This is a genomic window from Streptomyces sp. NPDC059989, from assembly GCF_042736975.1.
In the GTDB taxonomy this organism is placed as follows: Bacteria; Actinomycetota; Actinomycetes; order Streptomycetales; family Streptomycetaceae; genus Streptomyces.
The window spans coordinates 57,516-104,674 of the sequence record NZ_JBHWUO010000029.1 but is presented as its reverse complement, the minus strand read 5'-3'; the positions used below and the strand labels follow the sequence as shown (position 1 = coordinate 104,674).

At 72.7% G+C, this 47,159-nt stretch carries 45 protein-coding genes (1 of these 45 only partly in view); 19 read left to right on the top strand and 26 right to left on the bottom strand.

The annotated features are described in order from the left end of the window. Positions 1–112 precede the first annotated feature (112 nt). Positions 113–1,312, bottom strand: coding sequence for a geranylgeranyl reductase family protein (locus ACFWBN_RS25090; protein WP_385179202.1), 1,200 nt, complete (start codon positions 1,310–1,312; stop codon positions 113–115). 268 nt (positions 1,313–1,580) lie between these two features. Here ACFWBN_RS25090 and ACFWBN_RS25085 point away from each other — a divergent pair, with 268 nt between their 5' ends. Next, positions 1,581–2,945: a dipeptidase gene (locus tag ACFWBN_RS25085; RefSeq protein WP_385179193.1), complete on the top strand. Its 1,365-nt coding sequence runs from the start codon at positions 1,581–1,583 to the stop codon at positions 2,943–2,945. A 163-nt stretch (positions 2,946–3,108) separates the two neighbouring features. Beyond that, on the top strand, positions 3,109–3,807 hold the full coding sequence (locus tag ACFWBN_RS25080; protein ID WP_385179191.1) for an MBL fold metallo-hydrolase: 699 nt from the start codon (positions 3,109–3,111) through the stop codon (positions 3,805–3,807). A 14-nt stretch (positions 3,808–3,821) separates the two neighbouring features. On the opposite strand, the gene ACFWBN_RS25075 is transcribed toward ACFWBN_RS25080, so the two are convergent. Beyond that, positions 3,822–4,859: an NUDIX domain-containing protein gene (locus ACFWBN_RS25075; RefSeq protein ID WP_385179189.1), complete on the bottom strand. Its 1,038-nt coding sequence runs from the start codon at positions 4,857–4,859 to the stop codon at positions 3,822–3,824. A 188-nt stretch (positions 4,860–5,047) separates the two neighbouring features. Between ACFWBN_RS25075 and ACFWBN_RS25070 the strand changes: the two genes are divergently transcribed. Further along, complete coding sequence (locus ACFWBN_RS25070) at positions 5,048–6,037, top strand: LacI family DNA-binding transcriptional regulator (protein WP_385179201.1); 990 nt, start codon at positions 5,048–5,050, stop codon at positions 6,035–6,037. On the opposite strand, the gene ACFWBN_RS25065 is transcribed toward ACFWBN_RS25070, so the two are convergent. After that, entirely contained in the window at positions 6,027–6,221 is a 195-nt protein-coding gene (locus ACFWBN_RS25065) for a hypothetical protein (protein ID WP_385179187.1), read from the bottom strand. The two genes, ACFWBN_RS25070 and ACFWBN_RS25065, sit on opposite strands and share 11 nt — an antisense overlap. A gap of 156 nt (positions 6,222–6,377) precedes the next feature. Here ACFWBN_RS25065 and ACFWBN_RS25060 point away from each other — a divergent pair, with 156 nt between their 5' ends. Continuing rightward, on the top strand, positions 6,378–8,633 hold the full coding sequence (locus tag ACFWBN_RS25060; RefSeq protein ID WP_385179185.1) for a hypothetical protein: 2,256 nt from the start codon (positions 6,378–6,380) through the stop codon (positions 8,631–8,633). Between the two features lie 29 nt (positions 8,634–8,662). Here ACFWBN_RS25060 and ACFWBN_RS25055 read toward each other — a convergent pair whose 3' ends face one another. The 6 genes from ACFWBN_RS25055 to ACFWBN_RS25030 all read right to left on the bottom strand — a co-directional run bounded on the left by ACFWBN_RS25055 (position 8,663) and on the right by ACFWBN_RS25030 (position 13,370). Next, positions 8,663–9,961, bottom strand: coding sequence for a DUF6986 family protein (locus ACFWBN_RS25055; RefSeq protein WP_385179184.1), 1,299 nt, complete (start codon positions 9,959–9,961; stop codon positions 8,663–8,665). A 186-nt stretch (positions 9,962–10,147) separates the two neighbouring features. Next, positions 10,148–11,110 carry an electron transfer flavoprotein subunit alpha/FixB family protein gene (locus ACFWBN_RS25050; RefSeq protein ID WP_385179183.1) on the bottom strand — a complete coding sequence of 321 codons (963 nt, stop codon included), beginning with the start codon at positions 11,108–11,110 and terminating at the stop codon, positions 10,148–10,150. Between the two features lie 99 nt (positions 11,111–11,209). Further along, positions 11,210–11,995, bottom strand: a complete 786-nt coding sequence (locus ACFWBN_RS25045) for an electron transfer flavoprotein subunit beta/FixA family protein (protein ID WP_385179182.1) — start codon at positions 11,993–11,995, stop codon at positions 11,210–11,212. 200 nt (positions 11,996–12,195) lie between these two features. Beyond that, positions 12,196–12,726: a flavin reductase family protein gene (locus ACFWBN_RS25040; protein ID WP_385179180.1), complete on the bottom strand. Its 531-nt coding sequence runs from the start codon at positions 12,724–12,726 to the stop codon at positions 12,196–12,198. Positions 12,727–12,787: 61 nt separating this feature from the next. Continuing rightward, a complete protein-coding gene (locus ACFWBN_RS25035) occupies positions 12,788–12,868 on the bottom strand; it encodes a putative leader peptide (RefSeq protein ID WP_356870695.1) in 81 nt (26 codons plus the stop codon). A 136-nt stretch (positions 12,869–13,004) separates the two neighbouring features. Continuing rightward, the gene (locus tag ACFWBN_RS25030; protein ID WP_385179199.1) at positions 13,005–13,370 is read right to left on the bottom strand and encodes a TlpA family protein disulfide reductase; all 366 of its coding nucleotides are present in this window, start codon (positions 13,368–13,370) and stop codon (positions 13,005–13,007) included. Between the two features lie 200 nt (positions 13,371–13,570). Here ACFWBN_RS25030 and ACFWBN_RS25025 point away from each other — a divergent pair, with 200 nt between their 5' ends. Next, complete coding sequence (locus tag ACFWBN_RS25025; protein WP_385179179.1) at positions 13,571–14,293, top strand: lysophospholipid acyltransferase family protein; 723 nt, start codon at positions 13,571–13,573, stop codon at positions 14,291–14,293. Between the two features lie 79 nt (positions 14,294–14,372). On the opposite strand, the gene ACFWBN_RS25020 is transcribed toward ACFWBN_RS25025, so the two are convergent. Continuing rightward, positions 14,373–15,575, bottom strand: a complete 1,203-nt coding sequence (locus ACFWBN_RS25020; protein WP_385179177.1) for an alginate lyase family protein — start codon at positions 15,573–15,575, stop codon at positions 14,373–14,375. A 255-nt stretch (positions 15,576–15,830) separates the two neighbouring features. Here ACFWBN_RS25020 and ACFWBN_RS25015 point away from each other — a divergent pair, with 255 nt between their 5' ends. After that, positions 15,831–17,063: an MFS transporter gene (locus ACFWBN_RS25015; RefSeq protein WP_385179175.1), complete on the top strand. Its 1,233-nt coding sequence runs from the start codon at positions 15,831–15,833 to the stop codon at positions 17,061–17,063. On the opposite strand, the gene ACFWBN_RS25010 is transcribed toward ACFWBN_RS25015, so the two are convergent. The 5 genes from ACFWBN_RS25010 to ACFWBN_RS24990 all read right to left on the bottom strand — a co-directional run bounded on the left by ACFWBN_RS25010 (position 17,008) and on the right by ACFWBN_RS24990 (position 22,332). After that, a complete protein-coding gene (locus ACFWBN_RS25010; RefSeq protein WP_385179173.1) occupies positions 17,008–17,607 on the bottom strand; it encodes a transglutaminase family protein in 600 nt (199 codons plus the stop codon). The two genes, ACFWBN_RS25015 and ACFWBN_RS25010, sit on opposite strands and share 56 nt — an antisense overlap. Before the next feature lie 87 nt (positions 17,608–17,694). Then, positions 17,695–18,789 (bottom strand): threonine aldolase family protein, encoded by a 1,095-nt coding sequence (locus ACFWBN_RS25005; RefSeq protein WP_385179171.1) that lies wholly within the window; start codon positions 18,787–18,789, stop codon positions 17,695–17,697. After that, complete coding sequence (locus ACFWBN_RS25000) at positions 18,768–19,529, bottom strand: SDR family NAD(P)-dependent oxidoreductase (protein ID WP_385179170.1); 762 nt, start codon at positions 19,527–19,529, stop codon at positions 18,768–18,770. Before ACFWBN_RS25000 ends, ACFWBN_RS25005 begins: the two co-directional genes overlap by 22 nt. Before the next feature lie 26 nt (positions 19,530–19,555). Next, positions 19,556–20,962: a DUF6421 family protein gene (locus ACFWBN_RS24995; RefSeq protein ID WP_385179169.1), complete on the bottom strand. Its 1,407-nt coding sequence runs from the start codon at positions 20,960–20,962 to the stop codon at positions 19,556–19,558. Positions 20,963–21,210: 248 nt separating this feature from the next. Next, the gene (locus ACFWBN_RS24990) at positions 21,211–22,332 is read right to left on the bottom strand and encodes an LLM class flavin-dependent oxidoreductase (RefSeq protein WP_385179167.1); all 1,122 of its coding nucleotides are present in this window, start codon (positions 22,330–22,332) and stop codon (positions 21,211–21,213) included. A gap of 49 nt (positions 22,333–22,381) precedes the next feature. Here ACFWBN_RS24990 and ACFWBN_RS24985 point away from each other — a divergent pair, with 49 nt between their 5' ends. Both ACFWBN_RS24985 and ACFWBN_RS24980 read left to right on the top strand, forming a co-directional pair. Further along, the gene (locus ACFWBN_RS24985; RefSeq protein ID WP_385179165.1) at positions 22,382–23,029 is read left to right on the top strand and encodes a PadR family transcriptional regulator; all 648 of its coding nucleotides are present in this window, start codon (positions 22,382–22,384) and stop codon (positions 23,027–23,029) included. A gap of 180 nt (positions 23,030–23,209) precedes the next feature. Continuing rightward, on the top strand, positions 23,210–23,893 hold the full coding sequence (locus ACFWBN_RS24980) for a glycerophosphodiester phosphodiesterase (RefSeq protein ID WP_385179163.1): 684 nt from the start codon (positions 23,210–23,212) through the stop codon (positions 23,891–23,893). 45 nt (positions 23,894–23,938) lie between these two features. Here ACFWBN_RS24980 and ACFWBN_RS24975 read toward each other — a convergent pair whose 3' ends face one another. Then, positions 23,939–24,481, bottom strand: coding sequence for a GNAT family N-acetyltransferase (locus ACFWBN_RS24975; protein WP_385179161.1), 543 nt, complete (start codon positions 24,479–24,481; stop codon positions 23,939–23,941). 146 nt (positions 24,482–24,627) lie between these two features. On the opposite strand from ACFWBN_RS24975, the gene ACFWBN_RS24970 reads away from it, so the two are divergent. The 4 genes from ACFWBN_RS24970 (at position 24,628) to ACFWBN_RS24955 (ending at position 27,774) form a co-directional block, all read left to right on the top strand. After that, entirely contained in the window at positions 24,628–25,158 is a 531-nt protein-coding gene (locus tag ACFWBN_RS24970; protein WP_385179159.1) for a DUF5134 domain-containing protein, read from the top strand. Positions 25,159–25,239: 81 nt separating this feature from the next. Then, a complete protein-coding gene (locus ACFWBN_RS24965) occupies positions 25,240–26,178 on the top strand; it encodes a M56 family metallopeptidase (protein WP_385179157.1) in 939 nt (312 codons plus the stop codon). 212 nt (positions 26,179–26,390) lie between these two features. Then, entirely contained in the window at positions 26,391–27,041 is a 651-nt protein-coding gene (locus tag ACFWBN_RS24960; RefSeq protein WP_385179155.1) for a phosphatase PAP2 family protein, read from the top strand. 103 nt (positions 27,042–27,144) lie between these two features. After that, positions 27,145–27,774: a TetR/AcrR family transcriptional regulator gene (locus tag ACFWBN_RS24955; protein WP_385179153.1), complete on the top strand. Its 630-nt coding sequence runs from the start codon at positions 27,145–27,147 to the stop codon at positions 27,772–27,774. 10 nt (positions 27,775–27,784) lie between these two features. Here the strand turns inward: ACFWBN_RS24955 and ACFWBN_RS24950 are convergent, their stop codons facing one another. After that, positions 27,785–29,269 carry an LVIVD repeat-containing protein gene (locus tag ACFWBN_RS24950; protein WP_385179151.1) on the bottom strand — a complete coding sequence of 495 codons (1,485 nt, stop codon included), beginning with the start codon at positions 29,267–29,269 and terminating at the stop codon, positions 27,785–27,787. An 83-nt stretch (positions 29,270–29,352) separates the two neighbouring features. Between ACFWBN_RS24950 and ACFWBN_RS24945 the strand changes: the two genes are divergently transcribed. The 3 genes from ACFWBN_RS24945 to ACFWBN_RS24935 are packed head-to-tail and all read left to right on the top strand — an operon-like array spanning position 29,353 to position 31,897. Continuing rightward, entirely contained in the window at positions 29,353–30,045 is a 693-nt protein-coding gene (locus ACFWBN_RS24945; protein ID WP_385179198.1) for a DUF305 domain-containing protein, read from the top strand. 52 nt (positions 30,046–30,097) lie between these two features. Then, the gene (locus ACFWBN_RS24940) at positions 30,098–31,456 is read left to right on the top strand and encodes an FAD-dependent oxidoreductase (RefSeq protein WP_385179149.1); all 1,359 of its coding nucleotides are present in this window, start codon (positions 30,098–30,100) and stop codon (positions 31,454–31,456) included. Positions 31,457–31,492: 36 nt separating this feature from the next. Then, positions 31,493–31,897 (top strand): hypothetical protein, encoded by a 405-nt coding sequence (locus tag ACFWBN_RS24935; RefSeq protein ID WP_385179147.1) that lies wholly within the window; start codon positions 31,493–31,495, stop codon positions 31,895–31,897. Between the two features lie 185 nt (positions 31,898–32,082). Here ACFWBN_RS24935 and ACFWBN_RS24930 read toward each other — a convergent pair whose 3' ends face one another. The 3 genes from ACFWBN_RS24930 to ACFWBN_RS24920 form a co-directional block, all read right to left on the bottom strand. Beyond that, positions 32,083–32,442, bottom strand: a complete 360-nt coding sequence (locus ACFWBN_RS24930; protein WP_385179145.1) for an ArsR/SmtB family transcription factor — start codon at positions 32,440–32,442, stop codon at positions 32,083–32,085. Positions 32,443–32,551: 109 nt separating this feature from the next. Then, positions 32,552–33,661: an NADH:flavin oxidoreductase/NADH oxidase gene (locus ACFWBN_RS24925; protein ID WP_385179143.1), complete on the bottom strand. Its 1,110-nt coding sequence runs from the start codon at positions 33,659–33,661 to the stop codon at positions 32,552–32,554. Positions 33,662–33,741: 80 nt separating this feature from the next. Continuing rightward, entirely contained in the window at positions 33,742–35,121 is a 1,380-nt protein-coding gene (locus ACFWBN_RS24920; RefSeq protein WP_385179142.1) for a wax ester/triacylglycerol synthase family O-acyltransferase, read from the bottom strand. Between the two features lie 210 nt (positions 35,122–35,331). Between ACFWBN_RS24920 and ACFWBN_RS24915 the strand changes: the two genes are divergently transcribed. The 3 genes from ACFWBN_RS24915 to ACFWBN_RS24905 all read left to right on the top strand — a co-directional run bounded on the left by ACFWBN_RS24915 (position 35,332) and on the right by ACFWBN_RS24905 (position 38,132). Further along, positions 35,332–36,423, top strand: a complete 1,092-nt coding sequence (locus ACFWBN_RS24915) for a WD40/YVTN/BNR-like repeat-containing protein (RefSeq protein WP_385179141.1) — start codon at positions 35,332–35,334, stop codon at positions 36,421–36,423. Positions 36,424–36,434: 11 nt separating this feature from the next. Next, positions 36,435–37,121 (top strand): uracil-DNA glycosylase, encoded by a 687-nt coding sequence (locus ACFWBN_RS24910; RefSeq protein ID WP_385179139.1) that lies wholly within the window; start codon positions 36,435–36,437, stop codon positions 37,119–37,121. Positions 37,122–37,217: 96 nt separating this feature from the next. Next, positions 37,218–38,132 (top strand): sirohydrochlorin chelatase, encoded by a 915-nt coding sequence (locus ACFWBN_RS24905; protein ID WP_385179137.1) that lies wholly within the window; start codon positions 37,218–37,220, stop codon positions 38,130–38,132. Positions 38,133–38,210: 78 nt separating this feature from the next. Here ACFWBN_RS24905 and ACFWBN_RS24900 read toward each other — a convergent pair whose 3' ends face one another. The 3 genes from ACFWBN_RS24900 to ACFWBN_RS24890 form a co-directional block, all read right to left on the bottom strand. After that, positions 38,211–39,278: a lactonase family protein gene (locus tag ACFWBN_RS24900; RefSeq protein ID WP_385179135.1), complete on the bottom strand. Its 1,068-nt coding sequence runs from the start codon at positions 39,276–39,278 to the stop codon at positions 38,211–38,213. Positions 39,279–39,332: 54 nt separating this feature from the next. Beyond that, positions 39,333–40,481, bottom strand: a complete 1,149-nt coding sequence (locus ACFWBN_RS24895) for a nitric oxide synthase oxygenase (RefSeq protein ID WP_385179133.1) — start codon at positions 40,479–40,481, stop codon at positions 39,333–39,335. A gap of 226 nt (positions 40,482–40,707) precedes the next feature. Further along, positions 40,708–41,283, bottom strand: a complete 576-nt coding sequence (locus tag ACFWBN_RS24890; protein WP_385179131.1) for a GNAT family N-acetyltransferase — start codon at positions 41,281–41,283, stop codon at positions 40,708–40,710. A gap of 141 nt (positions 41,284–41,424) precedes the next feature. Between ACFWBN_RS24890 and ACFWBN_RS24885 the strand changes: the two genes are divergently transcribed. After that, complete coding sequence (locus ACFWBN_RS24885) at positions 41,425–43,716, top strand: HelD family protein (protein WP_385179129.1); 2,292 nt, start codon at positions 41,425–41,427, stop codon at positions 43,714–43,716. Here the strand turns inward: ACFWBN_RS24885 and ACFWBN_RS24880 are convergent. From ACFWBN_RS24880 to ACFWBN_RS24870, 3 genes are all read right to left on the bottom strand, one after another. Continuing rightward, positions 43,706–45,199: an FUSC family protein gene (locus ACFWBN_RS24880; protein WP_385179196.1), complete on the bottom strand. Its 1,494-nt coding sequence runs from the start codon at positions 45,197–45,199 to the stop codon at positions 43,706–43,708. The genes ACFWBN_RS24885 and ACFWBN_RS24880 overlap by 11 nt on opposite strands. Positions 45,200–45,522: 323 nt before the next feature. Next, a complete protein-coding gene (locus ACFWBN_RS24875) occupies positions 45,523–46,776 on the bottom strand; it encodes an MFS transporter (protein ID WP_385179128.1) in 1,254 nt (417 codons plus the stop codon). After that, on the bottom strand, positions 46,773–47,159 hold the end of the coding sequence (locus tag ACFWBN_RS24870; protein WP_385179124.1) for a hypothetical protein. 1,446 nt of this gene lie beyond the right edge of the window; only the last 387 of its 1,833 coding nucleotides appear in the window; its start codon lies off the right edge, out of view — the gene reads right to left on this strand; the stop codon is at positions 46,773–46,775. Before ACFWBN_RS24870 ends, ACFWBN_RS24875 begins: the two co-directional genes overlap by 4 nt.

The window sequence follows — 47,159 nt, the reverse complement described above, 5'->3', positions numbered from 1 at the left end:
GCCGGGGCGGCCGGGGCGGCCGGGGCGGCCGGGCGCAAGCGCCACCACCGCCACCCCGACCTACCGCTCGCCGCGCGACTCCCCAGTACGGTGAACCTTCCCGGTCACGGCGCTAGCCCCGGCCGCCGCCTGCACGCGCCGCCTGGCGTGCGTCCAGTGCGTGCAGCACCCGGCGGGCGAGCGGGTACGTCCGCACCATGTCGGCCAGGGTGGTCGAGCCGCGCGTGATCCGGGCGAAGGCCCGCCACGCCGGCCGGAACCCGGTGATCGCCGCGTGCAGCATCCCCGGCCGGGCCTCGAAGACGCCCAGCATCCGCTTGCCGACGCCCATCTCCACACCCAGCCCCGCCTTCACGGCGAAGGCGTAGTTGAGCGCCTGGCGGCGCGCGTCCACCGCGTCCTGTGCCTCGGAGATCTTCACCGCCCACTCCCCCGCGAGCCGCCCCGAGCGCAGCGCGAAGGAGATGCCCTCCCGGGTCCACGGCTCCAGCAGCCCGGCCGCGTCGCCCGCGACGAGCACCCGGCCGCGCGAGAGCGGCGAATCGGGCTTGCGGCAGCGGGTCAGGTGCCCGGAGGAGACCGCCGGTTCGAAGCCGGCGAGTCCGAGCCGGGCGATGAAGTCGTCCAGGTAGCGCTTGGTCGCGGCGCCGTCCCCCTTCGCCGAGATGACCCCGACGGTGAGGGTGTCGCCCTTGGGGAAGACCCAGCCGTAACTGCCGGGCAGCGGGCCCCAGTCGATCAGCACCCGCCCCTTCCAGTCCTCCGCCACCGTCTCCGGGACGGGGATCTCCGCCTCCAGGCCGAGGTCCACCTGCTCCATCTCGACCCCGACGTGCCCGCCGATCCGGCTCGCGCTGCCGTCCGCGCCGACCACCGCGCGGGCCAGGACGGTCTCCCCGTCCGCGAGCACCACGGCCACCGTGCGCCGGTCGGGCACGGCCGCCCCGTGCTGTTCCACGCGGGCCACGGCAGTACCCGTACGGATGACGGCGCCGGCCTTCTCGGCCTCGGCGACCAGTCCGGCGTCGAACTCCGGCCGGTTGATGAGCCCGAACAGCATCTGCTTCGAGCGCCGGGTCCGGGTCAGCTTCCCGTCGAGCGAGAACGTCACCGCGTGGATGCGGTCCTTGAACGGCAGCACGAACCCCGGGGGCAGGGCGTCGCGCGAGGGGCCGATGATGCCGCCGCCGCAGGTCTTGTACCGGGGCAGCTCGGCCTTCTCCAGCAGCAGGACGCGCCGCCCCGCCGTCGCCGCCGCGTGCGCGGCCGAGGAGCCGGCCGGTCCGGCCCCGACCACGACCACGTCCCACACCTCGCCGGTCCCCCCGACCGCCTCGTCCCCGGCCCCCTGCGCGGCCTGCCCTGCGCTTGCGTCGCGTACGTCGTCGTCGCTGCTCACGATGTGCTGATGCTCCTGATCACCCGGTTGCTCCGATGCCGGGCAAATCCTACGGCGAGACTCCGCCCCGTCCTGTTGTGCGAGGATCGGGACTGTCTTCGCCGTACCCGGCATACGCCCACCACGCGGATCCGGGCGGCGTACTACTGAGAACAACGTCGCACCCAAGAGGAGCGTGCCCATGTCCCAGAATCCGATCGCCGAGACCATCGCCTCGCTGATGCCCCGCGCCAAGCAGGAGCTCACCGAGTTGGTGGCCTTCCAGTCGGTCGCGGACTGGGCGCAGTTCCCCAAGAGCGAGAGCGAGGCCGCCGCCAACTGGGTTGCGGACGCCCTGCGCGTCGAGGGCTTCCAGGACGTGGCGCTGCTCGACACCCCCGACGGCACCCAGTCGGTGTACGGCTTCCTCCCCGGGCCCGAGGGCGCGCCGACCGTTCTGCTCTACGCGCACTACGACGTGCAGCCGCCGCTGGACGACGCCGCCTGGATCTCCCCCGCCTTCGAGCTGACCGAGCGCGACGGCCGCTGGTACGGGCGCGGCTCCGCCGACTGCAAGGGCGGGTTCATCATGCACCTGCTGGCGCTGCGCGCCCTGAAGGCCAACGGCGGGGTGCCGGTGAGCGTGAAGGTGATCGTCGAGGGCTCCGAGGAGCAGGGCACGGGCGGCCTCCAGCAGTACGCCGAGGCACACCCGGAGCTGCTGGCCGCGGACACGATCGTCATCGGCGACGCGGGCAACTTCCGCCTCGGCCTGCCGACGGTGACGGCCACCCTGCGCGGGATGACCCTGCTGAAGGTGAAGATCGACACACTGGGCGGCAACCTGCACTCCGGCATGTTCGGCGGCGCGGCCCCCGACGCGCTGGCCGCGCTGATCCGCGTACTCGACTCGCTGCGCGCGGCCGACGGTTCGACGACCGTCGACGGGCTGGCCTCCGACGCGGTCTGGGAGGGCCTGCAGTACCCGGAGGCGGACTTCCGCGCCGACGCGAAGGTGCTGGACGGGGTCGAGCTGATCGGCGACGGCACGATCGCGGACCGGCTGTGGGCCCGCCCGGCCGTGACGGTGCTCGGCATCGACTGCCCGCCCGTGGTCGGCGCGACCCCGTCGGTGCACGCGAGCGCCGGCGCGCTGATCAGCCTGCGGGTGCCGCCGGGCGTGGACACCTCGGCGGCCATCAAGCTGCTGGAGGCGCACCTGGTGGCGCACACCCCGTGGAAGGCGCGCCTGGAGCTGGAGGTCGTCGGCCAGGGCCAGCCCTTCCAGGCGGACACGAGCAGCCCGGCGTACGCCTCGATGGCGGCGGCGCTCCAGGCCGCGTACCCGGGCCAGGAGATGCAGGTCGCCGGCATGGGCGGCTCGATCCCGCTGTGCAACACGCTGACGGAGCTGTACCCGGAGGCGGAGATGCTGCTGATCGGGCTGAGCGAGCCGGAGGCGCAGATCCACGCGGTCAACGAGAGCGTGTCGCCGGAGGAACTGGAGCGGCTCTCCGTGGCGGAGGCCCTCTTCCTGGTCAACTACGCGGAGTCCAAGCGCGGCTGACCCCGGTGGGGGCCGGGGCCGGGGAGCGGCGCCGCCGCGCGAGCGGCCCCGGCCTCCGCCCGGGCTTTCCGGGGCGGACCCCCGGCAGCGTCCGCTCTCGGCGGACTCCGCTCCCGGTGAAGTCGCGTGCGCGGGGCGGACCCGGATCCGTAGCGTCGGGCGTATGGATCTTGTCGAAATCATCCCGAACCGGCTCCACATGCTCCGCTTCCCTATCGGCCAGGCCTATCTCTGGCAGGACGGCGCAGCCCTCACCCTCATCGACGCGGGCAACGCCCGGTCCGCCGCCGAGATCGAGGGGGCCATACGCTCCCTCGGGCTGCCGCCCGAAGGGCTGGAGCGGATCGTCCTCACCCACTGCCACCGCGACCACGTCGGCGCGGCCGGCGAACTCGCCGCCCGCTGGGGCGCGCAGGTGCTGGCGCACCGTCTGGACGCACCGGTGATCCGGGGCGAGCGGCCCGTACCCGAACCGGTGCTGCTGGACTGGGAGATCCCGCTGTACGCCCACGGCCTGACCGTCCCCGAGGCCTCGCCCACCCCGGTGGACCGGGAGCTGGAGGACGGCGAGGCCCTGGGCTTCGGGGACGGGGCGTACGTGGTGCACGCCCCCGGCCACACGGACGGCAGCATCGGCATCCATCTCCCGCACTACGGCGTGCTGTTCACGGGGGACTGCATCGCCGCCGTCGGCCCGCTGATGCTGGGCGTCTTCAACGTGGACCGCGCCCGGGCCGTCGAGTCCTTCCAACGCCTGGCCGCCCTCGCCCCGTCCACGGCCTGCTTCGGCCACGGCGACCCCCTGACGGTGGACACCGCGGCCGCCCTGGCGAAGGCGGCCGCCGACACTCCGACCGGCTGATCCCCCGGCGGGGTTCAGCCGACCGGGACACCCGCCTCCAGGTAGAGGGGGCGGCCGCGTTCGCGGGCGCGCAGGGCCCCGCGCAGCCGCTCGTAGCGGTGCGGCGGGAGGAGGGCGGCGGCCTCGGCCTCCGTGACGAAGCGCCAGGCCCGCAGTTCCGGGCCGGGCAGCCTGAGGCGCTCGGCCGCTCCGTCCGGGAGGCGGCCGCCGTCGAAGAGCAGCCGCAGCCCTCCGTAGCCGGGGGGCAGCGGGGGCTCCCAGTCGACCACCAGCAGGCCCGGCGTCCGGTCCAGTACGAGGCCCAGTTCCTCGGCGACCTCCCGTACGCCCGCGCACGCCGGTGCCTCTCCGGCTTCGACGACGCCGCCCGGGAACTCCCAGCCCGCCTTGTACGTCGGATCCACGAGGAGCACCCGGTCCTGGTCGTCGAAGAGCAGCACCCCGGAGGCCACCGTCTCCCGCGTGGGCTCCGGGCTCTGCACGATCTCGCTGACCCGGGCCGTGTCCGTGCGGACGGCCTCGGCGATCCGCTCCGCCGTCTCCCGCGGGGTCAGGGCGCCGTTGTCGACGAGGTGCGCGTCGGCGGTCAGCCAGCCGAGTGCCTGCTGGTACACCGGTATGTGGTCGTAGGCCCACTGGCGGACCCGGAGGTCCACCTCCTGCGGCGACCCGGGCTCCTCCCGGGTGGCGATCCGCTCGCGCAGGATCGTTTCCGCCGGGGCCAGCAGCACATGGCGCACCGGGATCCGACGGGCCGCCAGCCCGCCGAAGATCTCGTCCCGGTACTCCTGCCTGAGCAGGGTCATCGGTACGACGAGCACCCCGCCCAGTTCCGCGAGCATCGCCGCCGCCGTGTCCACCACCAGCCGCCGCCAGCTCGGCAGGTCCTGGTAGTCGGACACTTCCGCGAGACGTTTGCGCGGCAGCAGCACGCGCAGCGCGTCACCGATGAACTCCGGGTCGAACAGGGTGCTGTCCGGCAGGATTCCGGTCAGTTCGCGGGCCGTGCTGGTCTTTCCGGCACTGAATGTGCCGTTGATCCAGACAATCACGTCTACCCCTCTCCCCATGGCTCGTCCGGAGCCCCCAGTGGCTTGCCCGCACCACCCTGCCACGGAAACCTCAACTTGGGCCTACTGCTTATCCTCAAGGTCAGAGCGCTGCCCGATACCTCCGGAGGTTTCCCACCGTGCCCCACAGCCGCCGCCCGTCCGACCCCCGTTACGGCAACCGGCCGACCATGAAGGACGTGGCGGCCCAGGCGGGCGTGGGCCTGAAGACGGTGTCGCGCGTGGTCAACGGCGAGCCCGGCGTCACCCCCGACACCGAACGGCGCGTCCAGGAGGCCATCGACGCCCTCGGGTTCCGCCGCAACGACAGCGCACGCGTGCTGCGCAAGGGCCGTACCGCCACCGTGGGCCTGGTCCTCGAGGACCTCGCGGACCCCTTCTACGGTCCGCTGAACCGTGCGGTGGAGGAGGTGGCCCGCGCGCACGGCGCCCTGCTCATCAACGGCTCCAGCGCCGAGGACCCGGAACGGGAGCGGGAGTTGGCGCTCGCGCTGTGCGCCCGCCGGGTGGACGGGCTGATCGTGATCCCGGCCGGTGACGACCACCGCTACCTGGAGCCGGAGATCCGGGCCGGCGTGGCCACGGTGTTCGTGGACCGCCCGGCCGGCCGGATCGACGCGGACGTCGTCCTCTCGGACAACTTCGGGGGCGCCCGGGACGGGGTGGCCCACCTGATCGCGGGCGGCCACCGCCGGATCGGCTTCATCGGTGACCACCCGCGCATCCACACGGCGACGGAGCGCCTGCGCGGCTACCGGGCGGCGATGGCGGACGCGGGCCTGCCGGTGGCCGATGCCTGGGTCTCCCTCGGCTCCACGGGCCCCGACCGGGTCGCGGCGGCGGCGCGCGCGATGCTCGCGGGCCCGGAGGCGGTGTCCGCCGTCTTCGCCGGCAACAACCGGGTGACGGTCACGCTGGTACGGGTCCTCGCCGACCGGGAGCACCCGGTGGCCCTGGTCGGCTTCGACGACTTCGAACTGGCCGACCTGCTCCGCCCCGGCGTCACGGTGGTCGCCCAGGACCCGGCGAAACTGGGCCGGGTGGCCACGGACCGCCTCTTCCAACGCCTCGCCGGAACCGACCTCCCGCCGTCCCGCATCGAGCTCCCGACCCGCCTCATCCCCCGCGGCTCGGGCGAACTCCCGCCGGTCAGCGGATGAGCCCCCGCAGCACGGGCACGGCCCCGCCGGCGGCGGCGAGCCCGGCGAGGACGGCCAGCGCAGTCGGCACTCCGCCGAGGTAGCTCAGCCCGCCGGTGACGAAGCCGGCGAACAGGGCGCCGAGGAGCACGACGGCGGCGTGCAGGGTCAGGAAGGGCGGATCGGTCTCCGGGGGCGTGGTCATGCCCCGATTCCACCGCCCTTCGAGCCCGCGCGCCGCCTGAGCCGAACGACCCGGACCGCCTCCGAACACCGCCGGACACCGGCACTGACCGGCGCCGTTCCACGCTGTTCGGGATTGTCCGGCGGAGCGCCCGGCACGCCCCTAACCTGTGCGGTGATGGACAGCGTGCGTGCATTCAGCGAAGAACTGGAGTCGTTCGCCGCGGACTTGCGTCGACTGCGGCTCGACCGGGGCAAGCCGTCGTACCGCGAACTGGCCGCGCGTGCTGCGAAGTCCCAGACCGGTATCCGGCTTCCCGTGTCCACCCAGAGCGACGCGTTCCGTGGTGACCGCCTTCCGGGCCTGGACCGCCTCATGGGCCTGGTCCGGATCCTCCACTCCTACGACGAGTTCGGGCAGGAGCGGCCTGTCCCGCCCCACAACTCTCCCGAACTGGAACCCTGGCGCCGCCGCTGGCGCGACCTGGCCGCCCTGGATCCGGTCCGGCGCTCCCCAGCACCTGAGTCCGTCACGGCTCAGCGAGCCCCCCTTCCGGGACCTGCACCCGTTTCCGTCGGCAGGACCGGCTTCGCCGTGGCCCACGTCCTCAACACATGCGGGAACAACAACTGGTGTGCGGTGTTCTCGCCCGACGGCCGGATCCTCGCCGTGTCCGGGGAGACCGAAGAATGCGCAGTGATCCAACTGTGGGATCCTGTCCGCGGAGTCGCCATCGGCAAGCTCGAAGGCGGATGCCTCGCATTCTCATTGGCGTTCTCCCCCAGCGGCCACCTCCTGGCCGTCGGAGACGACGGGGGCGCGGTCACCCTGTGGGATACCGAGACGCTCGAGCGGGCAGGGCCGCCCCTGCTCGGCCACCACAGCTCCATCGGCGTGATCGCCTTCGCGGCGGACGGCCGGACACTGGTCACGGCCGACGACGAGATCGTCCACCGTTGGGATACGGCGACCGGAGAGCTCGCCGGATCGCCTCTGATCGGCGAGGTCAAGACAATGCTCTGCCGCTCCGACGGCAGCATCCTGGCCGCGCTCAGGACCAGGCACACGCTACGTCTGTGGGATCTCGCGACCAGTGCGAGCATCGGCAAGCCCCTCATCGAGACGCTCCCCGAGACCATCGGGGCCGCGTTCTCCGCCGACGGCGCCCTGTTGGCCACGACCGTCAGGGAGGAGACCCTGCTGTGGGACACCGCGACCGGCACCGTGGCGTGCAGGCTGCCCGAAGCGGCCGGCCGTGGGGACACCATGGCCTTCTCCCTGGACGGCCGCCTGCTGGCCACCATGAGCGACCACGGCACCGTACGCCTGTGGGACCCTTCGACCGCCACTCTCCTGGGCCCGCCCCTGGCGGGGCACAAGGGTCCGTTCGACCGGTTGGCCATGTCCCCCGACGGCCGTATGCTCGCCGTCTGCGGCGAGGCCGACACCCTGGTGGTGTACCACGACGAGCCGTACGCGGCGCCCTCGCCTTCTCTGCCGCTCGCGGCACGAGCCCTCGACTCCGCCTTGCGTCAGCGTCAGGCCGTAGCTCTGCCTCCCTTGGCGGCGGAGAGCGGAGTCGCCCTGCGCCGGTTGGCGTTCTCGCCGGATGGCGGCCGCCTCCTGGTCCGCACCGAGCACCGCATGATCCTCGTCTTGGATCCGGCGGCACGCGTCCCGCTGCCCGAGACCCTGCTCCTGCCGCCCGGTTCCGCCCCTTGGGCCCTGGACTTCCCCGCCGGCGGCGGCCCGGCCGTGCTGTGGACCCCGGCCAGGACGCCCGGCCGCCCCGTGTCCCTGGTGGAGAGCGTCGCGTTCTGCGCCGCCGCCTGGCAGGTGGCCATGATCGGCGCGGAAGGGCGGGTGCTCATCGGGAACACGGCCGACGGCCGCACGGTCGCCGCGCACGTTCCGCCGTGGGTGTCGGACGTCTTCGCCCTCGCCGCCGCTCCCGACGGGAGCCTGCTGGCCGCCGTGATGGGCGGGCTGGTGGTGCTGTGGGATCCCGCCACCCCGGAACGCCCCGCCCGGGAGCTGGACGCCCACCGGACCACGGTCACCGCCGTGGCCTTCTCCCGGGACGGCCGCCTGCTGGCCACCGGCGACGCCGACGGAACCGTCCTGCTGTGGGACACGACCGCCCCCAGGAGCCCCGGCCGCCACCTCTCCGGGCACTCCGGGCCGGTGTACGACTTGGCGTTCTCCCCCCAGGGACATCTGCTCGCCGGCGCCGGCGCGGACGGCACCGTGCAGCTCTGGGACCCGGCCACGGGTGAGCCCGCCACCGATCTCCCGTTGACGGGCCACACCGGAGCCGTCCGGGGTGTGGCCTTCTCCCCCGACGCGAGCCTGCTGGCCGCCTCCGGGGACGACGGCACCCTGCGCTGCTGGCTGCTGCCGGGCCCGCGCACGCCGACGGCCCGCCCCCGGTGAACCGGGGCCGGGCCTCGCGCGCGTAGGGATCAGGCCGTCGCCGTCAGCGTCGCCGAGCGGCGCGGGATCGCGAAGGCGTCCAGCTCGGCGCGGGTCAGGCCCGTGAGGGCGGTGACCTCCTCGGCGCCGACCGCGCCGCAGTCGAGGCCGCGGACCAGGTAGCCGGCCAGCGCCTTGGCGGTGGCGGGCTCGTCCATCACGTCGCCCTCGATCTTGGCGACGTACGCCTTCAGGCGCGCGGCGGCGGTTTCGAGGCCCTCGCGGTAGAAGGTGAAGACGGCCGCGTAGCGGGTCGGCAGGTGCGCCGGGTGCATGTCCCAGCCCTGGTAGTACGCGCGGGCCAGGGCGCGGCGGGTCAGGCCGTAATGCAGCTGCCAGCCCTCGTGGACCTTCTCGGTGGTGCCGATGGGCAGGACGTTCGTCGAGCCGTCGGAGACGCGTACGCCGGTGCCGGCGGCCGCGACCTGCATGATCGCCTTGGCGTGGTCGGCGGCGGGGTGGTCACTGGCCTGGTAGGCGGCGGAGACGCCGACGCAGGCGCTGTAGTCGAAGGTGCCGTAGTGCAGGCCGGTGGCGCGGCCCTTGGAGGCCTCGATCATGCGGGCGACGGTGGCGGTTCCGTCGGAGGCGAGGATGGACTGGCTGGTCTCGATCTGGATCTCGAAGCCGATCCGGCCCGGGCGCAGGCCGCGGGTGGTCTCGAAGGCCTCCAGCAGCTTGACGAAGGCGGTGACCTGCTCGGCGTACGTCACCTTGGGCAGGGTCAGGACCAGGTTGTCCGGGAGGCCGCCGTGGGCGAGCAGGCCGGACAGGAAGATGTCGGTGGTGCGGATGCCGCGGTCGCGGACGTTGGACTCCATGCACTTCATGCGGATGCCCATGTACGGGGCGTTCGTGCCGTTGGAGTACGCCTCGGAGATCAGACGGGCGGCGCGGGCCGCGGCCTGGTCCTCCTCCTCGTCGGAGCGGACGCCGAAGCCGTCCTCGAAGTCGACGCGGAGGTCCTCGATCGGCTCGCGCAGGAGCTTGGCGCGGACGCGGTCGTAGACCGGTACGGCCAGCTCGTCGGAGATGCCGAGCACCTTGGCGAAGGTCGCGGCGTCCGGGGCGTGCTCGTCGAGGGCGGCGAGGGCCTGGTCGCCCCAGGAGCGGATGGTGTCCGCGGCGAAGACGTCACCGGGCACGTAGACCGTGTGGATCGGCTGGCGGGTGCCGGGGTCGCCCGGGTAGTGGCGCGCGAGTTCCGCGTCCACCGGCGCGAGGGAGGCGCTGATGCCCTCACTGACCGCGCCTGCGAGGCTCGTCGCCACCTTCTCCTGCTGACCCATCGTGCACTCTCCTCTTTTCCGCTTCACGGAAGCTTAGATCCGCATTGCAGAATTTAGTCACGGGGTTCCGCTCAGTCAATGGTCCCTCCGCTCTCCTGGACAAACGACTCGGGGCCGTGCGGTGAGAAACACCACACGGCCCCGAGAACATCAGGCGACGAAGAGAACTCCGAAGAGAAGCGCAGGTCAGCCCTTGCGCGCCTTGATCTCCTCGGTCAGCTGCGGGACGACCGCGAAGAGGTCGCCGACCACGCCGTAGTCGACCAGGTCGAAGATCGGGGCCTCGGCGTCCTTGTTGATGGCCACGATGGTCTTCGAGGTCTGCATGCCGGCGCGGTGCTGGATCGCGCCCGAGATGCCGGAGGCGATGTACAGCTGCGGGGAGACCGACTTGCCGGTCTGGCCGACCTGGTTGGAGTGCGGGTACCAGCCGGCGTCGACGGCGGCGCGCGAGGCGCCGACGGCCGCACCGAGGGAGTCCGCGAGGTCCTCGATGATGTGGAAGTTCTCGGCGCCGTTGACGCCGCGGCCGCCGGAGACCACGATCGCGGCCTCGGTCAGCTCGGGGCGACCGGTCGACTCGCGCGGGGTGCGACCGGTGACCTTGGTGCCGGTGGCCAGGGCGCCGAAGGTGACGGCGAGCGCCTCGACGGCGCCGGCGGCCGGAGCGGCCTCGACCGGAGCCGAGTTCGGCTTCACGGTGATGACCGGGGTGCCCTTGGAGACACGGGACTTGGTGGTGAAGGACGCGGCGAAGGCGGACTGCGTCGCGACCGGGCCCTCGTCACCCGCCTCCAGGTCGATGGCGTCGGTGATGATGCCGGAGCCGATGCGGACGGCCAGGCGGGCGGCGATCTCCTTGCCCTCGGCGGAGGACGGGACGAGCACGGCGGCCGGGGAGACGGCCTCGTACGCGGCCTGGAGCGCGTCCACCTTCGGTACGACGAGGTACTCGGTGAACTCGGGGGCGTCGGCGGTGAGGACCTTGACCGCGCCGTGCTCGGCGAGCACCGCGGCGGTGTCGGCGGCACCGGCGCCCAGGGCGACGGCGACGGGCTCGCCGATGCGGCGGGCCAGCGTCAGCAGCTCGAGGGTGGGCTTGCGGACGGCGCCGTCCACGTGGTCGACGTAGACGAGAACTTCAGCCATGGGACTGCTCTCCTGCTATTGCGAAGTGTCTGGGGGCTATTGAGGGGGTTGGCCGAAGTTCTCAAAAAAGATGAACTTCTGGCCGGCCAGGGCTGTGCCTTAGATGAACTTCTGCTCCGCAAGGAAGCCGGCCAGCTGCTTGCCGCCCTCGCCCTCGTCCTTGACGATCGTGCCGGCGGTGCGCGCCGGGCGCTGCGCCGCGGAGTCGACCTTGGTCCAGGAGCCTTCCAGACCGACCTCGTCGGCCTCGATCTCCAGCTCCTCCAGGTCCCAGGACTCCACCGGCTTCTTCTTGGCGGCCATGATGCCCTTGAAGGAGGGGTAGCGGGCCTCGCCCGACTGGTCCGTCACGGAGACGAGCGCGGGGAGGGAGGCCTCCAGGGTCTCGCTCGCGGTGTCGCCGTCGCGGCGGCCGGTCACGGTGCCGTCCTCGACCTTGACCTCGGAGAGCAGGGTGACCTGCGGGACGCCCAGGCGCTCGGCCAGGATCGCCGGGAGCACGGCCATGGTGCCGTCGGTCGAGGCCATGCCCGTGATGACCAGGTCGTAGCCGGCCTTCTCGATCGCCTTGGCGAGCACCAGCGAGGTGCCCATGACGTCGGTGCCGTGCAGATCGTCGTCCTCGACGTGGATGGCCTTGTCGGCGCCCATCGACAGCGCCTTGCGCAGCGCGTCCTTGGCGTCCTCGGGGCCCACCGTCAGGACGGTGATCTCCGCGTCGTCGGCCTCTTCGGCGATCTGCAGCGCCTGCTCGACGGCGTACTCGTCGAGCTCCGACAGCAGGCCGTCGACGTCGTCACGGTTGACGGTCAAGTCCTCGGTGAACTGCCGGTCGCCGGTGGCGTCGGGCACGTACTTCACACAGACAACGATCCTCAGGCTCACGCCGGCTCTCCTACCGCATCGTCTTTTCTGGTACCGCCTTGTGCAGGCAGCATAGGCGCCTTGTCGGGCGGATCCCGGTCGGGGCGGCCCGCGCTCCGAAGGGAATGTTACTCGTCAGTACACCGTGGGTCTCGCGAAGGTGCAAGGCCGGTGAACTGTGATCTGTCCAACGCCGCCCGACGCGCCCCAGCAGGGACGATTCAGTCGCGCAACGCGTTGAAGCGACCCTGGTGGTAGAGCAGGGGACGACCTTCCCCGGTCGGATCCCCCGCAACCGCCTCCGCGATGATCACACGATGCTCGCCGGCCGGCACCCTCGCCACCACCCGGCACGCCAGCCACGCCAGTACGCCGTCCAGGACCGGCACCCCGTGCGGTCCGACGCTCCAGTCGGTGGCCGGCCCGAAGCGGTCGGCTCCGCTGCGGGCGAACAGGCCCGCCAGCTCCCGCTGGTGCTCGCCGAGTATGTGGACGCCGAGGTACTCGCCGTCGCGCACGGCGGGCCAGCTGGAGGCCCCGGTGCCGATGGTGAAGGAGAGCAGCGGCGGGTCCGCGGAGACGGAGTTGAGCGAGGTCGCGGTGAAGCCCGCCGGCCGGCCGCCGGTCTGGGCGGTGATCACGGCCACTCCGGCGGCATGCTGCCGGAACACGGAGCGCAGGAGGTCGGGCGAGCCGGGGAGTCCGGTGCCGGATCGGGGGGACGGAGCCGTCGGGGCCGCAGGAGCGGTCATCGGGGTCTTCCTTCTGCCGCGCGGTGCGCGGGCACGGTCGGGGATCAGGGGTCGGGGGCGTTCAGTGATCCCAACAGCGCGCGCTCGCGTAGCGGACGAGGTCCACGTGGACCCGTCCGTAGAGCAGGAGTTCATACCGCATGCCGCAAGACTCGCGATTCCCCGTGTACACAGTCAAGCGGGATCCGTCAGATGTCAGGCGCGTCACGCTGCGTGCGGGCGCGTGCACCGGCGCTCCTCGCCCGCGGCGCCGTCGTACGGCGGGCGTACGGCGGGCGTCATACGGCGGCCCCCAGGGCGGCGATCACATCCACCTTGCGCGGCATCCCGGCGGCCCGCCGGACGATCCGGCCCGCCGCGTCCAGGACGAGCACGGTCGGGGTCTTCTCGATCCCCAGGGCACGCATCAGATCGAGCCGGTCCTCGGCGTCGATCTCGATGTGCGCGACCCCCTCCACCATCGCCGCGACGTCGGCGAGGATCCGCCGGGTGGCCCGGCAGGGCTGGCAGAACGCGCTGGAGAACTGCACCAGGCTGGCCCGCTCCCCCGGCTCCTCGCCCAGCTCCGCGGCGCCCAGCACGGCCCGCCCGTCGTCCTGCCCGAGCACAGCGTGCTCCCCTCGTCGCCATCCGTACGGGTACATCATCCCCGTGGGCACATACGCTGGAGCCAGCGCCCTGGACACTGTCCGCATTCCCGGCGTGACGAGAATCTCGCCGGGCACGAGCGTCTGGGCTGGCCAGCAGCCCGCGTATGGGGCACGATCCCCATGGTCGCGTACCTACGCTTCCGTAACTTCCGGCCGGGAGCACCTCCCCAGGCAGAAAGCGGGGTCTCCCCACCATGGCTGAGCTCGTCTACCCTCCCGTGATCGGCGCCGCCCACGGGCTCTTCCGTGCGCTGGACATCCGCATCGACATGAAGGGCACCGAGAACATCCCGCGCAAGGGCGGGGCCGTCCTGGTGTCGAACCACATCGGATACCTCGACTTCATCTTCGCCGGCCTGACCGCGCGGCCGCAGAAGCGCCTGGTGCGCTTCATGGCGAAGGAGTCGGTGTTCCGGCACAGGGTGTCCGGTCCGCTGATGCGCGCGATGAAGCACATCCCGGTGGACCGCAAGCAGGGTGAGACGGCGTACCAGCACGCCTTGGACTCGCTGCGGGCGGGCGAGATCATCGGCGTCTTCCCGGAGGCGACGATCTCCCAGTCCTTCACGCTCAAGAGCTTCAAGTCGGGTGCGGCGCGCATGGCCCAGGAAGCCGGCGTCCCGCTGATCCCGGTGGCCCTGTGGGGCACCCAGCGGCTGTGGACCAAGGGCCGCCCGAAGAACTTCAAGCGCAGCCACATCCCGGTGACGATGCGGGTGGGCGAGCCGATCGAGGCGCCGACGGACCAGTACGCCGGGGCCATCACCCGCCGCCTGCGCGAGCGCGTGCAGGAGCTGCTGGACGCGGCGCAGCGCGCCTACCCGGACAAGCCCAAGGACGCCGCCGACTCCTGGTGGCTGCCGGCCCACCTGGGCGGCACCGCCCCGACGGCCGCCCAGGTCAAGGAAGCCGGCTGACCCGTCCGGACGGACGGGCAACGGCCCCGCGTCGCGGGGCCGTTGCCTTCGCCTGCGGCGGTTTCGCCGCGACCGGTGCTCAGTTGGGGTTCTCGGCGTGGGTCAGGGTCTCCCAGGCCTCGAAGTGGTTCTCGGTGCCCGCGGGCCGACGCCCCTCGGTGAGGCCGCGGGTCTTCTCCATGGTGACGCCGAGCCGGGTGTGCAGGGCGTTGTAGCCGACCTCGGTCGCCGGGCCGATGCCCTTGGTCAGGCTCCCGCCGCACAGCCAGGAGGGCACCGCCTCGCCCAGTTCGTAGCCGGCGTGGAAGCCCAGCGCGTGCCGGAAGCGGTCCTTGAACTGCGGGTACAGGTCGCGGCCCTGGATCCTTGAGGTCTCGGCGACGTGCATGGCCGCCGCGATGCCCATGCCGGTGTGGCCGAAGTCCCGGCAGGTCTCCTGGGCGAGGCCGTCCACGAAGGTGCTCTGGCCGTGCCAGTAGTCGATCAGCTCACCCTTCGTGTCGATGCTCGAACGCGGCGGGTAGAGCGGCTGCGCGCCGTCGGAGGCCAGGTAGAAGTAGGCGGGGACGCGGCCGAGGTAGATGCCCATCGCCTTGTCGTAGCTCGCGCGGTCGTCGAGGTGGACCGAGATGCCGACGGCGGCGTCCATCATGATCAGTTCCCAGTTGCCGTTGCTGTTCGGCTTCCCGCCGATCACCTCGGGCAGGTAGACGTCGCGGAGCATGGTCGCGAAGCGCCCCTGGTTCGGCCAGCCGCCGGTGTACGAGTGCTTGATGATCTCGGCGGCGCGCGGCCAGGTGGAGCCCGACCAGCCGCTCTGCAGCGGCGCGTTGCTGTTGGTGTGGTCCTTGATCGTCGCGGACCAGGCGTCCATCAGCTCGATCGACTTCTTGGCGTACCTGGCGTCCCGGGTGATGTACCAGGCGAGCGCCTGGCTGTAGGCGGCGATGGCGTCCTCGCGCTCGTCGGAACAGCCGATGTTCGGGTTCGAGTACGAGCCGCACTCGACGACCGCGCGCGGCTTGGGCGTGCGCGACAGCGAGCCGTACTTGCTCGCCAGCATCTGGTCGTAGGCCGCCTTCCAAGGCTGCCGGCCCGCCTGTACCTGCGTGCGTACGAAGTCCAGTTGGGCGCGGCTGTTGAGGACCCCGGGGTGGGCGAACTGCGCGGGGGCGGCGGGCGCCGCGGCGGGCGGAGGCGCGGCGAAGGTGGGGGCGGGAAGCAGGGTCGCCGCCAAGCCGAGGGCCAGGGTCGCGAGCGCGGCGGGGATTCCGAAACGCATGGGGGGCCTTCCGGTGGGAGGGGTGCCGGAGAGAGAAGGGCCGGAGAGAGGGGCCGGTGGCCCGAAGATACTCATGTCCATGCCAAGCTGACAACGTTGTCCGACAAGAAAGTTTCCTATCAGCCCTCCCAGCTGGCGACGGCAGCGCCAGGCATCGTGGGCATTCGCGAGCGTCGGCGGCACGAGTCCCCCTGCATTCCCGGCGAGTAACGTCTTGTCGGACTATCAGGTTGCACATCTTGCGGGGGGTCCGGGATGGGTGGGTTCGGCCGGTATCTGGCGGCGGCATTGGCCGCGCGGTTCGCCTCGGAGGGCATGGCCATGGCCGTGGTGCTGCTCGCCCTGGAGCGCACCGGGAGCGCAGCGTACGGCGCCTTCGTCCTGACCGCCTGGCTCGCTCCGCACGTCCTGGCGGCCCCCCTGGCGGGCGCCGCCGCGGCCCGGGCCCGCCGGCCGCGGCTCTTCCACGTCGGCGCCCTGGCCGGGTTCGCGGCCGCCGTGACGGCACTGGCCGTGCTGCTCGGCCGGGCCCCGGTGCCGCTGGTGCTCGCCGTGGCCGTGCTCGGCGGCAGCTGCGGGCCGATGATCACGGGCGGGCTGTCCAGCCTGGTCACGGGACTGGTCCCGGCGGGGGCCGGGCGGGACCGCGCGTACGGGTGGGACGCCTCGACCTACAACGCCGCGGGCGTCACCGCGCCGGCGGCGGTCAGCCTCGCCACGGCACTGTGGTCGGGCGGCCCCGCGATGGCCGTCCTCGGGGTGTCGGCCGCGCTGGCCGCGGCGCTGGCGGCCACCCTCCCCTACGAGGATCCGCGCGCGGGCCGGACCGCCGGCGCGCCCCGGGCCGGGCTGGGGGCGGGGCTCGCGGCCCTGTGGCGCGTGAGGGAGCTGCGGGCGGTCACCGCGGCGACGACCCTGGCCTTCGTCGGCATCGGCTCGCTGACCACCACGGCGGTGCTGCTGGCCGCCGGGCTGGGCAGCCCGGGCGCCGGGGGCGTGCTGATGACGGCCTTCGCGGTGGGCGCGCTCGGCGGCTCGCTGACGCTGGGCCGGATGACGTCCGTGGAGCCGGGCCGGCTGGTGCGGTGGGCGCTGGCCGGGACCGGGGTGGCCCTGGCCGCGGCGGCGTTCACGCCGTCCGTCGCCGTCACGGCGGCGCTGTTCGCGGTGGCGGGGGTGTGCGACGGGCCGCTGCTCACGTCCACGCTGCGGATCCGCGCGGCGCACGCACCGGAGGAGGTGCGGACGCAGGTGTTCACCCTGGGCGCGGGGCTCAAGGTGACGGCGGCGTCGACCGGGGCGGCCCTGGTGGGGTTCGCGGCCGACGCTCCCGCGTGGATGCTGCTGACCGGGATCGCCGGGGTGCAGCTCGCGGCGGCCCTGCTGCACGTGCTGACGGCGCGACGGGGGCCCGTACCGCCGCCGGTGGTCGCTACAGGGCGGACGGAAGGTTCCGCCACAGCTCCGGCCGGTCGGCGGACTCCTTGAGGACCTTGAGGGTGGCCGGGTGCGGGGCGGCGTACAGCTCGGGGTAGTCGACCTCGCCGAGCTCCGGGCGCACCGGGAAGGCCAGCCTCTCCTCGCCGAGGCTGAACCGGGCGTCCACCCCGGGCTTGTTGCCGCGCGGGTCGATGCGGGCCCAGTCCTCGCTGCCGGGCAGCCGGACGGCGACGAGCCCGTGGATCACGGGGTTGCTCCCGTCGTCGTCGGCGAGGAGCTGGTAGCACAGGGCCGCCGGAATGCCCTGGGCCCGCAGCAGGGCGACGAGCGCGTGGGACTTGGCGTAGCAGATGCCGTTGCGCGTGCCGAGCACGTCGGAGGCGCGCCAGGAGACCCGCACATCACCGGAATCGGCCGAGTGCGGGATGGTGTCGCGGACGAACTCGAAGGCAGCTTTGGCGTATGTGTATACATCTCCGGTGGCCGACCAGAGGGCGTCCGCGGTCTCCTGCACGAGGGGATGCCAGTGGTCGATCGCCTCATCCGATGCCAAATAGGCATGAATGTCAGGGTTCTGTTGGATCAGTCGCATGGCCCGGAGCATAGGCAAACCCCCGGCCGTAGATCAATAGATTTACGGCCGGGGGCATAAATATTCACCGTTGCCTCGTCGGCTGGGCTAGCGGGACATCTCTTCCTTCAGCGCCTGGAGGAAGCCGTCCACGTCCTCCTCCTGGGTGTCGAAGCCGCACATCCAGCGCACGTCGCCGGCGGCCTCGTCCCAGAAGTAGAAGCGGTAACGCTTCTGCAGCCGGAGCGACACCTCGTGCGGCAGCCGCGCGAACACGGCGTTCGCCTGCACCGGGTAGAGGATCTCCACCCCGTCCGTCTCGCGCACGCCGGCGGCGAGCCGCTGCGCCATCGCGTTGGAGTGCCGGGCGTTGCGCAGCCACAGGTCCTTGGCGAGCAGCGCCTCCAGCTGGACCGACACGAACCGCATCTTCGAGGCGAGCTGCATCGACATCTTGCGGACGTGCTTCATCCGCCGGACCGCGTCCGGGTTGACCACCACCACGGCCTCGCCGAACATCATGCCGTTCTTGGTGCCGCCGTACGACAGCACGTCCACGCCGACCGCGTTGGTGAAGCTGCGCATCGGCATGTCGAGCGATGCCGCGGCGTTGGCTATCCGGGCGCCGTCGAGGTGCACCTTCATGCCGAGGCCGTGGGCATGGTCGCAGATGGCCTTGATCTCGTCCGGGGTGTAGACCGTGCCGAGTTCGGTGTTCTGCGTGATCGAGACGACCTGCGGCATGGCCCGGTGCTCGTCCTCGAAGCCCCAGGCCTCCTGGTCGATCAACTCGGGAGTGAGCTTGCCGTCCGGGGTGGGGATGGTGAGCAGCTTGAGGCCCGCCATCCGCTCCGGCGCGCCGCCCTCGTCCACGTTGATGTGGGCGGTCTTGGCGCAGATCACGGCGCCCCACCGGTCGGTCAGGGCCTGGAGGGCGACGACGTTGGCGCCCGTGCCGTTGAAGACCGGGAAGGCTTCCGCGTACGGCCCGAAGTGGCTGCGGATGACCTTCTGCAGGTGTTCGGTGTACTCGTCCTCGCCGTAGGCGACCTGGTGGCCGCCATTGGCCAGCGCGATGGCGGCCAGGACCTCGGGGTGCACCCCCGCGTAGTTGTCGCTCGCGAAACCGCGCACCGCCGGGTCGTGGTGGCGCCGGGCGTCGGTCTTCCCGGCATCGGTTCTCACGGTTGCGGAGTGAGCCACAGACGCTGTCCGTTCACATCGATGGCGGGCCGCTCCCAGACGCCGGCGATGGCCTCGGCCAGCTCCTTGACGTCCGTGAAGCCCGCGAACTTCGCATTGGGGCGCTCGGCGCGCATCGCGTCGTGCACCAGTGCCTTGATCACCAGGATCGCAGCCGCCGCACCGGGGCCTTCATCGCCCCCCACCTTGCGGAAGGAGTCCGCCAGGGCCAGGGTCCACGCCTCGGCGGCCGCCTTGCCGGCGTTGTACGCGGCGTTGTTGGCGACCGGCTTGTGCGCGCCCGACTGGCTGACCAGGACGAAGCGCCCGCGGTCGCTGCGCAGCAGTCCGTCGTGGAAGGCGAGCGAGGTGTGCTGGACCGTGCGGATGAGGAGCTTCTCCAGGAAGTCCCAGTCCGCGAGGTCGGTGTCGGTGAAGGTGGTGCTGCCGCGCCAGCCGCCGACGAGGTGGACGAGGCCGTCGATGCGGCCGAATTCCTTCTCGGTGCGCTCGGCCCAGGCCTTGGTCGCGGCGAGATCGAGCAGATCCACGGTGTCACCTGTGACGGTGGCGCCGCCGTGGGCGTAGCGCGCCGCGTCGACCGCCTCGGCGAGCCGCGCCGGATCGGCGTCGGACGCGACGACCACAGCACCCGCCTCGGCGAGGCGGAGCAGGGTGGCGCGGCCGGCGGGCCCGCCGGCCCCGGCCACCGCCACCACCGCTCCGTGCAGCTTTCCGTTGCCGTTCCCGGAGCCGTTCATCTGTGCAGCCTCCTGAGGGCGGGTGCTCACGCGGCGACTCGCTCGGCGCGCTCGGCGTTCAGGGCGGTGATGCCCTTGGTGGAGGCGATCACTCCCTTGAGCTTCTTGGCGAGCGCCTCATAGAACATGCTCAGCGGAAACTCGTCCGGAAGCACGTCGTCCACGAGCTTCCGCGGCGGCTGCGTCAGGTCGAGGGCGTCGGGGCCCTTGGCCCACTTGGAGCCCGGGTGCGGTGCGAGGTAGGTGGAGACCAGCTCATATGCCTTGAACCAGTGGACGAGCTTCGGGCGGTCGATGCCGGCCCGGTAGAGGTCCTCGATCTCGGCGCACAGCTGGTTGGTGACCTGCGGGGCGCGCATCCAGTCGATCTTCAGCTTGTTGTCCGTCCAGCGCACGACGTCGTGCTTGTGGAGGTACGCGAAGAGCAGCTGGCCGCCGAGCCCGTCGTAGTTGCGGTTGCGGTCGCCGGAGACCGGGAAGCGGAACATCCGGTCGAAGAGGACGGCGTACTGGACGTCACGGCCGTGCTCGTTGCCCTCGGACTCCAGCTTCACGGCCTCCTTGAAGGCGGTGAGGTCGCAGCGCAGCTCCTCCAGGCCGTACATCCAGAACGGCTGGCGCTGCTTGATCATGAAGGGGTCGAACGGCAGGTCGCCGTGGCTGTGGGTGCGGTCGTGGACCATGTCCCACAGGACGAAGGCCTTCTCGCAGCGCTCCTGGTCCTCGACCATGCGGGCGATGTCCTCGGGCAGCTCGATGCCCAGGATGTCCACGGCCGCCTCGGTGACCTTGCGGTAGCGCGCGGCCTCGCGGTCGCAGAAGATGCCGCCCCAGGTGAAGCGCTCGGGGGCCTCGCGCACGGCGATGGTCTCCGGGAAGAGCACGGCGGAGTTGGTGTCGTAGCCCGGGGTGAAGTCCTCGAAGGTGATGCCGAGGAAGAGCGGGTTGTCGTACCGGGTGCGCTCCAGCTCGGCGAGCCACTCGGGCCACACCATCTTCAGGACGACGGCCTCCAGATTGCGGTCCGGGTTGCCGTTCTGCGTGTACATGGGGAAGACGACCAGGTGCTGGACGCCGTCGGCGCGCTCGGCGGCCGGCTGGAAGGCCAGCAGGGAGTCGAGGAAGTCCGGCACGAGGAAACCGCCCTCGGCCCACTTGCGCAGGTCGGCCACGAGCGCCCGGTGGTACTCCTTGGCGTGCGGGAGCAGCGGGGAGAGCGTCTCGACGCCCTCGATCACGCGCTCGACGGCGGCCAAGACGGTGGCGCGTGCGTGCTCGCCCTCCGCCTCGAAGTCGATGGAGCCGTCCGCGGACTGCCAGGGGCGGATCTCCTCCACGGCGGCCTTGAGCTCGGGCCACGCCGGGTGGTCGACCACCCGCGCCCCAGCGGTTATCACGGCACCGCCGACGCCCGGCACAAGAGTTTCCGTCATGTCACTTCCTCCACAGGAGAACCTCACGTCAAGGCAGCGTAAACGTGCGAGGCTCTCCCGCTCAAGAGGGAACTCCGGAAATTATCCTGCGAGACCCCCCGCTTCACCGGAAGTCTTCCCGTTCGTCAGCGTGGAATCGGTGGCTCCGCCCAGGCGCGCCAAGGCCTCCAGGGCCTGCGGCGGTACCCCGGCCACTGCCCAGGAGCCATGGCCCGGCTCGTCAGCCGTACTCGTGGCTGTAGCGGGCATCACAACCCCCGGAAGTGCGGGATGACCTTTTCGCCCCACTGCCGCAGGGTCTCCAGGCAGGCCTCCTGCTCCACCGTGCCCATCTGGATCAGGCACATGACCTCGTCGGCCCCGGCCGCCCGAAGCCGCTCCACGTAGGCGATGGCGTCGTCGGCGCTCCCGTAGGCGTGGTCGGCGTTGAAGGTCGCCGTCGAGTTCGGCCGCACGGGGATGTCCAGCTCGTGGAGCCGGGCCACCACCTGCTCGGCGGCCCTGCGCATCTCCGCCGCCTCGTCGGCGCCCGCGACCACGGCCTCGTCCGGGACGCCCGCCCCGCCGTACCAGTGGCCGATGGACTGGGCGAAGAACCGCTGCCCGCGGACGCCGATCCGCCGCGCCTCCTCCGGATCGTCGAGCACGATGGTCGGGCAGAGCACCGAGAAGTGGTCGTTGACCACGGAGGAGACGAACCGGCTGCCGTCCCGCCCGGCGATCGCGGCGTCGTAGACGGACCGCATCCCGGCGATCGACTCGGGTCCGGCGAAGCCCATCACCAGGGCCCCGATCCCCAGCTCGGCGGCCTGCACCAGGGTCTCGCCCCGGCTGCACGCCAGGAACAGCGGCGGGTGCGGGGTCTGCTCGGGCCTCGGCAGGATCGGATGCGGATCGATGTCGAGCAGCTCGCCGTGGTACTCCAGCTCCTCCTCCTGCCAGGCCCTGCCGATGATCCGCAGGGCCTCCTCCACCTCCGCCGTGGTGCGCTCCTTGTCCACCCCGCACAGCGAGGTCTCCTGCGCGGTGGCGCCGCGCCCGGCCCCGAGGTCGACCCGTCCGCCCGAGAGCAGGTCGAGCATGGCGGCCCGCTCGGCCACCCGCACCGGATGGTTGAAGTTGAAGGGCATGCAGACGACACCGTGGCCGATGCGTATGGTGTTCGTCCTGGCCGCGACCCAGGTCAGGAAGATCTCGGGAGCCGACATGTGTGCGTACCACTTCAGCGAGTGGTGCTCCACCGCCCAGATCCGGTCGAAACCCATACGCTCGGCGAGCACGGCCTGCCCGACGCAGTCGCGGATGACCTGGTGCTCCCGTTCCACCGTCGGGTCGGCAAGCTGAGCTTCGAAGATCACGGAGAATTCCACTGTGCCTCCAGGTGTGCGTCCCGTGCCCGGTCTCACTTCAATTCGAAATATGACTAGTAGTCAGAAGACGAAGAAGCAAGAGCTGCCGCCGACCGCGTGGGCGGTGCTCGGGCTCCTTTCCTTTCCGGGGGAACGGACCGGCTACGAGCTGAAGAAGTGGGCGGACTCCTCGCTGCGCTTCTTCTACTGGTCGCCGGCGATCAGCCAGATCTACGCGGAACTGCGCCGGCTGGAGGAGCTCGGATACGCCTCCTCCGCGCGCTCGGGCCCCGAGGAGGCACGCGCCAAGCGCCGCTACGCCATCACCGACGCGGGACGCGAGGCCCTGGCCGGCTGGGCCGCCGACACCGCCGAGGCCGGGCCGCCGGTGCTCAAGCACGGGCTGCTCCTGCGGGTCTGGCTGGGGCACCTGGCCGAGCCCGAGCTCCTGCGCGCGATGGTCGGCGAACACATGGAGCGCACCCGGGAGGAGCTGGCCGCCGTACGGGAGGCCATGGAGCACGCGGCCGACGTACCGGAATGGGCCTTTCCCGCCCTCGCGCTGCGCTGGAGCGAACGGCAGCACCTGGCCGAACTGGAGCTTGCGGAAGCCCTCTTGGCCGATCTGGCGGGCCTCGCCGAGGACGGGGAACACGCCGCGCCCGAGGCCGGGACCCCGGGCCGTCAAGCCGATGGGGACGCGCCCACGGCCGGGTGACGCGGCAGGAGGTCAAGAGCGCGGACAAGCCCGGCGGGAAGCGGCCGGTGCGCCCTTCCGGGACGCTGCACGGGCGGTCCCATCGCACCCTCGGCCCACTAGCATGCGTCCTCATCGCGCGCGGCCGGTCGGGACACCGCGACCGCGCGGGGAGCCGCCGTCGACGGAAGCGAGAGAACCTTGACTTTCCTCACCATCGGTCACCGCGGGGTCATGGGTGTCGAGCCGGAGAACACCCTCCGGTCGTTCGTCCGTGCGGAACGTTCCGGCATGGACGTCATCGCTCTGGATCTCCAACTGAGCAAGGACGGCGCACTCGTCGCCCTGCACGACCCCGAAGTGGACCGCACCACCGACGGATCGGGGGCCGTCGCCGATCTGACCCTCGCCGAACTGCGCGCCCTCGACGCCGGCCAGGGCGAGCAGGTGCCGGTCTTCGAGGAGGTCCTGGACGCCGTCCGGGTCCCGCTCCAGGTGTCGGTACGGGACCGGGCCGCGGCCGCGGCGCTCGCGGAGCTGATCCTGCGCCGCGACCTGACCGCCCGGGTGGAGGTGGCCTCCTCCGACGGCGCGGTGCTCGTCGAGACGGCCCGGCTGGTGCCGGGCGTGCGGACCGCCCTGCACGCGGGCCCGCACGGGGACGACGTCGTGGGCCGGGCCCTGGCCGCGGGTGCGGGAACGATTGCCCTGGACATCCGGCGGCTCGCCCTGGAGACCGTGGAGGCGGCGCACGCGGCCGGGCTGCGCGTGACCGGCTGGACGGTCAACACCCTGGACCAGCTGCGGCTCGCGCGGGCGCTGGGGCTGGACGGCGCGGCCACCGACTTCCCGGAGATCCGCAGTACGGGCCGCTTCACCGCGTGACGGGGCGGCTCACCGTGACGGGGCCGCTCACCGGGACGGCGCCCGCTACAGCGGCTTGACCAGCAGCTCGAAGGCCAGGTCGTCGCGGAGCGGGACGCCGAAGCGCTCGTCGCCGTACGGGAACGGGCTCAGTTCGCCGGTGCGCCGGTAGCCGCGGCGCACGTAGTAGGCGATGAGCTCCTCCCGTACGTTCACCACCGTCATCCGCATCTCCTTGGCGCCCCAGGTCTCCAGGGCGCGGCGCTCGGCCTCGGCCAGGATCTCCTTGCCGAGGCCGCCGCCCTGGAGCCCGGGGCGGACCGCGAACATCCCGAAGTAGGCGTGGTCCCCGCGGTGTTCGAGCTGGCAGCAGGCGACGAGCTCGCCCGCACGCTCGACGACCAGCAGGACGCTGTCGGGGGTGTTGATGACCTGCCGGACCCCGTCCGCGTCGGTGCGCTGCCCGTCGAGGAAGTCCGCCTCCGTGGTCCAGCCGCCGCGGCTCGCGTCACCGCGGTACGCCGACTCGACGAGCGCCACCAGCTCGGTCACGTCCGCCTCGACGGCGCTGCGAAAGCTCAGGGCTGCGGGGTTGGCGGTCGACGACATCGGGGGCTCCGTTCCACGCGGTGGCATATGACATGCCGGGTAGGGCAAGGAGAGCCTAACCCGGGGCCGCGTGAGCGCCGTGTGAGAGGGGCATCTCTTCCCGTGACGCCGACGAACCGGGAGGTTCCGCCGTGCACGGTTCCGCCATGTCCCCCTCGCTCTCCTCCTCCGTCTCCTCCTGGCTGCTCGTGCTGCTGTGCGCGGTGAGCGGCGCGTACTGCCTGCGGCAGGTACGCAGAGCGGGCGGCGGGGCGGCCGGTGAGGCCGTGATGGGGTTCGGCATGGCGCTGATGGCGGTGCCCCTCTGGGGCGCCGGCGGATGGCAGGCTCCCGCGCTGGGGGTGGTCTTCTGCGGCGCGGCCCTGCACGCCGTGTGGCTGCTGCGGGGCGGGGCGCACCACGCGCACCACCTGGTGGGCTCGCTGACGATGGTCTACATGTCCCTGGTGGCGGCCTCGGGTTCCGGCCACGGGCACGAGGCCGGACTGCCGCTGCTGACCGGGCTGCTGCTCCTCTACTACGCCGGATACGTGGTCCTCGGCGGGGCGCGGCTGGTGACGGCCGGCGGCTCCGTCACCCAGCCGTCCCCAGGCGCGCGGGGCGGCTCCGGCGAGCTGACCCGCGCCTGCCGACTGGCCATGGGAATCGGGATGTTGGCGATGCTGCTCACCATGTGACGGCGCGGGCCGACGTGTCCTGCGTCACCAATCCCGCGAGGCCGTACCCGCAGGTAGCCCCGCGCTCATAGGCTGGCGGCCATGATGGTCCCCGCCGCTCTCCTGATGCTCGGCGCCCTGACCGCGGTGCTCGCCCCCCGTCTGCTGGCCCGGGCCCAATGGCCCGAGCGCGAACCGGTCGTCGCCCTGTGGGTGTGGCAGTGCGTGGTGGGTGCGGTGCTCCTGTGCCTCGGGCTGTCGATGCTGCTGAGCGCGGCGGCCGCCTGGCAGGCGGTACGGGGCCGGCTGTTCGCCGCCGCCCCGCACGGGGTGGTCGACGCGTACGCCATGGGCGCTTCCGGCGGTCCCTGGGCGGCGGGCACGGCCCTCGCCCTGGCGGGCGGTGCGCTGTGGACCGCGGCGCTGCTGGCCCGCGAGGTGCTGCGGACCCGGGCGGGACGCCGCGCCCGGAGCGCCGAGCTGCGGGAGCGGGCCCCGCTGCTGCCCGGGGAGGACCCCACGGGCGCGCGGCTCGTCGTACTGGAGGGCCGGCGGCCCGCATCGTGGTGGCTGCCGGGGGCGGCCCCGCAGCTGGTGGTCACGACGGCGGCGCTGGGCCGGCTGAAGGGCAGTCAGCTCGATGCCGTGCTGGCCCACGAGCAGGGGCACGCGGCGGCCCGGCACGACTGGCTGCTGCACTGCTCGCGGGCGCTGGCCGGAGGGTTCCCGCAGGTGCCGGTCTTCGCGGCCTTCGAGGCGGAGATGCACCGGCTCGTCGAGCTGGCCGCCGACGACGTGGCCTCGCGGCGGTACGGGCGGCTGACGATCGCGCTGGCCCTGGTCGGGCTGAACGAGGACCGCGGGGTGTTCGGGCCCTGCTCGCACCCGCAGGCGCACGTCCCGCAGCGGGTGCGGCGGCTGCTCTCGGCCGCGCCCCGGCTGCCGGCGGCCCGCAGGCTGCGGCTGACGGCGCTGGCCACGCTGGTCCCCGCGGTACCACTGCTGGTGGCCTTCGTACCGGGGCTGAGCGCCCTCGCCTAGGCCGTCTCTTTCGGATCTTGCCGGTTCAGCCCGCGTCGTCCGGTGCCGTGCATCGCAAGGCGGAGAGGCTCCCGATTACTGGACGTCCTCGGGTGCCTCGACAACGCGGCGAGGTGCGGTGCCGGGCGGCGCGGGTCAGGCAAGATCCGAAAGAGACGGCCTGGGGGGGTGTCCGCGCCCGGCCGCGCCCGGCCGGTGCGAGGATCCCCCGTATGCGGAGCGATCATGTCGTGCGGTGGGCGGGTCTCGGCTGTGCGCTGCTCGCGGCCGTCCTGACGGCGCTGGTGGTGGCGGGGTGGCGGCCGCTCCTCTCGTACGACGACCAGGTCGCCCGGGATCTTCACGCCCATGCCGTCGCCCATCCCGGGGTCACCCACACCATGCGGATCCTGTCCGACTGGCTGTGGGACCCGTGGGCCATGAGGGCCCTGGCCGTCCTCGCCTGCGGCCTGCTCTGGTGGCGCGGGCAGCGGGAGCGGGCGCTGCGGGTGGTACTGGCGGTGGTGGTGGCCACGGCGGTGCAGCAGGGGCTGAAGGCGCTGGTGGGGCGGGCGCGGCCGGTGTGGCCTGATCCGGTGGATTCGGCGGACTACGCGGCCTATCCGTCGGGCCACGCCCTGACGGCGACCGTGGTGTGCGGGCTGCTCCTGTGGCTGCTCCCCCGGCCGGCCCCGCGGTGGGCCGCGGCGGCCGCCTGGACCGCGGCGGCGGTGTCCGTGCTCGGGGTCGGCTTCACCCGGGTCTACCTCGGGGTGCACTGGCCGTCGGACGTGGTCGCGGGCTGGCTGCTGGGCGTGGTCCTGGTGGCTCTGGCGACGTCCTGGCCCGGCCCGCGGCACGGGTCCGGATCCGCCGGACCATAGTGGTGTGGGTGTGCCTGCCCTGGGCGATCCCCCGTGTCACCCAGAGCAGGCGGCCCCGCGCGCTGAGTATATTGGCTCCGAGCCAGTCAACGCAGGAGTAAGCATGTCCCCGCGCAGCGCATCGGTCAATGAAGAATTGCGCAGACGTTCCCGGGAGCGGCTGCTCCAGGCCACGGTCGAGCTCGTCGCCGAGCGCGGCTTCGAAGCCACGACGCTCGGCGACATCGCCGACCGGGCGGGCGCGGCCCGCGGCCTGGTCTCGTACTACTTCCCGGGCAAGCGGCAGTTGCTCCAGTCCGCGGTGCACCGGTTGATGCACCTCACCCTGGAGGCGGCCCTGGAGCGCGAGCCGCGCAGCGACGACGGGCGCGAGCGGCTCGCGCGGGCGGTGGACGCGATCCTCGGGCTGGCCCGCGACGAGCCGCTGCTGATGCGGACCCACATGGCGGGCATCCTCACGGCCGAGGGATTCGTGCAGTGTCCCGAACAGCAGCGGCTCGCCGAGCTGTTGCGGGACACCGTCACGCGGTACGGCTCGCCGGACGTGGACGCCGACTATCCGCTCCTGCGGGCCCTGCTGATGGGCGCCGTGGTGGCCGTCCTGCTGCCGGGCGCGCCAATGCCGGCGGCGCGGCTGCGGGCCGAGCTGTTCCAGCGCTACGGGCTCGACTGGGAGCTCGGCGTCCCGCCGCCCGGCGGACCGCCCGCCGGAACGTTTCCCTCACACCCCTAGCGCCCTGGCGTCAGTGGTACTCGGGCTGGCTCTGCACGTTGAGCCGGTCCAGCCACACCCACTTGGCGCTCTCGGTGCGCCAGTCGTCGAGCCGCAGCACGTCGAGGCCCTTGACGATGTCGTTCGAGTAGATGTGCCCGTTGTAGTAGTAGGCCGACCAGGACCCGCCGAGTCCGAGTTGATCCGTGGTGAGCGGGCCGCGCTCGAAGTAGCCGATCTCCTTGGGTGCGGCGGAGTCGGTGAAGTCCCAGACGGAGACGCCGCCCTGGTACCAGGCCTGGACCATGATGTCGCGGCCGCCGCCGACCGGGATCAGCGAGCCGTTGTGGGCCACGCAGTTCTCCGTGTCGGCCTGGTGGCGCGGGATCTTGAAGTAGCTGCGGAAGGCCAGCTTGCGCTGGTCCCCCCTGCCGGTGATGTCGTAGATCCCGTCGGCGCCCCGGTTGGGACCGGTCGCCTCGTTGCAGGTGGCGCCGCCACCGCCGCCGAGTTCGTCGGTGAACACCACCTTGTTCGCACGCTCGTTGAAGGTGGCCGAGTGCCAGAACGCGAAGTTCACATTGTCCTGCACCCGGTCGATGACCCGCGGCTGCTCGGGCTTGCTGATGTCGAAGAGGATGCCGTCGCCCATGCAGGCGCCGGCGGCCAGGTTCTTCGACGGCAGCACGGTGATGTCGTGGCAGCCGGTGGTCTTGGAGACGCCCGGGTTGGTGGGCCCGCCCGGGTTGCCGCCGTCCGGGAAGAGGATCGGGAAGGCGACGACCGCGGCCTTCGTCGGCGCCTTCTTCGGGACCTTCACCACCGAGATGCCGTCGTGCGGCGGCTTGCAGTCGGGGAAGGCCTCGCTCGGGGAGTACGAGGCGACGTAGACGTAGATGTCCCGGCCGTCCGGCACCAGGGTGTGGGTGTGGGAACCGCAGGCGGTCTCCACGGACTTGATGTACTTGGGGTTCTTCTTGTCCTTGATGTCGAAGATCTTGATGCCCTCCCACGAGGACTTCTCCGTCGCGGGCTGCGAGACGCTGTTGCAGGAGTCGTCGCTGCGCGAGGAGTCGGTGGAGAGGAAGAGCAGGTCGCCGTAGACGGAGATGTCGTTCTGACCGCCGGGGCAGAGCACCTGGGTGACGGTCTTCGGTGCCTTCGGATTGGCGATGTCGTAGATCGTGAACCCGCTGTAGCTGCCCGCGAAGGCGTACCGGCCCTGGAAGGCCAGGTCGGAGTTGATGCCGTCCGGATCGGTGCTGGGGATGTTGGCCAGGGGTTTGATGTTGGCGCTGTGCACGATCTCGTCCTGGCCGGGTATCTCGCCGGGGGCGAGTTCCCTGCCTTGGAGGAGTCCTGCGCTCTGCTGATCGCCGCGCCCGGGTAACAGGTCACCCGGGTCCGGGGTGGCGGCGGCCGGCCCGGCCGCCAGGAGTGTGGTGAGCAGCCCGGCCGCCGCGGCGGCCACGCCCAGACTCCTGTTCCGCGCTCTTGTGGTGTGCAACGAGGTCATGTTGCCTCCCAAGGGAGTCCGATCGGTTCCGTTCAGGGTGGGAACAGAACCAGGACCCCGGCAGTATCTTCCTCTTCATGGACATGGCAAAAGCCCCCCGGCGCCACAAGGCCTCGGGACGCCACACTCCCTGGGCAACGCGGCTTCGTCGATGCACCGGCGCGGCCGCGGTCGCCGGCCTCCTGCTCGCCCTCGCCGCTTGCGACACGGACAGCGGGGCGGACCGCGGGAAGGACGGGCGGGCAGCGGTTATCGCGCCCGGGAGACCGGGCGAGGAGGCGCGCAGCCTCACCCCGGAGCAGGCCGCCAGGGAAAAGCCCGACGACACTCCCAACGCGGCCGACCACACCTACACGCGGCACATGATCGAACATCACCGGCAGGCCCTGACGATGAGCGCGCTCGCCCCCGACCGGGCCTCGGCGGAGGGGGTCAAGCGGGTCGCGGAGCGGATCACGGCCGCCCAGCAGCCCGAGATCGGGGCGATGGAGAAGTGGCTGGCCCGCCATCCGGCGCCGCCCGCCGGATCCGGCGGGCACGACCACGGCGCGATGCCGGGCATGGCGACGGAGCAGCAGCTCAAGGAGCTGGCGGACGCCAAGGGCACCGACTTCGACCGGCTCTTCCTGAAGCTGATGATCGCCCACCACGAGGGTGCGCTCAAGATGGCCGGCGCTGCGCTGGCCGACGGCAACAACGTGATGGTCGAGGAAATGGCCAACGAGGTCGTGGCGACGCAGACCGCCGAGATCCACCGGATGCGCGCGATGGGCTGACGGCCGCCGGAGCCGGTGTCATGCTGGGAACACCTGCGGGAGGAGCTCCGCCGTGCTTCGTATCGCCGTCGTCGGATCGGGCCCCAGCGGGGTCTACGCGGCCCAGACACTGGTCCAGCAGCGCGAGGTGCCCGGAGTGCGGGTCGACGTGCTGGACCGGCTGCCGGCGCCGTACGGGCTCGTGCGGTACGGGGTCGCCCCCGACCACGAGAAGATCAAGTCGCTGCAGGGCAGTCTGCGCACCGTGCTGGAGGACGAGCGGATCCGCTTCCTCGGGAACGTCGAGGTCGGCGGGGAGCTGCTGCCCACGGAGCGGCTGCTGGAGCTGTACCACGCGGTGATCTACTGCGTGGGCGCGGCGCGGGACCGGCTGCTGGGGATCCCGGGCGAGGAGCTGGCCGGGGTGCACTCCGCGACGGCCTTCGTGTCCTGGTACAGCGGGCACCCCGACGCCGTGGGCGAGACCTTCGACCTGCCCGGGGTGGACTCGGCGGTGGTGGTCGGGGCGGGCAACGTCGCGGTGGACGTGACACGGATCCTGGCCCGGGGCGCGGCGGAACTCGCGCCGACCGACATGCCGCAGCCGGCGCTGGGCGCGCTCGCGGACAGCGGGGTGCGGCGGGTGGCGATGGTGGCCCGGCGCGGCCCCTCGCAGGGCAAGTTCACCACCAAGGAACTGCGGGAGCTGGGCACGCTGCCGGGAGTGGACGCACGGGCGGACGCGGCCGAGCTGGCCCTCGACCCCATGTACACCGACCCGGGCGCGGCGGCGGCGCTGCCCGCGGTGGCGCGGCGCAACCTGGAGGTGCTGCGCGGCTGGGCGGAGCGGGGCCCGGGCGACGCGGAGCGCCACATCGACCTGCGGTTCTACCTGCGCCCGGTGGAGGTCCTCGGCGGACCCGACGGCCGGGTGACGGGGATGCGCTTCGAGCGGACCGCCCCGGACGGCAGCGGCGGGGTGACCGGGACGGGCGTGTACGAGGACATCGACGCGCAGTTGGTCCTGCGCTCGGTGGGGTACAAGGGCGTCCCGCTGGCCGGGCTCCCCTTCGACCCCGGCAGGGGCACGGTGCCGCACGCGGCGGGCCGCGTCCTGCGCGGCGGCCGGGCCTCGGTCGGCGAGTACGTGGCGGGCTGGATCAAGCGCGGCCCGACGGGCGTGATCGGCACCAACCGGCCCTGCGCCAAGGAGACCGCTTCCTCGCTGCTCCAGGACGCGGGGGCACTGGCCCGGCGCGAGCTGCCGGGGGATCCGCTGGACGCACTGCAGGCGGCGGGTCTGCACCCGGTGCAGTGGCCGGGATGGGTGGCCATCGAGGCGGCCGAGGCCGATCTGGGACGCTCGCTGGGCCGCCGCTCGGTGAAGATCCCGGACTGGGCCGGCCTACGGGGCGCCGCGGGCCTCGCGTAGGGTGACCGACTCCTTTACCGATCAGGGGAGTTGGCGATGGGGACGTCCTGGGGGCGGGGTACGTGCGTGGCACTGGTGGTGGCGTGCGCCGCGCTGCTGTCGGGCTGTACGGAGGAGGTCCGCAGGACGGCCGCGCCCGGCCCGACCGTGACGGCGACCGCCGCGCCGCCGGACGCGGTCGCACTGGCCGAGCGCTACCGGGCCGCCGGCGGAGACCCGGACGTGTACGGCATCCAGCGGGAGTCCGGACCGGAGGGCGTGCCCCTGCTGATCGTCCGCACGCACAACGCGGACTCGGACGGCACGCTCTTCGACAGGCAGTCCGCCCGGATCACCTCCTACCTCTCGGCAGAGGAAGGGCTCTCGCTGGACAGGGGCTACCTGATGGACGTCTTCGGCCCTGACGGGGTCCTGCTGCACCGTCTGGACGCGCGGATCTAGTGCTGTGGCCGGAAAGGTTTGCCGGGTCGCGGCGTCCGGTGCGGTGCATCGCAAGGCGGAGGACCGCGGCTCGTACTGGACGTACTTGCGTGGTCCGACAACGCGGCGAGGTGCCGTGCCTGGGGGTACCTCCCAGCGGTAGCTGGGGGAGCGCCGCGACCCGGTGAACCTTTCCGGTCACAGCACTAGCGGGCGGCCTGACCGGCGAGGCGGGTCTCTTCGGCGGTGGCGGCCGTGAGGACGCTGTCCAGCAGCCCGGGGAAGAGGGACTGGAGCTCCTCGCGGCGCAGGGTGTTGAACTTGGTGGTGCCGCGGTAGGTCTGGCGTACGACACCGCTCTCGCGCAGGACGCGGAAGTGGTGGGTCGTCGTGGATTTGGTGACCGGCAGGTCGAAGTACGAGCAGGCCAGTTCCGCCGAGGAGCCGGCCAGGTCCCGGACGATGGACAGCCTGACCGGGTCGGAGAGGGCGTGCAGCACGCCCTCCAGGCGGATGGCGTCCGGATCGGGGTGGGCGAGGGCGCGGGCCGCGTCACGTTCCGTCATGTCCCTGCTCCACTCGCTCGGCTTGCTTCGGGTCCCCATCGTACGAGAGCCGTCGTAGGACGGCGGGGTGGTGCGGCCCGGGCCTGAGGGCGGCCCGGGCCGCACCGGGTCACCAGGACCGGTGGTACTGCTCGGGCGTACGGATCTCCGCGCCCAGTTCGGCGGCCGCGCGGCGGGCCCAGTACGGGTCGCGCAGCAGCTCGCGGCCCAGCAGGATCGCGTCGGCCTCGCCGTTGGCCAGGATCTTCTCGGCCTGCTCCGGATCGGTGATCAGGCCGACGGCGGCCACCGGCAGGCTGGTCTCGGCCTTGACCCGTGCGGCGAACGGCACCTGGTAGCCGGGGCCGACGGGGATCTTCGCGTGCGGGGCGAGCCCGCCGGTGGAGACGTCGAGCAGGTCCACCCCGTGCTCCTGGAGGAGCGAGGCCAGCCGGACCGTCTCGTCGGCCGTCCAGCCTTCCGCCTCCAGCCAGTCGGTGGCCGAGATCCGGAAGAAGAGCGGGAGCTCCTCGGGCCACACCGCCCGGACGGCGTCCACGACTTCGAGGGCCAGGCGGGTGCGGTTCTCGAAGGAGCCGCCGTACTCGTCGGTGCGCTTGTTGCTGTACGGGGACAGGAACTCCCCGATCAGGTAGCCGTGGGCGCCGTGGATCTCGACGACCTCGTAGCCCGCGGCGAGCGCGCGCTCGGCCGCGGCAGCGAACCGGCCCACGATCTCGCGGATCTCATCGGCCGTCAGCTCGTGGGGTACGGGGTACCCGTCGGCGAACGGTACGGCGCTCGGGGCGACCGGCTGCCAGCCGTGCGCCTCGGGCCCGACCGGGGCGCCGCCCTTCCAGGTCCGGTCGGTGGAGGCCTTGCGTCCGGCGTGGGCGATCTGGATGCCGGGGACCGCGCCCTGGGCCTTGATGAAGGAGGTGATCCGGCGCAGCGCCTCGACCTGGGTGTCGTTCCAGATGCCGAGGTCGTAGGGGGAGATCCGGCCGTCCGGGGAGACGGCGGTGGCCTCCTGGACGATCAGGCCGGTGCCGCCGACGGCCCGGGCGGCGTAGTGCGCGACGTGCCACTCGTTGGCCACGCCCGCGTTCGGGCCGAAGGCCTCGGCGCTGTACTGGCACATCGCGGCCATCCACACGCGGTTCGGGATCGTGACCGAGCGGAGGGTGTAGGGAGCGAACAGGGCGGCGAAAGCGGCGGGGGCAGCAGGGGCGGCACTCATCAGGGCTCTCCAGACATCACCGGGCGCGCCGGGGATCGGCGGCTAAGTACGAGAGACACCGTACTACGAAATCTCTCGTACTACGAGACCTCTCGTACAAGCGCGTCCAGCTCCGCGCGCAGGGCCCCCGCCAGGGCGGGCAGGTCCGGGACGGCGGACGCGTCGGCGACCAGGCCGAAGTGCACCGTCCCCTTGTAGGTCGAGACCGCGACGGCCAGGGACTGGCCTGCGGCCAGCGGGGCGAGCGGGTAGACCTCGCGGACCCGGCTCCCGCCCAGGGAGAAGGTGAGGCCCGGCAGCGGAACGCTGGTGACGAGGATGTCGAAGAGCAGCCGGGCGGCCTGCGCGACGAGCGGGCCGCCGAGGCGGTGGCCGAGCGGGTGGACGTGGTCGGCGAGGAGGGCGACGGCCCCGGCGCCGCGGGCGGGTCCGGCGTCCTTGTTGCGGTCCATGGCGACGCGGACGCGGGCCAGGCGGCGCAGCGGGTCGGGCTCGGCGAGCGGCAGGCGGAGCAGGTATCCGGAGAGCCGGTTTCCGGCGCCGGAGGTGCCCGCCGGGCCGCGGCGGCGGGACACGGGGATCAGGGCGCGCGGTCCGGCGCCGTGCGGCTCGGGGTCGCCCCGGTCGGCCAGCCAGCGCCGCAGCGCGCCCGCGACCAGGGCGATCAGTACGTCGTTGACGGTGCCCCCGGCGCCCTTGCGGACCAGGTTGACCTCGTCCAGGTCGAGGGCGAGGCCCGCGACCGTACGGGTTCCCCGGCCGGCGGCGTCGGCGGTGAGGGCCGCGGGCACACCGAGCGGCAGCCCGGCGCGGGCCACGGCGGCGCCGATCTCCAGGGCCTGGCCGACGTCCTGGACCCGGGCGGCGAGGACGCCGGGCAGGCGGCGCAGGGCGGAGCCGGCCCGCTGCTCGGGGACGGGGCGCCGCTCGGGGGCGGGCCGCTCCGGGGGCGTCCGAAGGGCCGGGCCCTCGTCGAACAGGGACGCGGCCAGCGCGAGGGCGCCCAGGCCGTCGGCGAGGGCGTGGTGGAACTTGAACAGCACCGCGAAGGAGTCGGGGTCGGGCCCGGCCAGCACGTGCGCCTCCCAGGGCGGCAGCTCCCGGTCGAGCGGCCGCGCCATGAGGGGGCCCGCGGCGGCGTGCGGGTCGACGGCGTCCGTGCGTACGAGGAACACGTGGCGCGCCGGATCGAAGTGCGGGTCCGGCGACCAGGCGGCCGCGCCGACGGGCAGCAGGACGTCGCGGATCCGGCGGCGCAGGCCCGGCACGGCGGCGCAGCGGGCGGTGAGCAGTTCGGCGGCGTGCTCGGCGGCGCCGGTTCCGGCGGCGGTGCCGGTTCCCGCGGCGGCGCCGGTGTCGGCGGCGGTGAAGACCGCGAGGGCGCCCAGGTGCATGGGGTGGGCGGCGGATTCGATCCGCCAGAAGGCGAGGTCGAGCGGGGACAGGTGCTCGGTGGCCACGTAGGTCCTCTCGCATGCGGCGGCAGTGGCCTGAAGTCAACACATTGCGAACATCCAGATGCAAGCAGTAGGCATTTCCAGCGGGTAAATGATCGGTATTGATCTGCAGCTCAGAGCCCCGCAGCGCCCGCCGGGCTGCTGTCAGTGGGTGGGTGCAGACTGGCCGAAAAGCCCGAGACACGTGGACGACGAAGTCCGGAGGTGCCGGCCATGGCCGACGTACTGCTGCTCGTGGGGACCCGCAAGGGATTGTTCATCGGCCGCCGACAAGCCGACGGCCCGTGGGAGTTCGACGGGCCCCACTTCAACGCCCAGGCCGTGTACGCGGCCGCCGTCGACCGGCGGGGCCCGGCACCCCGGCTGCTGGTCGGCGCGGACAGCCTGCACTGGGGACCGTCAGTCTTCAGCTCCGACGACCTCGGCGCGACCTGGCGGGAGCCGGCCGCGGCCGCGGTGAAGTTCCCCAAGGACACCGGTGCCTCGCTGGAGCGGGTCTGGCAGCTCCAGCCGGCCGGCCCGGAGGCCCCGGACGTGGTGTACGCGGGGACGGAGCCCGCGGCGCTGTTCCGCTCGGTGGACCGCGGCGAGTCCTTCGAGCTGGTCCGCCCGCTGTGGGAGCACCCGAGCCGCGCCAAGTGGGAGCCGGGCGGCGGCGGTGAGGGACTGCACACGGTGATCACCGATCCCCGCGACCCGGAGGCGGTGACCGTGGCCGTCTCCACCGCCGGGGTGTTCCGGACCAAGGACGGCGGCGCCAGCTGGACCCCGTCCAACGACGGGGTGTCGGCGGTGTTCCTGCCCGATCCGCACCCCGAGTTCGGCCAGTGCGTGCACAAGATCGCCCAGGACGCCGGGGACACGGACCGGCTGTACCTGCAGAACCACTGGGGCGTCTACCGCAGCGACGACGCGGGCACGCGGTGGACGGACATCGGCGGCGGACTGCCCTCCGACTTCGGCTTCGCGGTGGCCGCCCACCCCCACCGGCCGGACACCGCCTACGTCTTCCCGCTCAACGCCGACTCCGACCGGGTCCCGGCCGAGCACCGCTGCCGCGTCTTCCGCACCCGGGACGCGGGTGCCACGTGGGAACCGCTCTCGAAGGGGCTGCCCGCCGGGGACCACTACGGCACGGTCCTGCGGGACGCGCTGTGCACCGACGATGCGGACCCGGCGGGTGTCTACTTCGGCAACCGCAACGGCGAGCTCTACGCCAGCCACGACGACGGCGAGAGCTGGCAGCTGCTGGCCGAGCACCTGCCGGACGTCCTGTGTGTGCGGGCGGCGACGATCGGCCAGTAGAGTGATCCACCGTGGCAGCACGACCGTTGAACGAGATCGTCGAGCCGGGCTGGGCCCGGGCTCTGGAGCCGGTTGCGGGGCAGATCGCCGCGATGGGCGACTTCCTGCGCGCGGAGATCTCGGCGGGGAGGACCTACGTCCCCGCCGGGGCCAATGTCCTGCGCGCCTTCCAGCAACCCTTCGACGAGGTCAAGGTCCTCATCGTCGGCCAGGACCCCTACCCCACCCCCGGACACGCGGTCGGCCTGTCCTTCTCGGTGGCCCCCGAGGTACGGCCGGTGCCGCCCAGCCTCGACAACATCTTCCTGGAACTGCACCGGGACCTCGGCACGGGCCGCCCCGCGAACGGCGACCTCACCCCGTGGACCCGGCAGGGCGTGCTGCTGCTGAACCGATCGCTGACGACCGCGCCCCGCCGGTCGAACGCGCACCAGGGCAAGGGCTGGGAGGCCGTCACCGACCAGGCCATCCGGGCCCTCGCGGCGCGCGGCACACCGCTGGTCTCCATCCTCTGGGGCCGGGCGGCCCGCAATCTGCGGCCGCTGCTCGGCGACCTGCCGGTGGTGGAGTCCTCCCACCCCTCCCCCAAGTCCGCCGACTACGGGTTCTTCGGCTCCCGGCCCTTCAGCAGGACCAACGACCTGCTGGTGAGCCAGGGTGCACAGCCTGTGGACTGGCGCTTGCCGTCCGTCAGTTGAAGGTATCTCCAATTCACCGGATAAATACGGACAGATGCCACGCGATGAGGCCCTGCCCGAACACCCGGTTCCGATAAGCCAGTAGCATGCGGCGCCATGAGCTCCCCCACTGGGCCCGCAAATGGCCTGCCCGTACGAATGCCGCGACCCCGCCAGACCGGACGGCACCGCCGGCCCGAGCCCGCGGCGGCGCCCGAGGGCGCGCCCGCGCTGGTGCTCGCCGTGCCCGGTGCCCCCTCGGCCGCCTCGCGGGGGCTGGCGGAAGAGATCATCAGCATCGGCCGTTCCGAGCTGCCGGGCCTCGACGCCCGCATCGGCTTCCTCGACGGTGACGACCACTCCGAGTTCCCGTCCCTGTCGGGCGTGCTGACGGCCGTCGCGACCGAGCGTGCCGCGCGTGCGGAGTTCGCCCGCGCCGCCGGCCACGAGGTGCCCGCGCCGACCGGCCCCGACGCCGTGGTCGTGCCCCTGCTGGCCGGTCCGGACGGCGATCTGCTCCGCCGGGTCCGCCAGGCGCTGATGGACTCCTCGGCCGCCGCCGAGCTGGCCGACGTACTCGGCCCGCACCCGCTGCTCGCCGAGGGCCTGCACGTGCGGCTGTCGGAGGCGGGCCTGGCCCGCGCCGACCGCGCGCGGCTGTTCACCGTGACCACCACCGCCGACGGCATCGTGCTGGCCACCACCGGTGGCGAGGAGGCCGTGCAGGCCGCCGGGATCACCGGCATGCTGCTCGCCGCCCGGCTCGCCGTCCCCGTGAAGGCGGCCGCGCTGGACGAGGAGGGCTCGGTGGCCGCCGTCGCCGAGCAGCTGCGCCGCGAGGGCTCCACGCAGCTCGCGCTCGCCCCGTACCTGATCGGCCCGGAGGCCGCCGAGGGGCTGCTGGACACCGCGTGCAAGGAGGCCGACTGCGCCGCCTCCGAGGTGCTCGGCGCCTACGGGGCGCTCGGCAAGCTGGCCGTCGCGCAGTACTCCGCGGCGCTCGGGATCACCCAGGGCGCCTCTGCGCACTGACCGCACGTCGCACGTAAGAGGGCCCGCCCCCCCGAACTCCGGGGGGCGGGCCCTCTTACGTGCGTTGTGCGTACGCGCTCAGCAGAAGACCACGCAGGTCGCGGCGGGCACCGCCACCGAGCCGGCCTTGCGCGGGTGCCCGGTCTGCGGGTCCACGTCGAACCAGGACACGTCCCCCGAGTGCTCGTTGGCCGCGTAGAGCCTGCGCCCCGAGGGGTCGACGGCGAGATCGCGCGGCCAGCTGCCGCCGCAGGCCACGGTGCCGGTGAGCCGGGGCTTCTCGGCCCCTCCGGCGAGGGAGAGGGTGGCGATGGTGTCCGCCCCGCGGATCGCGGCCCAGACGAAGCGCCCGTCGGGTGAGGCGACGACCGCCGAGGGATAGGCCCGTGCGGCCCCTGAAGGGCCCTCCGAGGCGACCGGAACCTCTCCGACCGGTTCCAGCTGCCCGGAGGTCGGATCCCAGCGGCAGACGGTCAGCTGCGGCACCAGCTCGTGCAGGACGTAGACGACCGTGCCGTCCGGGTGGAAGGCGAGGTGGCGGGGGCCGGTCCCGGCCGACAGGGCGGTCTCGGCGTGCACCCGCAGTTCCCCGGTCGCCGCGTCCAGCGCGCAGACCCGTACGGAATCGGTGCCCAGGTCCACGCTGAGCACCCAGCGGCCGGTCGGGTCGGGCAGCACCTGATGGGCGTGCGACCGGTCCTGCCGCTCGGCATCGGTGCCGGATCCCTGGTGGGTGAGGACGGAGGCGGGACCGGCCGGGCTGCCGTCGGCGGCGAGGGGGAGGCTGCTGACGCTGCCGGAGGTGTAGTTGGCGGTGAGCAGCCGGCGCCCGGCCAGGCTGAGGTGGGTGGGACCGGAGCCGCCGACGCGCGCGGGTGCGCCGAGCGGGGAGAGGCCCTCGGCGGTGGGCTCGAAGGCGGCCACCGCCCCCTGTTCAGCCTCGCTCACCGCGTAGAGCACGCCGGTGTCGCGGGCGACGGCGAGGTACGAGGGATCGGGGAGGACGCCGGTCGCGGTGAGCGGGCTCAGCTCCCCCGTTGCCGGATCCACGGCCGCGGTGGTGATGCCGCGGCCGCCCCCCGAGGTGAACGAGCCGATGTAGGCCCGGTGTCCGCCGCTCTGGTCCGTACTGTCCGCGCCGCCCACGGGATGCCCTCTCCGCCGTTCCGGATCCGTTCGCTGCCGACCGTAACAGAAGGTCTAGACCAAGTCCCGCCCCTGGGCCCGTTCCTGCGCACCGGGATGGTGGACGTAGGCCGTGCTGCTCGGGCGGTCCTCGTACGTGCGGTGGAAGACCGGGGTCGCGGAGCCGGAGATCGGCGGCACGATCCAGGACCAGTCCGCCCCCACGTCGCGGCCCTTGCGCTCCTCCCGCGCCATGTGGGAGAGGAACCGGCGCGATTCGGTGTGGTGGTCGGCGATGGTGACTCCGGCACGGTCGAAGGAGTGCAGGACCGCCCGGTTGAGCTCGACGAGCGCACGGTCCTTCCAGAGCGAGCGGTCGCTGGTGGTGTCCAGGCCGAGCCGGCGGGCGACGGCGGGCAGGAGGTTGTAGCGGTCGGTGTCGGCGAGGTTGCGGGCGCCTATCTCGGTGCCCATGTACCAGCCGTTGAACGGGGCGGCCGGGTAGTGGATGCCGCCGATCTCCAGGCACATGTTGGAGATGGCGGGCACGGCGTGCCAGCGCAGGCCCCAGTCCGCCCAGCCGTCGCCGCCCCCGTCACCGTCGGGGTGCTCGATCGGCACCTCCCTCACGGCGTCCGCGGGGGTGTCGAACCAGCGGGGCTTGTCGTCGACCCCCTGGACCACCAGCGGGAGGAGGTCGAAGGGGGTGCCGGCGCCGCCGGGCCAGCCGAGCCGGAGCAGGGCCTCGGTGAGCGGGGCGTTGCGGGCGTCGCCGACGGTGACGGAGGGATGGTCCCCGTAGCCCGCGTAGCGGACGAGCTGCTCGCTCCAGATCAACGGACCCGGTCGCTCCGGGGTGTCGGGGGCGAAGACCGTGATCGTGGGCCGGACCCGGCCGCCGTTGGTCGCCTCGCGCAGGTGCTCGAAGCATTCGGCGGCGATGGTGTCGGCGTCGGTGAGCCCGCGGCGGTCACGGACCCGCAGGGAGTTCCAATACAGCCTGCCTATGCAGCGGTTGCTGTTGCGCCAGGCCACACGGGCCCCGTGGACCAGCTCCTCGGGGGTGTGCCGGTAGGTGCCGGTCTCCGCGAGCTCGGCCCGCACGGCGGCGAGCCGGGCACGCGGATCACCGGCGTCGGCGTGCTCCCTGTGGAAGAGTCGGATGAACTCCTCGGCCGCTTCCCACACCTGAGCGGTGGTGGAGCGCTGTTGAAGTATTTCCATTCCGGGCGGTTACCCCCTGTCCGACCAGATCCACCCTGTACATGCCGGATGAATGTGCAATGAACAATCACCCGTTGTACATGCCGCAGGTCAGCGGCGTACGGATGGCGCGCCCGGAACACTCCTCCGAGTGATCTTCGCGGATCGGACTGCGGGCCGCTGCCGGCAGGGCGTACGATCCGCCGCAGTCCGGGAGTTGGCCCCACCCGACTGTCCCCGTAGCGGGTCAGCGGCAGGGCCTGCTCATGAACAGCGCCTGCTCTCCGACGGCCGGCGTGCCGCCGTACAGGGTGGTGTCGAGGCCGCAGAGGGTGAAGCCCATGCGCCGATAGGCGTGCACGGCGGGGGCGTTGACGGAGCTGACCTCCAACCAGAGGTGCTCGGCGCCCCGTTCACGGGCGAACTCGGCCGCGTACTCCATCAGCGCACGGCCGATGCCGCGACCCCGGTGGTCCGGTGCGACCTCGATGTCCTCGATCGTGAGGCGTCGGTTCCAGGCGGCGTAGCCGGCGGCGACGAAGCCGCACAGCCGCCCGTCGTCCAGGGCCACGTAGGTGCGGGCGTCCCCGTCCGCGCCGGAGCCGCGGCCGAGCCCCTGCTCGTCGTGCTCCTCGGGCGGGAACTCCTTGTACACCGGTGGGTCCGCGGGGACCTCCCGGAGCGTGAAGCCGGCTCCGGAGGCGGCCACCTCGAAGACCGTGGCGGTGGTGAAGGAGCCGTCCAGGGCCTCGATGGCACCCGCGTCCTCGGGGCGGGCGAGGCGGTAGACGATGCCGTCGGCAGAGCCGTGTGCGGTGGTCATGAGAACCACGGTACGCAAAAAATCCCCCGGCCGAATTCGCTGCCGAGGGAAGAGAGAGCGTATATTGATTGGTTCATGACTTCGCCATAAACGAAGACGTGAACCAGCTTACGAGGACACTGTATCGCGGCAGGAGTGCAATTGTCAACCGAGGAATTCCGGAAAGAGCAGCAATTCGTCACGGACCTCTATCTGCGCCTCGACCACCTGCGTGACCAGGCCGAACACGCGCTCAAGGGGGCCCTGCGCCAGGTCGGGAACGGATTTCAGGAGCGCCTGGAGCGCGAAGTCCAGGTCGCCGAGCAGTCCGGCCTGCTCTCCGCGCTGAATGCGGGTGAGAACGGCCTGTGTTTCGGCCGTCTGGAGTTCTCCGACGGCCGTGACCACCACATCGGCCGGCTCGGAATCCGCGCGGACGACGCGGAGCGCACCCCCCTGGTCCTGGACTGGCGGGCGGACGTGGCCCGCCCCTTCTACCTGGCCACCGGCCACACCCCCATGGGGCTGCGCCGCCGCCGGCACATCAGCAGCCGTGGGCGGGTGGTCACCGCCCTGCACGACGAGATCCTGGACCTGACGGACACGGAGCGCACCGGGCACGAAGGCGCCGACGCGGACGCCGTGCTGCTCGCCGCGCTCGACGCCGCCCGGACCGGCCGGATGCACGACATCGTGCGGACCATCCAGGCGGAACAGGACCGCGTCATCCGCTCCCCGCACCGCGGCGTCCTGGTCGTCGAGGGCGGTCCGGGCACCGGAAAGACGGCGGTCGCGCTGCACCGCGCGGCGTACCTCCTCTACGCCCACCGGGAGCAGCTCGCCAAGCGCGGAGTCCTGATCGTCGGCCCGGGCCCGGCGTTCCTGGGCTACATCGGCGGGGTGCTGCCGGCGCTCGGCGAGACGGGGGTGCTGCTCGCGACCCCCGGCGAGCTGTTCCCCGGGGTCCACGCGACCGGAACCGACCGCCCCGGCGCCACCGCGGTGAAGGGCCGGGCGACGATGGCGGACGTCTTGGCCCGGGTCGTCGCCGACCGGCAGTGCCTGCCGGAGGCCACGCCCGCGGACAGCGGCGAGGAGTACGACACGGTCCCCGAGCCCGCGCTGGAGATCGACCACGACGACTACGGCACCCTGCTGCTGGACCGCACCATGGCGTACGAGGCGCGCGACCGGGCCCGGGCCACGGGGATGCCGCACAACCAGGCCCGGCCCGCCTTCGCCTTCCGGATCATCGACGCGCTCACGGCGCAGCTCGCCGACCGGCTGGGTGCCGATCCGTACGGCGGCCCGAACCTGCTCGGCTCGGACGACGTCGCCCAGTTGGGCAAGGAGATCGCGATGAGCCCGGCCGTGCACGCCGCGATCGACTCGCTGTGGCCCTCCCTGACCCCGCAGCAGCTGATCACCGACTTCCTGGCGGAGCCCACGCACCTGCCCGCGCGCGAGGCGGAGCTGATCCGGCGCGAGCCGTCGGCGCGCCCCGACTGGACCCCGGCCGACGTGCCCCTGCTGGACGAGGCCGCCGAGCTGCTCGGGGAGGACGACAGCGCCCGGCGCGCCGCCGAGGAGCGGGAGCGGCAGCAGGGCATCGCCTACGCCCAGGGGGTGCTGGACCTGTCGCAGGGCTCGGAGTCCTACGAGTTCGAGGACGAGGAGAACGAGTACCTCGCGGCGCACGACATCATCGACGCGGAGCGGATGGCCGAGCGGCACGAGGAGGCCGACCACCGCAGCGCGGCCGAGCGGGCCGCGGCCGACCGCACCTGGGCCTTCGGGCACGTCATCGTGGACGAGGCGCAGGAGCTGTCGGAGATGGCGTGGCGGCTGCTGATGCGGCGCTGCCCGACCCGGTCGATGACGCTGGTCGGCGATCCCGCGCAGACCGCCGACGAGGCGGGGTGCGGATCGTGGGAGCGGATCCTCGGGCGGTACGTGGGCGAGCGCTGGGAGCTGGTCCGGCTGGGGGTCAACTACCGTACGCCCGCCGAGATCATGGAGGTGGCGGCATCCGTGCTGCGGTCCCGCGATCCCGGCTTCGAACCGCCCAGCTCGGTGCGGTCCACCGGGGTGCTGCCGTGGGCGCGGGCGACCGGTGACCTGGCGGGGGCGGTCGGGGAGGCGGTGGAGCGGGAGCGGCCGGCCGAAGGGCGGCTCGCGGTGATCGCGCCGCGCGCGCTGCACGGGGCCCTGGCCGCCGTACTGCCGGGAGTACGGGCGGGTGCGGAGCCGGATCTGACCCGGGAGGTCGTCCTCCTGGATCCGCGTCAGGCCAAGGGGCTGGAGTTCGACACGGTGATCGTGGTGGAGCCGGCCGAGCTCCAGCCGAGCGACCTGTACGTGGCGCTGACCCGGGCCACCCAGGCCCTCGGGGTGGTGCACACCGAGGGCCTGCTGCCGGCGGGGCTGGGCCCGGAGGGTCTGCTCAGGCGCTGATGACGAGCGGGGCCCGCGGGTCGGTGCGCAGCGGGGCCGCGAGTGCGACGAGGGCGTGCTCGAGGCCGTGCAGGTGGGCGAGGGCCGGCTCCGCGGGGGCCGGGCGGGGCAGCACCGGGGGCTCGGGTTCCGGTGTGCTCCGCGGGGCGGTCAGGGCTTCCACGGCGGCCTCCACGCGCCAGCAGGCGGCGGCCAGCCGGGCGTCGTGCGAGGCCTGCGGGTCGGCGGCGACCGCCACCAGGCCGCGCACCTCCCGGGCGCAGTCGTCGAGCAGGGCCAGGACCTGCCGGGCCCGGGCCTTGCGGGCGCGCAGCGGGCTCAGCGGGTGGACGAGGGGCGCGAGCGCCATCCGTACGCGGCCCAGCAGCAGTTCCAGCTCGGCGGCGTGGGGGGCCGGGTCGGCGTCGGGGTTCCCGGCGAGCCGGTCGAGGGAGGCCGCGGTGGAGGCCCGTACGCAGTGCAGAGCGCGCTGGATCCAGGCGTCGTTGGCGCCGTGCGTGGTCACCGGGAGGATGATCACGACGGCGAGGGCGGCGCCGATCGCCCCGATCGCGGTCTCCTGGAAGCGCAGGACCAGCAGGCCGGGGTGGAGCACGCCGAGGAGTCCGTAGAGCAGCCCCGCCATGACGGTGACGAAGAACATCATCCAGGAGTACGAGGGGGCCGCGGTGTAGAAGATCCCGAAGACGCACACGGCGACGAGTACGGCGGTGGGCAGGGGCGCGCCGTGCAGGGGTACGGCGATCAGCAGCCCGGCGGCGATGCCGAGGACGGTGCCGAGGACCCGGCGGAAGCCGCGGACGAGGGTCTCGCCGCGGGAGGCGGTGTTGACGAAGATCCACCAGGCGGTGCCGACGGCCCAGTACCAGCGGTCCTCGGAGAGCGCCTGGCCGATGCCGAGCGCGAAGGCGCAGGCGGCGGTGGCCTGGAAGGCCTGGCGGGTGGTGGGCCGGGCGAGCCCCGTGCCCGGCAGCCCGGGCGGGGCGGCGGCGGGCGGGGTGCGCCGCTCGATGGGCCACAGGAGGAAGCGCACGGCCCCGGCGGCGAGGAGCGCCAGCCCGACGGCGGCGTAGAGCTCGGGCAGCTGCCCGGGCTGGGCGTGCAGGAACTGGGTGACGAAGAACATCATGAAGCCGAAGATCCCGAGGGCGTGCCCGCGCGGGCCGAAGCGGCGGGCGTAGACCCCGGCGAACACGACGGCGAGGAAGGCGGCGTCACGGGCGAGCGGCACCCCGTGCAGGGTGGTGGCCAGCGCCAGGACGGGGAAGCCGGCCAGTGGCAGCAGGGCGGTGGTGGCCCGCTGGGCGCGGACGGTCGCGTCGAGCACGGTGAAGAGGGCCAGCAGGGCCGCCAGGCCCCCGGTGATGGAGGCGGTCAGGGAGAGGCCGCACAGCTCGGCGAGGGCGACGGCGGCGCAGACGCCGACGACCGCGCGGGCCGAGTTCCTGAGTCTCATACGCCCCGGATCCGGAGCCACGAACATCCTCTTCACGGCGGTGTGCCGCCCCCCTTGCAGTGGTGCGCGCCGGCCGGCGGCCGCCCGGGGGTGGTGGGCGGCGTACGGGCACGGCGAAGGCGCCGCGCTCCGGATCCGGCCTCGTTGCCGTCCGGCGCTGCGCGGCGCCGTAAGTACATGGATACGACACAGATAAGCATCTGCGGGGGCAATGGCTCAACCGGGCCCCGTACCACTGGGCCATTGGTACAGCGAAGAGCCGCGATCTTCGGCCATGAGGGGGCCAACGGACCGAAGTGGCGGCATGCTGCCGGCGCTGACCTCCCGCGCCGTGGTGGGGCCCCGGGCCGTCAGGCAGGCTGCTCGACGGGGGCGGGCGGCTTGGAGGTGAGGTTTCTCAGGTCCCGGCTGCACAGGGCCGCGGCCGTGGCCGCCGCCACCAGGACGGCGCCGGCCAGCAGGGTGGTCTCCCTGCCGATCAGGCCGGTCACCGGGCCGGCGGCCATTTCGCCGATCGGCAGCGCGATGAACGACCCGAGCGCGTCGTAGGAGTACACGCGGGCCAGGCGGTCGGCCGGGATGTGCTCCTGGAGCGAGACGTCCCAGGCCACCCCGAACTGTTCGAGGGCGATCCCGTTCACGAACATCGCCAGGCTCAGCAGCAGGGCTCCCGGTGCCTCGGCGAGAACGACCAGCGGGAGTGCCTCGAAGGCCACGACGGCCACGCCGATGCGCAGCGCGTGGCGGTGCCGCGAGCGGGCGGCGAGGAAGCCGCCGACCACCGCTCCCGCCATCTGTGCGGCGAGCACCACTCCCCAGGCGGTACGGCCGAAGGTGTCGTCCGCCACGGTGGGGCCGAGGACCTGGATGCCGCCGGCGACGACCGCGTTCACCACCATGAACTGGAGCACCACCACCCACACCCAGGTGCGGGAGGTGAACTCCCGCCATCCCTCGCGGAGTTCGCGAATCGGATGGGACCGTTCGGCCGGATCGGTCTCCGCGGCCTCCACTTTGATCCCGAGGAAGCACAGGGCTGCCACGAGGAAGGCGACGGCGTTGCAGACGAGCCCCCACCCGGGGCCGAGCAGGGCGACGACGATGCCGCCGAGCGAGGCACCGATGATCATGCCGATGTTGATGCCCATCCTCATCAGGGCGTTGGCCGGGCGGAGCGTTTCGGCGGGCACGGTCTGCGGGGTCATGGCCGCCGATGCCGGGAAGGACAGTGCGGCGAGTGCGCCGTTCAGGACGCTGAGCACGATCAGCAGGGGGATCGAGGTGAATCCGAGCAGCACGCTGAGGGCGATGGCCCCCTGGACGCATGCGGCCGCGGCGGCCGACCCCTGCAGGATCAGCGTGCGGGAGACCCGGTCGGCGATGACTCCGCCGAGGAGGAGGAGCACGACGTTGGCGAGCGACCGGGCCCCCACCACGATGCCGAGGTCGGTCGTGGAGCCGGTGAGGTCGAGTACGGCGAAGGCGAGCACGATCGGCGCCATCGAGTTGGCGAAGTACATGAGCAGCCGCCCCGCGGCGAGCCGCCGGAAGTTGCGGTGCCGCAGCGGCGCCAGAGACACGTTGTCGGTGAGGGAACGACTCACGGGGTGGGGCTCCCGGCCAGGGTGAAGTGCACGCGACGAGTGGAAATCCCCAGGTCCTGTACGGCGTAGGGGGTGAAGTAGTAGGCCTGCGGTGTGGCCCCGGGCGCCATCTCGATCTCGAACTCGGCGCGGGCGGTCTCTCCCGCCGCGACCTGCGCCCGGCGCAGCGCGGGCCGCACCCGGGCGTCGAGGTACATGGGCAGCACGATCCCCATGTTCACGGTGCCCGCGCGGAGCGGCACCGCCTCGACCACGATGTGCAGACTCTCTCCGGGCGCGGTCCGCTCGGCCGACTTCACGTGGAGTTCCGGCGCGTCGTCGTGGGAGTTCACCACGTCGCCGCAGCGCGCGCACACCGCCTGGACGGTGTCGGTGACGACCGG

Coding starts and splice junctions, on each gene's coding strand:
- ACFWBN_RS24935 (WP_385179147.1), top strand. CDS start 31,493: ATGGGGACGTCCTGGGGGCGGGGTACGTGCGTGGCACTGGTGGTGGCG.
- ACFWBN_RS24975 (WP_385179161.1), bottom strand. CDS start 24,481: ATGTCGTCGACCGCCAACCCCGCAGCCCTGAGCTTTCGCAGCGCCGTC.
- ACFWBN_RS25050 (WP_385179183.1), bottom strand. CDS start 11,110: ATGGCTGAAGTTCTCGTCTACGTCGACCACGTGGACGGCGCCGTCCGC.
- ACFWBN_RS24895 (WP_385179133.1), bottom strand. CDS start 40,481: ATGGAAATACTTCAACAGCGCTCCACCACCGCTCAGGTGTGGGAAGCG.
- ACFWBN_RS25030 (WP_385179199.1), bottom strand. CDS start 13,370: ATGTACCCGTACGGATGGCGACGAGGGGAGCACGCTGTGCTCGGGCAG.
- ACFWBN_RS25000 (WP_385179170.1), bottom strand. CDS start 19,529: ATGAACGGCTCCGGGAACGGCAACGGAAAGCTGCACGGAGCGGTGGTG.
- ACFWBN_RS24995 (WP_385179169.1), bottom strand. CDS start 20,962: ATGACGGAAACTCTTGTGCCGGGCGTCGGCGGTGCCGTGATAACCGCT.
- ACFWBN_RS24955 (WP_385179153.1), top strand. CDS start 27,145: ATGTCCCCGCGCAGCGCATCGGTCAATGAAGAATTGCGCAGACGTTCC.
- ACFWBN_RS25065 (WP_385179187.1), bottom strand. CDS start 6,221: ATGACCACGCCCCCGGAGACCGATCCGCCCTTCCTGACCCTGCACGCC.
- ACFWBN_RS25055 (WP_385179184.1), bottom strand. CDS start 9,961: ATGGGTCAGCAGGAGAAGGTGGCGACGAGCCTCGCAGGCGCGGTCAGT.
- ACFWBN_RS25040 (WP_385179180.1), bottom strand. CDS start 12,726: ATGACCGCTCCTGCGGCCCCGACGGCTCCGTCCCCCCGATCCGGCACC.
- ACFWBN_RS25070 (WP_385179201.1), top strand. CDS start 5,048: ATGAAGGACGTGGCGGCCCAGGCGGGCGTGGGCCTGAAGACGGTGTCG.
- ACFWBN_RS24925 (WP_385179143.1), bottom strand. CDS start 33,661: ATGAGTGCCGCCCCTGCTGCCCCCGCCGCTTTCGCCGCCCTGTTCGCT.
- ACFWBN_RS25025 (WP_385179179.1), top strand. CDS start 13,571: ATGGCTGAGCTCGTCTACCCTCCCGTGATCGGCGCCGCCCACGGGCTC.
- ACFWBN_RS25010 (WP_385179173.1), bottom strand. CDS start 17,607: ATGCGACTGATCCAACAGAACCCTGACATTCATGCCTATTTGGCATCG.
- ACFWBN_RS24890 (WP_385179131.1), bottom strand. CDS start 41,283: ATGACCACCGCACACGGCTCTGCCGACGGCATCGTCTACCGCCTCGCC.
- ACFWBN_RS24960 (WP_385179155.1), top strand. CDS start 26,391: ATGCGGAGCGATCATGTCGTGCGGTGGGCGGGTCTCGGCTGTGCGCTG.
- ACFWBN_RS25085 (WP_385179193.1), top strand. CDS start 1,581: ATGTCCCAGAATCCGATCGCCGAGACCATCGCCTCGCTGATGCCCCGC.
- ACFWBN_RS24965 (WP_385179157.1), top strand. CDS start 25,240: ATGATGGTCCCCGCCGCTCTCCTGATGCTCGGCGCCCTGACCGCGGTG.
- ACFWBN_RS25020 (WP_385179177.1), bottom strand. CDS start 15,575: ATGCGTTTCGGAATCCCCGCCGCGCTCGCGACCCTGGCCCTCGGCTTG.
- ACFWBN_RS25080 (WP_385179191.1), top strand. CDS start 3,109: ATGGATCTTGTCGAAATCATCCCGAACCGGCTCCACATGCTCCGCTTC.
- ACFWBN_RS24970 (WP_385179159.1), top strand. CDS start 24,628: ATGTCCCCCTCGCTCTCCTCCTCCGTCTCCTCCTGGCTGCTCGTGCTG.
- ACFWBN_RS24945 (WP_385179198.1), top strand. CDS start 29,353: ATGGCAAAAGCCCCCCGGCGCCACAAGGCCTCGGGACGCCACACTCCC.
- ACFWBN_RS24905 (WP_385179137.1), top strand. CDS start 37,218: ATGAGCTCCCCCACTGGGCCCGCAAATGGCCTGCCCGTACGAATGCCG.
- ACFWBN_RS24880 (WP_385179196.1), bottom strand. CDS start 45,199: ATGTTCGTGGCTCCGGATCCGGGGCGTATGAGACTCAGGAACTCGGCC.
- ACFWBN_RS25060 (WP_385179185.1), top strand. CDS start 6,378: ATGGACAGCGTGCGTGCATTCAGCGAAGAACTGGAGTCGTTCGCCGCG.
- ACFWBN_RS24930 (WP_385179145.1), bottom strand. CDS start 32,442: ATGACGGAACGTGACGCGGCCCGCGCCCTCGCCCACCCCGATCCGGAC.
- ACFWBN_RS25035 (WP_356870695.1), bottom strand. CDS start 12,868: ATGCGGTATGAACTCCTGCTCTACGGACGGGTCCACGTGGACCTCGTC.
- ACFWBN_RS24950 (WP_385179151.1), bottom strand. CDS start 29,269: ATGACCTCGTTGCACACCACAAGAGCGCGGAACAGGAGTCTGGGCGTG.
- ACFWBN_RS24985 (WP_385179165.1), top strand. CDS start 22,382: ATGACTAGTAGTCAGAAGACGAAGAAGCAAGAGCTGCCGCCGACCGCG.
- ACFWBN_RS25015 (WP_385179175.1), top strand. CDS start 15,831: ATGGGTGGGTTCGGCCGGTATCTGGCGGCGGCATTGGCCGCGCGGTTC.
- ACFWBN_RS24915 (WP_385179141.1), top strand. CDS start 35,332: ATGGCCGACGTACTGCTGCTCGTGGGGACCCGCAAGGGATTGTTCATC.